The sequence below is a fragment of the Mucilaginibacter sp. Mucisp73 genome (assembly GCF_059491465.1).
Genome location: NZ_CP168507.1, coordinates 4,959,610 through 5,017,280, shown reverse-complemented (window position 1 = coordinate 5,017,280; position 57,671 = coordinate 4,959,610). Strand labels below are relative to the sequence as shown.

Genomic DNA, 57,671 nt, shown 5'->3' with positions numbered 1-57,671 from the left:
AAATCGTAAAAATACTTTCCACAAAATATGTTACCCACAATGTGAGGCAATTCAGGCTTGAAAAACCTGCCGGTTACAGCTTTATTCCGGGTCAGGCTACTGAATTATCAATCAATATGGAGGGCTGGCGTGATGAAACACGTCCTTTTACTTTTACTTGCCTTAACGATGATAATTACCTTGAGTTTACCATAAAAACTTATACCGACCATGATGGTGTTACCAACAGGCTAAGCAAGGTTAATGAAGGTGATGAGCTTATTATTCGCGACGTTTGGGGGGCTATTGAATATAAAGGACCCGGTTACTTTATTGCAGGTGGTGCAGGTATTACCCCTTTTTTGGCTATACTAAGGCAATTAAATAGAGATGGTTCAATTGCCGATAATAAGCTTTTCTTTTCCAATAAAACTGATAAGGATATCATTTTGAGGGATGAACTGAAAAGCATCCTTGGTGCAAACGCGCATTTTACCATTACCGGCCAAAAGGACAGTACGTATGATCAGCGGCGCATAGATGCTGATTTTCTGAAAGATGAAATAAAAGATTTCTCAAAGCATTTTTATATATGCGGCCCTGACGCTATGGTTGCTGAGCTCAGTGACATATTAGGGCAACTCGGAGCCAATAGTGACTCCGTGGTATTTGAAAGGTAGTTTATGCGGAGACGCATCACGTGCGGTCTTCTATGCTTTGTCTTGCATGTTATCCCTGCATATTACAGACACATGTGGTGCGCCTCTGCAAAACACCTTTATTATTAGTTGGCATTTATAAAGCCGTATTGTCGCCCGTCCCGGGGGAATCAAACATCTGACAGACAAAAGCGGATAGGCTTTATAAGCTATTGAATTGTAATACGTTTTTTACAAAGCATATGTTGCCCTGTCGCCTCAAAAGGTTTTCAGAATGACATTCACATGAACTTTTTAACCTTTGAGGTATATAACAATCTCCTGATTTTTAGGCTGTAAACTACCATCCGGAATGGTTTGCAGCGAACCGGCTCCTCCAGACGGACGGACACCACAAAAGAACTCTCCGCTTTGCATGAATCTCAAATCTCCCGTCTCAAATCTCATATCTAAAGCATATTTTTACAGCCATGAGTATTAGTGTTGAGGCATTAACCAAGGTTTACGGTGTACAGAAGGCTGTTGATGGCATTAGCTTTACTGCCCAACCAGGCGTATTGGGCTTTTTAGGGCCTAACGGCGCTGGTAAATCAACCACGATGAAAATCCTCACCGGTTTTATCCCGCAAACATCAGGCACGGCGTCGGTATGTGGATTTGATGTAGCCAAACAACCGCTTGAGGTTAAGCGCCGCATCGGCTACCTGCCCGAAAGCAACCCGCTGTATACGGATATGTATGTGAAGGAGTCGTTGGGCTTTGTTGCCGGCATTCATAAAATTCATGAGCCTGCCAAACGTATTGCCGATATTATTGAACAAACAGGCCTCGGCCCCGAGCAGCATAAAAAGATAGGGCAGCTATCCAAAGGCTATCGTCAAAGGGTAGGGCTGGCACAGGCCATGCTGCATGACCCGGAAGTACTGATACTGGATGAGCCAACTTCCGGCCTCGATCCAAACCAACTGATAGGGATCCGCCAGCTGATCCTCGATTTGGGTAAAAGCAAGACCATTGTACTATCAACCCACATTATGCAAGAGGTTGAAGCCGTTTGCAGCCAGGTGATTATCATTAATAAAGGAACTATCGTAGCCAATGATACGCTGCAGCAACTCCGGAAAAACAACGGCGGCAAATCGTTGGAGGAGGTGTTTATCAGCCTTACCAATAATTAAAAAACAAATCATCGCTCCGTATCCGAAAGGACGTAGTGGAGTAATTATTATCTATAACTATTACCCATTTAATATTTTTTTAACATTTTTTGTAACGAATTGCTGGTTTGTAACATCTATATAGGCGAACCGGCAAGGCGGAGGTACCCCGCCATGCCAAACTTTATTACATTATTGTTATATGAAAAAACTATTATTATCATTAGCCTTTTTAGGCTTTACCGCTATCGCGGCCCATGCCCAATCAGCAAATTCAGACGGCGGAAAATTCAGTATTGGTGTTGATGCAGGTTTGCCTGTTGGTGACGCCCACAAGATTTCAAACTTCGCTATCGGCGGCTCATTGAAGTATGATCATCCAATTGCCGATCAGTTATTTTTAACAGGTTCGGCAGGTTATACACGTTTCCTGTATAAAAAAGAGATCAAAGATTTTTTTGGTAAATCGGGAGCGGGTTTTATCCCGGTTAAAGCAGGTGTTAAATATTACTTTGACGATGCCTTTTTTGCCGAAGGTCAGTTGGGTGCAGTGTTCGGTACTGAAAGTGGCGCCGGCACCGCGTTTGCTTACTCACCTGGTGTAGGCTATAGCTTTGCAGGTGGACTGGAAGCTGGTGTACGTTACGAAGCCTGGTCAAAAAACGGCACTACAAGCCAGGTTGCATTGCGCGTAGCTTTTAGGTTTTAATTAAACTACTGTCAACCTTTAGAATAAGCCCGGGAAAAGTTTTCCGGGCTTCTTGTTTTTCTTCAGAATTATTTGCCGGGCAATATTGTATTTTCGGCCCGATATGAAAAAACTATTATTGCTGCTCTTTATCTTCCCTGCTTTTAAAACCTTCGCCCAGGACACACCGAAACCCTCAACTGCTTTTAGTGCCGGGGTGGAGTTTGGTATTCCCTCGCGCAGTTTGTACAATGTAGGTGTTGGTGCATCGCTAAAGTTAGAGCAACCGGTGGCAAGCCCGGTAAGCTTTACGCTCACCGCGGGATTCAGCAGTTTTTTTCGTAAGGATTCTCCGTTTAACAATGGGCATTCGGGTGGTGATATTTTTGTACCCTTAAAAGCCGGGGTAAGGTATAACGTTGGCTCCGGTATATTTCTGGAGGCCGAAGCAGGCAGTGCTATCGAGCTTAATTATGACAAGCGTAAGCTGTTTGCCTTTTCCCTTGGCCCGGCCATTATAATCCCCACAGGTACAGATGCCCGCAACTTCGAGTTGGGGTTAAGGTATGAAAGCTGGTCGGCCCATACCCCGCAGCAAACAGCCATCAGGTTTGCATACCGGTTTGGGAGGTAAGATATTTATTTTTTGTAGCGATATATTGCAGAAGGGCGTATTTTCGTTAAATAGCACCTGTAATCTTATATAACATGCCTCATAAACCTATCCGCATCACGTTCATTTTATTGTTTGCTGTATTTTCATTTGCAGCCAAAGCGCAGCGTGGCGAACAAACATCGTTAAGCGCAGGGTCTGGAATAATAGCTCCGCTTAACATGAATTACCGCAATGATAACGGTACCGATTTTAATGTAGATGCCGGCTTTAGCGTTAATCTGAAGCTGGAAAAGCCGATCACTGAAACCCTGCATTTTACAGTCGGCACCGGCTTTGTTTTTACCGCATCAACCCCGCAGTATTTATTTTCAAGCAACTCGTCAAACGTTTTCTACGATAACCACTATCATGATCTGTATGCTTACCTGCCGCTAACCGCAGGTTTGAAATATTACTTTACAAAATGCCTTTATGTAAATGCTGAAACAGGCAGTGCTTTCAGCATCAACAGCAGGGCACGTACCTCATTTATTTACGCAGGAGGGGCAGGGGCTGTAGTGCCTATCGGCCCTCATCACGGGCTCGATTTTGGCTTGCAGTTTGAAAGGGGATATAAAAATACCGATTACGACCATGCTATTAATCAGCTGGTGTTAAATGTGGCTTATAAGTACAGGTTTTAGGATTTTATAATTGCCCTGCTTCTGGCCGTAGGTGGTTGGGTCCTGGAACGGACGGACAGAGGTTTTAGTAGCAGATATTAAAGTGGCAGTTGCAGTAGTGTTGTCCCGCAAGCTCAAAAGTCCCCCGGCAAGTTCAAGCGTCCTTCGCTTGAACTATGCTTTAAAAGGAGCGTCCACGCTTAAACCCGCAAAGGGTTTTTAAAATAATTAAATCCGATATCGAAAATCCGAAATCCGATATCTCTCCCCGATATCCGAGCACACTTTGCTTTGGCGCATTATTGTTGTAATTTCGGCGCTTAATACAATATAATATAACGTGCTGAGTATCCTTAAAAAAGAAATAGTATCCTACCTCAGTTCGCTGGTGGCCTATGTTACCATCGGTGTATTTTTACTGGTGCTTGGCCTGTTTTTGTGGGTATTCCCTGATTCAAGTATACTGGAGTACGGGTATGCCGGGCTCGAAAGCTTGTTCAGCACTGCGCCGTACCTGTTCATGTTCCTGATCCCGGCCATTACCATGCGCTCCCTTGCCGAAGAACGTAAGGAGGGAACCTTTGAACTGCTGTTTACCCGCCCTTTAAAAGATTGGGAAATAGTGCTTGGCAAATACCTGGCTTGTTTATTAATAGTACTTTTTGCCTTGCTGCCTACGTTGGTCTATTACTATTCGGTAAGTACGTTAGGAATGCCGCAAGGCAATATTGATACCGGGGCTGTGATAGGCTCATACATTGGTTTGTTTTTATTAGGTGCTGTATTTGTGGGGATAGGCTTGTTTACCTCATCTATCACCAAAAACCAGATTATCGCCTTTACTATATCCGTTTTCCTGTGTTTCTTTTTTTACAGTGGGTTTGATTCAATCAGTCAGTTGTTATCCCTGCAGGATCTGGGCTTGCAAAATTTAGGCATAACCCAGCATTATGATTCGGTAAGCCGTGGTGTGCTGGATACCCGCGATCTGGTTTATTTCATCATCACCACAGGTATTTTTATATGGCTTACATTGTTTGTGCTGGCAAAGCAGCGTCAAAAAGGTTTAAGTGGTGCCGGGATGATCATTGTGTTAGGAGTTTTGGTTTTTGTGGGGATACTATCCTCATTTAGTTTTACCCGTTTTGATTTTACGGCCGAAAAGCGCTATACCATATCGCCCATTAGCAGGGAGATCATGGATAAGCTGTCGAAAAAGTTAAAGGTTGTGGTGTATTTACAGGGCGATAACTTGCCGGGCGGTTTTAAACGCCTGCAAAGTGCTACACGCGATATGCTGAGCGATCTACAAGCCTATAGTCACGGCAAAATCCAGTTTGAGTTTCGTGATCCGTTGAAAGGGTTAAACAACGATCAGCAAAACGAGGTGATCCAAAATATGGCTGCCGAAGGTGTTGAGCCAACCAACCTGAGTGTTAAAACCGATAATGGCGTATCGCAAAAGCTCATTTTTCCGTCGGCGCTGGTATCGGCAGATGGGAAGGATATTCCCGTAAAGTTATTGCTAAGCAGGATAGGCCTCTCGCCCGATGAAGTGCTGAACAACTCTATTCAAAACCTGGAATATGCCTTTTCATCGGCCATAAAGAAAGCTGTTAGCGGAGGCAGGCCACAAATTGGCTTTACCGAAGGGCATCACGAGCTAACAGATTTACAGCTGAACGATGCGATGAAAACCCTTGCTGAAGGTTTCCAGGTGGGCCGGGTTGATCTGAATGCTATCTCCTTTGCCGATCTGCAAAAGATCAAATTGCTGGTGATAGCTAAACCCGATCAAAAGTTCAGCGAAATAGAGAAATTCAAACTCGATCAGTACATCATGCATGGCGGCAGGGTATTGTGGACTATTGACCAGGTTAGCGCCGAACTGGATAGCCTTCGCGGGCATGGCGGCGAGCAGCTGGCATTCCCCAAACAGCTTAACCTGGACGATCAGCTTTTCCGTTATGGGGTCCGTATCAATTATGACCTGATTGCTGATATGAACTGCTCGCAAATTCCCATCAGTACGGGCAATGTCGGCGGACAGGCGCAGATCCAGATGCTGCCATGGCTGTATTACTCGGTATTTATTCCGCTAAGCAAACACCCTGTGGTGAAAAATTTGGACGGCATCAGCAGCGAGTTTGCAAGCACTATTGATATCCTCGATACCAAAAATGTAAATAAAACGGTGTTGCTAACCTCATCGCCCTATAATAAAAAGTTAACAGCTCCGCACATGTTATCATTGCAGGCTTTGGAGCAGGAACCAAATCCCAAAGATTTTCAAAGCACACCTAAAATAACCGGGGTACTGCTGGAAGGCAGCTTTGTAAGCGACTGGCAAAACCGTCCGCTGCCCGAAGGGCTTAAAGAGCAAGTTGCCATAAAGCAACAAAGCGAGCCTGCCAAAATGATAGTGATTAGCGATGGTGATATTTTAAAGAACCAGGTAGGCAGCGATGGTTCGCCTTATCCGCTGGGTTATGATCATTATACCCATCAAACCTACGGTAATAAAAACCTACTGCTTAACATAGCCGATTACATGACCGATGATTCGGGATTGATAGCCCTGCGTACTAAGGAGATCAAGATCCGCCTGCTGGATAGGGCAAGAATAAGGGGCGAGAAGGTGCTTTTTCAGTATGATAAATTCAATATTAGAATTGCTTTAAGCGAAAAAATGTACTGGCAGTTGGTTAACACCATTGCACCGCTGGTTTTAGTGTTAATATGTGCTATTTTTCAACATTATTTACGCAGGCAAAAGTATGCCCGTTAAATTTTCTATTTTTGATAGATTAATTACAACCATATGAGATTTATTGTTTCTACCTCAACATTACTCAAACAACTGCAATCGGTAAGTGGTGCGTTAAGCAGCAGTACTGTGCTGCCGATACTGGAAAACTTTTTGTTCGAGATAAAGGATGGGAACTTGACCATTTCTGCTACCGACCTGCAAACCAGCATGACCACCTCTTTACCGGTTGAGGCTAAAGAGAACGGCAGGATTGCTATCCCGTCGCGTATATTGTTAGAGACCCTGAAATCATTACCGGAGCAACCTGTTGCTTTTTCGGTTGATGATAAAACCTTCGCCATTGAAATTAATGCCGGCGATGGTAAATACAAACTGAGTGGCGAAAACGGCGAGGACTTTCCAAAGATCCCTGTTGTTGAAAACGCTTCATCAGTAAACCTGCCTGCTTCAGTTTTAGCCGAAGCTATCAACAAAACCATTTTCGCGGTAAGTAATGACGAGCTTCGCCCGGCTATGACAGGCGTTTACTGCCAGCTAACAACATCGGCCCTTACTTTTGTTGCTACAGACGCACATAAACTGGTTCGTTACCGCCGTAAAGATGCAAAGGCTGCAAGTACTACATCGTTCATACTGCCTAAAAAAGCTTTAACCCTGCTTAAATCATCATTACCAAGCGATGATGTAAATGTATCTGTTGAGTATAATTCCACCAGTGCTTTCTTCAGGTTTGGCAATATTAACCTGGTATGCCGCTTAATTGATGAGCGTTACCCTGATTACGAAGCGGTTATCCCTCAAAATAATCCTAATAAATTAAATATCGACAGGCTTACTTTCCTGGGCTCGTTAAACCGTGTGGCTATTTATGCTAACAAAACCACGCACCAGGTAAGGCTTAAAATAAATGGCAGCGAGTTAAATATCTCATCAGAAGATATCGACTTTGCTAACGAAGCCCACGAGCGTTTAAGCTGCCAGTATGAGGGCGAGGACATGGAAATTGGCTTCAATGCAAGATTTTTAATAGAAATGTTGAAGAATTTAAGTTGCGAAGAAGTATCTTTGGAAATGTCAACTCCAAACCGTGCCGGCTTATTGCTGCCACAAGGCGGAGATGAGAATGAAGATGTGCTGATGCTGGTAATGCCGGTGATGCTCAATAGCTATGCTTAAGTGTAAACTTAAATTATAAATCCAAAACTAAGTCCGGTATCATAAACCGGACTTTTTTTGTTCAGCACCCGATACCAAAAATTACAGTAAGCAGTTATAGCTTATAATTGTATATGAATATAAAGGTTAAAGTTTTATTGTTGATAGCCACGGCTGGTTGCTTTGCATCGTGCAAAAAAAACAACGATAAGCCCGACGCGGTGGATTCATCAACATCATCGTTAAATGTTATTAATGCTACCTTCAATAATGTTAACATTTACCTTAATGGTACAAGAATAAATAATACAACAACATTTTATCCGGGAGGCACGCTTGGGTATATTTCGGTAAAAGCGGGTACACAAAACTATTCGGTTAAATTAGATGGGCCAAATAACCCCAATCCGTTGTTTAGCCTGCCTTTAACTTTAAGTAAGGATTCGGTGTATTCATTTTACGTAGCCGGTAATACGGCCGATCAGGTTTTTAAAACTACAGATGTGTTGGTTGCCGATACAAATAAACAGGCAAAGATCAGGTTTGTAAATGCTTCGCCAGATGCCGGAAATATAAGCGTGCACTTTGAAGGTACAACAGCTGCCCTGGATACCCCAAAAATGAAAGATCTGGGTTTTAAAAGTACTTCAACTTTTTATTTGGTAGCGCCCGGGGAGCATAATATGGCGCTGCATTCGGCGGCCTTTCCGGGTACCATTGTAAGGGATACGGTATCACTAAGCGCCGGTAAGATATACACTTATTACGGTTACGGCAATAAAAGTACAGGCCTGGCAACCGGTTTGTTCATCAATCAATAATTACATTAATGGTTAATAAAAATAAAAGCAAGGTACTGGTTTCGTTTGTTATAGCTGTGCTATGCGGACTTTTCATCTGTGCTGTTTCTTCATGCGGTAAAGGGGGCAATGCATCATCAGTAGGCCTCAATACCCAGTTTCAAATCGTTAATTTAAGTCCCGATATCCAGCCGGTATACCTTTATCAGCATTTTATCAGGTATAATACCACTACCTATACTTATCCAAACAGTTCGGGATATTTTTACCTTTCAACACTTGAACCGCCATTGCAGTTACGTACAGCTACCGCGGCGCCGGTTATTTTGCTTCAGTTTGATACTACGCTTAAAGCCAACAGGAAATATACCATGTTTATTACCGGCTTCCGAAAGGATAGTTCGTTTGTTAGCTCATTTATACTATCTGATAGTACCGGTTTGCCAGCTATAGGTAAAGGAAAAGTAAGGTTTGTACATACTTCACCCAATACATCAGCCCTGGATCTGCGGGCTAATGACACCCTTGTGGTTAGAGGTACCACCTTTAACAAGGTATCTAAATACGTTGAACTTACTGCCGGTAATTATAACTTTACTATTACCACTACCCGAACGCCCACGACAATTGAAACAACCCTGCAAAATGTAACTATACAGGACGGCCGCGCCTACACCATTTATACCAAAGGTATTGTTGGCAGCGCCGACTCATTGGCCTTTGGAGCGGGGGTACTTACTAATAATCTGCTTAGTAAGACACTTCAGTAGCGGCGTTTTGTTTAATATTTATATTTTTGGGCAAAATTTTAGCCTGTGGAAGTAATAAAAAGCATAATCGACTTTATACTGCATATTGACAAGCACCTGGTACAAATAACCAGTGCTTACCAGGGATGGACCTACCTGATCCTTTTCCTGATCATATTTGCCGAAACAGGTTTTGTAGTAACCCCTTTTTTACCAGGCGATTCACTGTTGTTTGCGGCTGGCGCGTTAATAGCCGGTGGTAGTTCGGGTTTGGATATCTGGCTGCTGGGCATCATATTAATTGCCGCTGCCTTTATCGGTAATACCGTCAATTATCTTTTAGGCAACTATTTAGGCCCTAAAGTTTTTAAAGAGGAAAATAAGATCCTCAAGCTGGAATACTATCTTAAAACCAAAGCTTTTTTTGATAAACATGGCGGGAAGGCGGTGATTTTTAGCCGTTTTATGCCTATTATCCGCACTATCGCACCTTTTGTGGCCGGTGTTGGCAGGATGCCTTTTTTAAAGTATAGCCTTTATAACATCGTCGGCGGTGCATCATGGATCATTGTGTTCCTGTTTGCGGGTTACAAATTAGGGCAGGTACCGGTGATAGCTAAAAACTTTTCGCTGGTAGGGGTGATCATCATCCTCATCTCGATATTGCCACCCATTTTTGCCGCTATAAAAAGCCGTAGCGCCAAGGTTTCTGAGGGGCAATAAGAAACTGTTTCAATATTTCAAATATCAAAAGCCTGTGCAGGATATAATTCCCGGCACAGGCTTTTTGTTTATTAAACAGGATGGTGGTTTATTCAATCGCCATCGGTAACCACTACATTAAAGCGATGACTTCTGGAAAACGGCGTTTTAGATTTATCTGAAAATCCGGTTACTTCAAGTTCAATGGTGTAACTTCCGGCCTCGTGCGTTTCATGTATAGTACCGGCGTATCCACCTTGCTTTGCCGCCGACAGGATACTCCCGCCCTTTATGTGCGGCAAAAGATCCTCCTCCGTCAACCGCTGCCTGTAAAGCAGATCGAGCTTCGCCAAATCGGGATGTTGTATAGTGTCCATTGTTTCTTCAGGCAGCTTTATGTTTTTAAGATCTGATGCATAAGCTTTAATTGCACTATGCTGACTTAGTTTGGGACGGGTAACCAAAGCACGTATTTGTTGTCCGGTTATCGGCTTTCCATCATCCGTTAAATGTGCATGATAAGTAATAGGCTGTCCTTTGCGTACAACAGCAGGGGCATCAACTGTAAGCTGAAGCGGAGCGGCATTGCCTGAAGGTGCGTATTCAAAGGCACCGCCTGTCAGGCCCTGCGGGGTTGTACCGCCATACATGATCTGGATATACCATAGGCCTACCGCCGGGTTAGGAATGTTAAATACCACATAGGCCCCTCCCTGTAAGGTAGGCATTGGTGTAATTACCACGCCGGCCGGCGTTACAAGTGTTACACTTAATTGATTAAGTCCGGGCTGGCCGTTTGTGAACGTATAATTAGGATCACTCCATACAACCGAAAACTGCCCGAGATCGTTGCCTGCAGATACGGTGGCCGGAATTAACAGGTAATCATAGGCCTGGGCTACTTTGTATCCGTTTGCAAGTAATTGTGCAGCAGGAGTTTGCGCCCTGATCTGGTTGTAAATTTGCATCATATTGAAAACATAGGGGGCATAATAATACTGGCCGCCGCTCTGGGTTGCAATTTGCTGCATTAAGTTTTGGTCAGACGCCGGCCCCATTGCACATGAATATACGGGAGGGGTGCCGGCAGGTAATGGCAGGGGATTGGTGCCGCAGTTTTGATAACCGTCAGAAAGCAGCACCAGGCCTTTATTTACACCGGCAGGAGCACTTGAAAGCATATTTACAGCGATTTGAAGCCCTCCTCCCATATTGGTGCAGCTTCCGGTGAAACTTAGGTTTTGTACAGCTGCAGCTGCTGTAACCGGTACGGTAAGGTTTTGATCAACCTGTGCCAGGTTATAGGTTACTCTTCCGTTGGTGTCGTAGGATGCCACGCCAATATAATCGCCAGGGAGCGCATTGTTCAGGAAAGCTTTGGTATCGATGACTGTGATTGCGACATAATTTGAAGTTGTCATGCTATATGAAGTGTCTACCACAGGTATAGCGACAACAGGTGTTGAAGTTGGCATGGCTTTATGAATTAAAAGAATGTGAAACATTAGTTGATTGGAGAAGCTGACCGCATGCGGTATTGTATTTAAGTGAAAGTATGGTAAGCTGAGTAGCCCATACAATAAAGCCGGCAAGTATGGCGGCTGCTTCCAGGCCTGTTACTATGGCTATTACTTTACGAAGGATCCAGAATAAGGCATACCATCCTGCGGATGTCAGCACAAACTTGATAATGGTCCACATAAGTCCCTGTTGATATATTACACCTACAAAACCAATAGCGGCTGTGGCGCTGATTGCTTTTCCGGCCATTGAGCTCATGGCATTCATTACCGTTTGATTTGCACGGAGCAGGTTATAAATACGCGTGGCGATATTGCCGGTGGTAGGTGCCAGCCCCACAGCCTGAAGGAAACCTACAGTAAGCGCAAAGATGAATTGGATCCACCAGAGCGTACAGTCTGATTCGGCGCCTATAGCCCCTTCGTAAACGAGCATGTCTGCCTTTACACCATGGTAAATAATACGGGTTATGCCATTGGTATCGGTGCGGGTAAAAACGCGGGACAGGTTGGCATTTTCGTCGAACATTTGCCGGGCTTTTTCATAAGCGTTATCAAACTGCTGGCGAAAGCCTTCTGTTGCCGGGCCTCCGTTTTTACTGCCGAACCAATCTTCAAATTGTGCCCAGCTTTCCTCTTTATGATCTTCGGTAAAAACTTTGGGCTGGCTGGCAAATAGGATGTCAGTAGGCGGCGGTACAGGCGTTTCTACGTTTTGATTGAGATAAATAGCGTTGATGGATTGTGGGATACCCAAAAGAGCGATCTGCTCGGTAGTTAAAACGTTTACGGTTTGGAGCTGCTGCACGGCACCGTTATCCAGTTCAAGGGTTGATTTGTCGGTTGTATCTATCGGCGGGTTAACGGTGAAATCAAAATTTGAAATTAAACGGTTATCGGTTATCACGTCATTGTACATCCATTGAACAATTTCTGATTGTTCCAAACATACATTCCAGATGCGCAGGTTTTGGATAGAACCGCCGAAGTTGTCGATGATATTTCCGTTCGAATCATATTGGGCGCCTACGAGTACATGCCCGTTTGGAACCGCGGTAACCGGCGAAGGAAAATAATCGATAGCCTGAAGGTTGCCGTTTACGTACAAGCTAAGGGCTTTAACATCGCTATCATAACTTAGTGCAAAATGATAATAGCTTAGCGGCAAAACCGAGGCTGCTGATGCTAAAGAAATACTGTCGCTGTTACGCTGGCCTATAACCTGGTTGTTTTGATAGCTTACTTTGTATTCCCATGCGCCGTTCAAGCCATAACTTAACAGGATACCGTTGCTGCTGCTGCCCGGGAAGAACCAGCCTTCAATGGTATAAGGGGCGTTTCCGGGAATGCTGTATTCGGGAAAGGAGCCGCAATCAACATAACCATCCGCTCCCAGTACAACAGATGGAACGTTGAACGCGTATTGTACATTGTTTTTGAAATTAAGGGCTATATTATTTCCGGAACTGTCTACCCCCGGCATTTCCGAAAAGTCGCTGTAAAATATAAGGTTAGGATTTTGGACAGCGCTATAATTATTCACCTGTACCGAATCATTAAGGATATCTTCAGCGTCGCGCACGCTATTCCAGATCATAATCCTTCCAAGCTGGCCCTGTAGGTACCAGATCGGGCTACTCTGCTGCATTACAGCCCCCAGCAGCATATTGGTACCGCTTGCAGGCAGTGTTCCCGAAAAGGTGCTTTGCGCAACAGCCACGCCATCAACATAAAGCGATAAGCTGGAAGTTGTACCATCAAATACAGAAGCCAGGTGGTGCCATTCGTCGACAGTGATGGGTAAAGTCGATTTGATCAGATACGGTGCGATGCCTACATAGGCGTAAACATAACCGGATTCAAGAAATAATTGGTATTGTCCGCCAACCGCATTGTCAACATTGCCAACTACGGATTGAAATCCGTTAAGGCTCGACACGTTTACCCAGGCCTCCAGGGTAAAGGAGGTTAAATTGTTTAGTACGGTTGGTGTACCGCAATCTACATAAGCGGTGTTTCCGAGTTGCAGCACACTTGATGCCCATCGTGGTGCTAAAGTTAAATTTGCCATAAGATGATAGTTTATAGATGTAAATATTCAGTGATATAAAACGCCAGTCACTCGATATGGCCTCCTGTTTATTTAATTCTCTATTAGGTTTAGGGCTTGTGGCTAAAAGGGGAGGTCAAATAAACTTCCTGATCGATTTAACTAAGTTAGGAGGGTTGTAAACCGGGTAATAGCGTATAAATACCTAATGGAAAAATTGCGTATAAATACCATGATAACGGGAAATGAAGCAGATGAGGCAGGAATATTTTTAATGATTGATTATGCTGCCATGTTACGATTGTTTCAGATAAGAAAGGTGATAACCGGCGTTATCCTTTTCGCTGTTTTCGTGGAGCTGACACGGAGAATATAAAGAAGGCAGGGGAAGGCTGCCGGGTTTGATCGTTAACTATTTTATTATTAATGCTTTGCCTGATCGGTAAAGCATTTCTTCTTGCCGAAGCTTTGCCTTTTGTTCGATGCTTAAAGGCTGTGCGATAAGCTTGTTCAGGTCGGGCTGCCCTGCATCAACCCAGGCCGAATACCAGAAACTACCCACGGAAAGAATAGATGCCCGCATTTGCCTTGCCACCATCCCCTTCAGTATTTTGTGATAAGTCAGGCTATAGGCCACGGAGTAATCGGTAATTTGCTTTTTGCCATGTTGTACCAACGCGTACTTTTTGTCCTGCGGGTAGGTTTTGTTCAGGATGCGCTCAAAACGTAAAACTGTATCAACGCTTTTGTAAGTAGCCTTGCATATACGGAATGCTTCGTTCAACGGGTTTTCAATATACCGGGCCTTGCCAACGTAGTAATTATAATGATCGGCAAATAACTCAGGCAGGCGGCTTTCCCAAAGGGCATGGATGCCGGTTTGCCCCGTAAGCTGGCCGTTGTAGTTTTGGGTTAGGTGCAGCGGTACGTGCGCATCGGCAATATAATGCCCTAAATAGGCAGATGCATTGAGGATAGACGTTGTATCATGGGCTTTGAAAGCTCGTACCAGCCTGTAATACTGGTATTGAATGGTCCAGGGAACAGTGCCGTATTTAATGATGGTATCTTTTGAGTATTTGGCAACGGCATCCTTCCATTTTTTAGGCATAGCCTCAAAGGGTTTTTTGCCATAACGGTCAGCATCAAAGAAATGGCGTGGCGCTTCTGATGAGTCAACATAGCGGCGTTTGTCGGCACTTACGGCATGTTCGGTTATATAATCGATATTGGACTTGTAAAAACCAGACATGGCCTTCGGTAATGTGAAAACTGCCAGCCGGTTAATACGATAATGTGCAAAGAATCCCCATGATGAGCATAACATGATTAAACAGGTACCAGTTATGCTTAAAATTATGCGGCGGTTCATGAGGCAAAGATGCAATTAAAGGGGGAGTTTTAAGTTATACTTCTCCCTTAATTGGCTGCTTACCTTATTGGCTTCATCAATAATACTCTCCGGGAAACCGACGCCTTTTAAAACCGCGATGCCATTTCGGTTTTTGAGTAATCCCTCTTTAATTTTATAATCAAATACCAAGCGGTCATCGCCAATCACTTCCTCAAAAGAGAAAACTTTGTAATCGCTGCCTAATAATTCGGCCAGTTCCAAATCGTGTGTAGATACAAAAACGAAGCTTTGATTGTGGATAAAGTAGCTTAGTACGGCTTTCGCGGCGGCTATCCGTTCAATAGTATTTGTACCCCTGAAAATTTCATCAATGATTACGAGGCTGTTTATGGGTTTGCTGGCAATGGTTTGTGCCACTATATTTTTAACGGCTAAAGCTTCGGCCTGGAAATAGCTTTTATTATCGCCCAAATCGTCGGTCATATCAATGCTGGTAAATATTTTGAGCGGAGGAGCCTGGTATACTGTAGCAAAACTGGTGTTAATGGTTTGCGATAGCAAAGCGTTTATAGCAATAGCCCTGATAAAAGTGGTTTTACCCGACATGTTGGAACCAGTTACCAAAATGCCTTGTGTATTATCTATAGCGATAGAATTTGACACGCAGTTTTCAATAAGCGGGTGATAAAGATTTTTAATAATGATATGGGTATTGCCGGTTGTAAGTTGAGGTTTGCAATAATGAGCCGCGCCATCACGTACCGATTGGATGGAAATGGCAACATCAACCTCAGCCACCGCTTCATAAACAACTTTAATGTCACTAAGGTATTTGTTTACCTTGGTGATGGATTTTATAAATACCAGCGGCTCAATAAGCAGGAACATTTTTAACCATTCGGTAACCAGGTAGTAAATATCGGTAGGGTCAATAGCGGCTTTATTTTGCAGGGTGATATAATTTAACGAATTTTTGAGTTTGCCCATATTAGCCATACTGAGGCGGGTACTTTCATCATCCCTGAGCAGAGCGTGGTTCTTAAGCCAATTTGATACCTTGAATAAAACCAATAACTGCGGTAGCGAATGTGTGTAGTTCAGCATCTGGGTTTTATTACTGTAATGAACAACTACATTGGCTATCATTAATACCAGCAATAGCAAGAGCATAAACTGGTTGGGAACAATAAAAAGGCTAAATGCCACTCCAATGATCAAAAACGGCGCTATGCTGATATAAAAATTGCCAATTGCTGGAAACATGGAATGATGCGGTTTCTTAAAAAGCTCCGGTAAGTAGTAGGCATCACTGTTCCCTAACTCAGATAATTTAAGCTCGGCTGCCTCTCTCAATTCTTTGTCGGCGGTGACATTGCCGATCCGCTGTTCAAGCGTTTCAAAATACTCTTCTGAAATTTGCGGGGAGTGTAATTGCTTATATAGGTATTGTTGCCCGGGTTTTGAATTGGTACGGTCGATAAATTCAAATACGCTGTCGATGTCAAGGTCGGTGGCAGTATCGGCAGAGATCCCGCTTGAGCCGCCATAAGCTGTAAGGTAGGTGCTGACCGGTTTGAAATTTCTGCTTGCAATTATGGGTTTGCCCCAGCGTTCTTTTATTTCGGTAAGTTTCTTTTTTTGTTGGGTTTTGTTTTTTAAATAGCTTATTAAAATAAATATAAAAGGCAGCAGTATTATAATAATGATCCAGTATATCATGTTTAAGTAGTATTAATAAGCCACTGTGTTTGCTAATTAGATAATACCCGCGTGCAATTGTTTCACCGATACTAAATAATGTTGATCTTACAGTTTCCCCGAATAAACCTTCGTATCGTAATTAATAACGATAACGCCATCCTGCTGAAATTTATCAAAAAGTGCATGCAAATCGTTGATCATTGGCCCGTACCCCTCATCGCCACGTGCAGGCATGTATGATGACGACAGCAGCCTACCTTTTAATCCTTCAAAATCAAATACCTGTTTATTGGCGAATATTTCCAGGTGAACGGGTTGCGGCTTAAAGAAAGCAGCGATATGTTCGGTATCGATATTGCGGTGATCAACCTTTATGTAATCGCGGGCATGTTTTACGATGAGTTTATCGTATTCCTGTTCAAAGGCCGAGGTTGTTTTTCTTTCATTCCAGATGAGGGCAACAATGCCATCCGGTTTCAGGATTCTTTTAAATTCAGCACAGGTTTTTACGGCATCAAACCAATGAAAAGCCTGTCCGGCTATAATAGCATTAATGCTATTACTCTCGGTGCCGGTATTTTCTGCAGTGCCGTTTCGGGGGATAAAACCGTTATATGAACCGAGTAACTCGATAGCTTTTTCGCGCATTTCCAAATTTGGTTCAATGGCAATTACCCGGTAGCCTTTTTTCAGGAACAATGCGGTAGAGATCCCTGTACCTGCACCAATATCGGCAATGAGCTTATCCTGTGTTAAGCCGTAAGCGTCATGTAAAAACTTAACAAGTTCGTCGGGGTAGCCGGGACGGTATTTTACATAATCTTCAACCCGGTTGCTGAACCTGGTGGTGCTGTTGGTAACCATAAACGCAATAGTTTTAATTAATAGTAACGCAGCAAAAATCATTGTGTTGTATAAACACTTCGTGAATGCGGGGTTAACAGCTTGTTAATTTGAGAGGTCTTCACATCTTAAGGGTTCAGGTAATTAATCACATTATCAACCTAATCATCCTGAAATATAAATCAAAAAACCACTTGCATATTAAATTTAATCGCTCTATATTTGCAGTCCTTAAAATAAGTAGAAAAGAATAACAAGCTATACGAGATGGCAAATCATAAATCATCATTAAAAAGAATCAGGGCAAACGCTGCGAAGCGTCTGCGCAACAGGTACCAGGCTAAAACAACCAGGAACGCTATTAAGAAATTAAGAAACACTACTACCAAAGCCGATGCTTCTGCACTGTTGGGTAAAGTGATTTCAATGCTTGACCGTTTAGCTAAAAAGAACGTTATTCACAAAAACAAAGCTTCGAACAATAAATCAAAGCTTACTAAATTTGTTAACGGCTTAAGCTAATCTCAGCTTTTAAAATATACCGAAGGGGATAGTGTACCAACGCTGTCCCTTTTTTTGTTTGGCGCTTTTTCATACTTTAATGCCGTGGAAAACTACGAAAGCAAGATCAGTATTAAATCATGGGCTGAGGAAGATCGCCCGCGTGAAAAACTAAGCGGACAAGGGCGCCGCGCCCTTACCGATGCCGAGCTGATCGCCATCCTTATCGGCTCGGGCAGCCGCACCGAAAGTGCGGTTGAACTGAGTAAACGCATCCTGCGCCATTATGATAACGACCTGAACAAGCTTGGTAAGGCTTCGATAGCCGAACTATCCAAGTTTAAAGGGATAGGAGAAGCCAAAGCTATATCTATTATTGCCGCGCTGGAAATCGGCCGCCGTCGTAATGAATTTGAATCGGGTGTCATTGAGGTGATCACGTCAAGCAGGGATGGTTACAATATTATGCGCCGTCATTTGATGGACCTGAACCACGAGGAATTCTGGATCATACTATTAGGCCGTTCCAACAAAGTATTAGGGAAGGAGCTGATCAGTAAAGGAGGTTTGTCGGCTACGGTATGCGACCCGAAGATCATTTTTTACTCGGCCCTGCAATACCAGGCCAGCGGGCTCATACTGGTGCATAACCACCCATCGGGTAATCTGAAACCCAGTAACGAAGATATCCAGCTCACCAAAAAAATAAGCGCCGCCGGCAGGATGCTGGACATGGGTGTGTTTGATCATTTAATTATTACCGATGCCGGCTACTTAAGTTTGGCCGATGAAGGGTTGATGTAGTTTTAATTTGAAGATTTGAAAATGAGGCGATTTGAAATTGACCTAACATTTTCAAATCTTCAAATTGGATTAATTTTTAAATAAAATACCTTTTACCTTTCGCCTTTAACCTTTCAGCCTAAATCGTATCTTTGCCGATTATCATTTCGGAATAATGAAAATATCTTATAACTGGCTTAAAGAATTTATTGATACTGATAAAACGCCCCAGGAGATTTCTATCATCCTTACCGGAACCGGTTTGGAGGTTGAAAGCCTGGAAAAGGTACAGGCTGTTCCCGGCGGACTGGAAGGCCTGGTAATTGGCTATGTGAAAGAGTGTGTTGACCATGCCAATTCTGATCATCTGCATGTTACCAAAGTTGATATAGGCGGGGCAGAAGACCTGCAGATTGTTTGCGGCGCTGCTAACGTAGCTGCCGGGCAAAAAGTGGTGGTTGCTGTAGTAGGCACTACTGTTTACCCAACCGGCGGCGAGCCTTTTGCTATCAAAAAATCAAAGATCAGGGGCGAAGAATCTTACGGTATGATCTGTGCTGAGGATGAGATAGGTTTAGGATCCAGCCATGCTGGTATTATGGTATTGCCGGATGATGCTCCTATAGGTACTCCTGCTAAAGAATACTTTAAGCTGAACGACGATTACATGTACGAGATAGGCTTAACCCCGAACCGTGCCGATGCGGCTTCGCATTTGGGTACGGCAAGGGATATTGCCGCTTTCCTGAAAATTGGCATCAATAAACCCGATGTAGGTGCATTTAAAGTTAATAATACCAGTCGTGTGATTGAGGTTATTGTAGAGAATGAGCAGGCATCGCCGCGTTACTCGGGCTTAACCATCAGCGGTGTTGAGGTTAAGGAATCGCCGCAATGGTTAAAGGAGCGTTTGGCTGTTATCGGCGTGCGTGCTATCAATAATATTGTGGATGTTACCAACTATGTCCTGCATGAGCTTGGTCAGCCCTTACATGCTTTTGATGCAGATGAAATAACCGGCGATAAAGTGCTGGTAAAAAACTATGCCGAAGGTACTGTATTTAAAACTTTGGATGATGTTGACAGGAAATTATCTGCCGATGATCTGATGATCGGTAATGCTGAAGAGCCTATGTGTATAGCAGGTGTATTCGGCGGTGCAAAATCAGGCGTTAAGGAATCAACTAAAAATATTTTCCTGGAGAGCGCTTACTTCAACCCGGTATCTGTTCGTAAAACTTCAAAAAGGCATGGTTTAAAAACTGATGCTTCATTCAGGTTTGAGCGTGGTACCGATCCGGACATGACCGTTTTTGCATTGAAACGTGCTGCATTGTTGATTCAGCAGGTGGCAGGTGGTGAGATATCGTCAGAAATCTCCGATCATTACCCAGCACCGGTTGCTCCCTTTGCTGTGGAAATCACTTACAATACCATTGATAAGCTGATTGGTAAAAAGATTGGCCATGATGAGATCAAAGGTATTATCACGGCACTTGATATCAAGATAGTGAATGAAACTGCGGATTCATTATCGTTACAAGTGCCTCCATATCGTGTGGATGTTACCCGCGATGTGGATGTGGTTGAAGAGATCCTGAGGATCTATGGTTATAACAACATCGAGATCCCTACACAGATCAGGGCATCCCTAAATAACTCTATTCGTCCGGAGAAAGATACTGTTCAAAACCAGTTATCTGATTTGCTGAGCGCGAATGGTTTTAACGAGATCCTGGCTAACTCACTTACAAAATCTGCCTATTCGGATAACCTGGATACTGCCGTTAAGATTCTGAACCCACTAAGCAGCGATCTGGATGTAATGCGTCAAACCCTCCTGTATTCTGGTTTGGAAGCTGTCGCTTATAACCAAAACCGCCGTAGCTCGGATTTGAAATTTTACGAGTTTGGAAAGGTGTACAGTGTTAAAGATGATAAGTACATTGAAACCCAGCGTTTCAGTATTTTCATCACCGGTGCTAATACTGCCGAGCAATGGAACCAGAAATCAAAACCGGTATCATTCTATAATATCAAGGCTGTGGTTGATGGTGTTTTGCAGCGCCTGAGCATCAGCAACTTTACAGTTGAGGATGCAACCTGCAAAAAAATGTCGTTTGGCATTCAATACATGTTAAATGGTAAGCAATTGGTGAAATTTGGGTCGGTAGCTGCAGCTTCTTTAAAAAAGGCGGATGTTGACAAAGAGGTATTTTATGCTGATTTTAATTTCGACCTTGTGCTGGCAGCTATCCGTAAAAATAAGATCGTTTACCAGGAGGTTTCAAAATTTCCGGCAGTAAGACGCGATCTTTCTATGTTAATAGACCAAAGCGTATCATTTGGCCAGTTAAAGCAAATTGCCCAGCGTACCGAGCGTAAATTGCTGAAGGAAGTTGATGTGTTTGATGTTTACCAGGGTGATAAGCTGCCTGCGGGTAAAAAATCATATGCTTTAAGCTTTATCATCCAGGATCTGGAAAAAACGTTAACAGATAAGGCAATTGATTCTATTATGCAGAAATTAATTTATAATTTAGGAAAAGAAGCCGGAGCAGAAATTAGAAAATAGTGAATGGTTGATTGGGTGAGTGGTTGATCTGGTAGTTTAACCATTCACTCAATCAACTTAATCAACCAATAACCAAACATGGCCTCATTAGCAGAGCAGTTAAATAAAATTGTAGATAAAACCGAGCGCCTGATTGAACTGTGCGCTGCTTTGCAGGAGGAAAATGACCTTTTAAAACTGGAAAGTGAGGCACTTACGGTAGCTCTGAACGCCAGTAAGGCCAAGACAAAAGAACTGGAAGAAAAATTAAAAGTTGTTAAAGTTGCCAAGTCTTTTTCTGAAACAAATGAAAAAAGTGTTGACATTAAGCAAAAAATTAACGACTTTGTGCAGGAAATAGATAAGTGTATTGTATTATTGAAAAAATAGTACAAAAAGTGAAAAGCTCAAATGGGAGAAATCTCAATAAAAATAAATATTGCTGACCGTGTTTACCCCTTAAAGGTTAACATGGAGGAAGAAGAAATAATACGCAGGGCGGCTAAGCTGATCAACGACCGGATAAAAGAATATCAGGAAAATTATGCGGTTAGGGATAAGCAGGATTTACTTTCAATGTGTGTGTTGCATTACGCAACATCATCATTGAAGGCAGAAAAGAAAGTTACCGTTGAGGATACAGAGGTGACTGAAAAAGTTTATCATTTAGATCATTTGTTGACCGAATTTTTTTCGAAGTAATAAACGTTCTTTACATAAATATACAAGAGCACATTAAGATTTAACCGCAGTTAAATTTTAGGTTTCACTATTAAAAACTTAACGCTTCAATATTAAGCGGATCAAGAGGCATGCGTTAGTTGCGATTAACGTTAACCAACCCATGGTCCCCAATATCCGAAATGAGGTTTTAAATACATGATACTTAAAAATTAGTTGCGGTTTTTTTATTTACATACATATATAACACCACCAAACCTAAAATGGACATATTACTATACGTCATCATCGGCCTGCTGGCAGGCGCCATCATTGGCGTGCTCATAGGTCGCTTCCTATTATTAAAGCTTTTTAAAGACCAGGAAACATCGGCTCAGAATAAAGTGAAAAAGATCTTAAAAGACGCTGAAAATAATGCCGAGATCCTTAAGAAAAACAAACTGCTTGAAGCCAAGGAAAAGTTTTTACAAATGAAAGCTGAACATGAGCAGGAAGTAAACAATAAAAACAATGCGGTAAATCAGCGCGAAAATAGTGTTAAACAAAAAGAGCAATCATTAAATCAGCGCCTGGAAAATGTTAACCGTAAGGAGAGCGAACTTGATAACACCCGCAAAAATCTTGAAAAACAAACTGAAATAGTTGTTAAAAAGCAAGACGAGGTAGAGCACCTTAAAAACCAGCACATTCAACAGTTGGAAACCATTGCCGGCCTATCAGCCGAAGATGCCAAAAACCAATTGGTTGATACCTTGCGCGAGGAAGCCCGTACCAAAGCCATGATCCAGATCAAGGATATTGTTGACGAGGCTAAGCTTACCGCTACCAAAGAGGCAAAGAAAATAGTGATCCAAACTATCCAGCGTACTGCTACCGAAAGTGCGATTGAGAATACAGTGTCTATTTTCAATATTGAAAATGATGAGATCAAGGGCCGTATCATTGGCCGCGAAGGGCGTAATATCCGTGCACTGGAAGCCGCAACAGGTATCGAAATCATTGTTGATGATACCCCCGAGGCTATTATCCTTTCAGGTTTTGACCCGGTAAGGCGCGAAATTGCCCGTTTGGCTATGCACCGTTTGGTTACTGATGGTCGTATCCACCCGGCACGTATTGAAGAGGTAGTTGCCAAAACAAAAAAGCAAATAGAAGAAGAAATTGTTGAAATAGGTGAACGTACCGTGATTGACCTGGGTATTCATGGTTTACACCCCGAACTGATCCGGATGGTTGGCCGTATGCGTTATCGTTCATCATACGGGCAAAACCTGTTGCAGCACTCACGTGAGGTTGCCAACTTTTGCGCTACCATGGCTGCCGAACTTGGCTTGAATGTTAAAATGGCTAAACGTGCCGGCTTACTTCATGATATTGGTAAAGTGCCTGATGATAATCCTGAACTGCCGCACGCTATTTTGGGTATGCAATTGGCTGAAAAATATAAAGAACACCCTGAAGTTTGCAATGCTATAGGTGCCCATCATGATGAAATTGAGATGACCTCGATGTTATCGCCGATAATCCAGGCTTGTGATGCTATATCAGGCGCACGTCCTGGTGCACGCCGCGAGGTTGTTGAAAGCTACATTAAACGTTTGAAAGAACTGGAAGAGCTGGCATTATCATATCCGGGTGTCGAAAAAACATTTGCTATCCAGGCCGGCCGTGAGTTACGTGTTGTGGTAGAGAGCGAAAAGATCAGCGACGCGCAATCAGAAGTTTTGGCTGCTGATATTTCAAACCGAATCCAGACAGAAATGACTTATCCTGGGCAAATTAAAGTTACCGTTATCAGGGAAACCCGTTCGGTAGCATTTGCCAAGTAATCATTATAAAATTAAACGAAACCCTTTCGGCACAAAACCGAAGGGGTTTTTTATTTTTACAGCGTGGCAGCAAAAGCAAATACCAAACAGAAGGCAGCAGTTAAAACTACTGCAAATATTGATGAACGCCCTATTGTTCGTTATTTCAGGGAATATGAAGAAGCTCACCAGGATAGGGTTAACAAAATCATACACTATGTCTGTATCCCAACTTTGGCATTTAGTCTCTTTGGATTGATCTGGGCTACTCCTTTTCCTCATTTAGGCTTTTTAGGAACATATAATGGCTATTTTAACTGGGCTTCCTTTGTTATAGCTATTGCCATCTACTTCTATTTAAAGCTATCGCCAATTATATCTTACTTCATCTTATTTATTTTATTAGGGTTTAGTTACGGTATAATGGAACTTGTAGCGTGGCAGCAAGCGGGAGGGCCCGTTATGTGGCTATTATGTGTTTCTGCGTTTATTCCCTCTGCAAGCGCGTTACTTATCGGCAATAGCCGTGAGCCGCAGTTTGCAGCAAACGGACTCAACATTAAATCATTAGCCGTAGCGCCTGCTTACTTGCTGAACCAATTGCTTAATAAATTGAGAATCAAAAGTTGATTTTAGTATTTACGTATTAAGTATTTGTTAAAATGCTCATTACCGTTGCCCTTTAAATACTATATAATAGGGACATTTTTTAGCTGTGACGAACATAATTGTGTAATTTATCCCCGGTAGTGGATAAATAAAAACTTAATATTTTGGCGCATTAGTTTTTTTATTTTGTTGATAATCAGCATTTTTAGATTAGTTTTCGGGCGTCTGTGTCAGGTAAAGAAGAAATCATTAAGTAGTTGTTAATATAATAATCTGATGTTAATGTAGAATTAACATTGGTAGGGCAATTTTGTGCAATAAAAATTCACAAATGAAAAAGCTCTACTTTATTATTTTAACACTAATAATTATTGGGGTTGGGGGCGTTGCAAACGCTCAGATCACCACCTCGGTACTTACCGGTAAAGTTACAGATCAAAAAGGTACCACTCTTCCGGGTGTAACCATTACTGTACTTAATACCAGCACAGGTACCAGGTATGGTGCACAAACCAACGGCGAGGGCCGTTTCTCGGTTAATAACATTAACCCGGGTGGTCCTTACACCGTAACCGCTACTTTTATCGGTTACAAAAAAGACGAAAAAAGCGATCTTACGCTCCAGTTAGGTAATGCTACATTGAACTTTGTATTGCAGGATGAAACTACAACCTTGCAGGAAGTTAAAGTAAAAGCATCTGCCGGTCCTGCAAAAACAGGTGCAAGTACCCGTATTGGTCAAAACCAGATCCGTACTGCTCCGTCAATTAACCGCAGTTTGCAGGATTTAACCAGGAATACCCCTCAGAGCAACAATAACTCATTCCAGGGTACCAACTTTCGTTACAATAACGTAACACTTGACGGTGCCATCAACAACGACGCGATCGGTTTTAGCCCTTCATTAGGTGGTCAAACCAATGCTTCAGGTCAGGTAGGTAGCAGTACCCGCACAAGCCCAATCTCTCTTGACGCTATCCAGGATATCCAGGTTTATGTTGCTCCTTACGATATTAAAATTGGTAACGTATTAGGTGGTAGTATCAACGCTGTAACCCGTAGCGGTACAAATGATTTTAGCGGTGCTGTTTATGGTTACGGTCGTGGTTCATTTATGGTTGGTAAAAACAATGTGCCTGCAAACTTAGGTGGCGACGGTTCAAAACTTACCGATTTTCATGATTACCAAACCGGTATCCGTTTAGGTTTCCCTATTATTAAAAATAAATTATTCTTCTTTACTAATGAAGAACTTGCCCGCAGGCAGGATCCAGTTATCCGTGGATTGGATCACAATGGTTCGGCTAACATCTTAAGCCAGGCCGATGGCGATAAATTGGTAACTGCGTTTAAATCATTTACAGGCGGTATCGATCCAGGTACTTACAACAACACAACGATATTTTCTAACTCAAACAAATTCTTTAACCGTTTGGATTGGAATATCGATGATCACAACCAGTTAACATTACGTAACAACACTATCAGCTCAAAAGCTACAAACTTAGAGCGTGACCAACAGAATTTCCGTTTCAGCGGTATTGACTATACTTCTCATAACAATTCAACTTCAACCGTTGCTGAGTTAAAATCAAGGTTCTCTGGTAACTTAAGTAATAGCGTAGTATTAGGCTACTCTGCTGTTCACGATTATCGTGATCCTAACTCAAACCCTGCATTGCCGCAAATTGAAATCACCGGCCGCACTCCAGGTACAACCATATTTATGGGTACCGACCGTGAGGCAGCTATTTTTGATATGCACCAAAAAACTGCTGAGTTTACCGATAACTTAACCCTTACAAAAGGAAGACATACGTTTACATTTGGTACTCACAACGAGTTTTATAATATCACTTATAACTTCGTAAATGCATGGAACGGTCGTGTATCTTATAGCAGCATCGAGAATTTTGTGAATAACAATCCTTCTCGTGTACGTGCTAACTTTAACTATACAAACAACACACGTGACTATATTTTAGCGAATCCTTCGGCTAAGTTTAAAGTTAACTTATTCAGCTTCTACGCACAGGATGAAATCCAGATAACTGACGCTTTCAAATTAACTGCAGCTTTACGCCTGGATTATGCAGACGTACCTAACAAACAACCACTGAGCGATAAAACTACTAACGCTACAGTTGACCCTAACTACGGTAACACGTTTACTTATACTCTGCCAAAAAACATTAAACAAAACTATCTTGGTAATGCCGAGATCAACCCACGTGTTTCATTTAACTATGACGTACTTGGCGATCAAAGCGTTGTATTACGTGGTGGTAGCGGTTTCTTTACTGGCCGTGTTCCTTTCGCATGGTTTGGTTACGCATTTTATAATAACGGTGCCACTTATGGTGCTTATGATAATCAGCCGTCAAAATCAAAGACACCTTTTGTAGCTGGTACTAATCCGGTTCAGGCTCCTTCAAATGGTGGTTTAAATTTTGTTAATCAGCAAAACTTCAATACCTCATCTGCGGGTAAAACTCAAGTCGATCTGATCGATAATAACTTCAAAATGCCACAGGTATGGAGGAGTAGTTTAGCTGTTGATTATACAACTGATAACCAATGGAAATTCACTGTTGAAGGTATCTATACCAAAGTTATCCACGACTTGAAATTCCAACAAGTAAATACCACTGATCAGGTAACTTATTACCCTTATGATACTCAGCATTTACAGCCAATCTTCGTAAATAAAGGTGTTAATGCTACATATACAAACGCTTACTTGTTATCAAACACAAATCAGGGTTACCGTTACAGCACTACAGCTCAGGTAGGTAAATTTACTCAGTTTGATTCACAAAGCGCCTTGAATTTCTCAGTTGCTTATACCTATGGTCACTCAAAAGACGTTACCAATGGTATCCGTAACTCCATGGAGTCAAACTGGCAGCTTAACCAAGCTTTAAATCCTAACAACCCAGGGTTAGCTAACTCAAACTTTGATATCCGTAATCGCATCGTATCAAACGTTAACTTTAAACATGATTGGGATGCAGGTCATAACTATACTGCTAACTTTACTTTCTTCTTTAGCGCGCAATCAGGTAATCCATATACGTATGGTTTCTATCCAAGTGCTATCGATGGTACAGGTCAGCAAGTTAGCTTGGCTTATATTCCTAACAGGGGTGAGACAGCTAAATTCTTCGAAGATATTGCTGGTGGACAAACAGCAGTTCAGCAAGCAGCAGCTTTCGACGCATTTATTGACGGTAACAAATATCTGAGCAGCCGTCGTGGTAAATTCACTGAGCGTAACGGTGCGTTCACTCCATGGAATAACGACCTTGACTTCCGTTTTACTCAGGACTTTAAATTTGGTAATGGTAAGCATAAACAGATGATCACTTTTACTTATGACATCATCAACCTTACTAATCTGTTAAACAAAAACTGGGGTCGTTATTACTTCTCAGCTAATACATATAACTCAACTGCAAGTGTAGGTTTATCTCCAAAAACAACTCCCTCATTTGCAAATGCGTCAAGTACTTATCCAACTTACACATTCCAGAACCCTGGTGTGCCATATTCAGTGGATTTGTTTTCTTCGCGCTGGCAAATGCAGTTTGGTGTACGTTACAGCTGGTAATTGTAAAACAACATATAGTTAATAAAAACGCCCCCGATAAATATTGGGGGCGTTTTGCTTTGGGTAATGATTTAATATCGCTATAAAAAAAAGAGGCGGCCAGCCGGTGTCTTTCTGTTTCTATGGATTGAAGATTTACTACAAGTTTTTACCAAGCTTATCCAGTATATCCTGCGGTACTTTTTCAAGATCGAGTACCAGGAAACCGTCAAGGCAGTCGGCAAATTTAGGATCGATGTTGAAGCTGATGATCTTAGCGTTAAGGGCAATGTATTGACGCAGTAATACCGGAACTTTCATATTGCGGGTTTCTACCTCTGATATCAGGTTGTCGAGGCCTTTAAAGCTGTCTTCACCGGCCATAAGCAGGTCGGTATCAATTTTGGCAAAATCAACCTTGAATTTTTTGCGCGGTTTAACATACTGCGCCATTTCATGGTCAAAGTGGTTGCGGTTAATATAATCGACAATAAGCGATTTGGAAAACTTAGAAAAGGAGTTACTGATACTTACCGGGCCTATCAGGTAGCGGTACCTGGGGTTATCTATCAGGAATTTAAGAATGCCTTTCCATAACAGGAAAAGGGGGAGTGGTTTGGTCTGGTATTCCTTGCGGATCCATGAGCGGCCCAGTTCGAGGCTGCGGCGTAACACCGGTATAAATTGGGTTTTAAGTTTAAACAGCTCATTTACGTAAAAGCCCTTTTTACCTACGCTGTAAAATATCTCATCGCCCAAACCAATGCGGTAAGCGCCTACAATCCGTTTGGCCTCAAAATCCCAGATGAACAGGTGATGATAATAAATATCATATTCGTCAAGGTCGATAGCTTTGTTGGTACCTTCACCAACCTCGCGGAAAGTTATCTCGCGCAGTCTGCCTATTTCCCTTATCACATTGGGAATGGTTGACGTCGGAACGATGAACACCTCGTAGTTCTTCTCAGTCCAAACTTTGTAGGTTTCGCGCAGCGGCTCAATTTCTTTCTCAAGAATGGCGCTATCTATTTCAGGAGAAACCTCTTCGGCTTCGCGTTTAATTTTAAACAGGTTTCGCGGGTTGAAGATCTTTTTTTCCTCTTCCAAACCTGTGCCTAAAGCATAGGTACGGGCGCGTAAAAAGTTAAGCAGTTTGGTGGTATTGGTATACTCCGGAATCTCCGTTACGTTAATGGGCTTACCTATCCGTAGTTTAATGGTATGCCCGTGTTTATTAAACAACTCCGACGGTAGCTTGGCTGTGCGCAGGGTAGGGTGCAGCAAGCTAAGAAAGTTAAATAACAGGCCATTATTGCCGTGGAAATAAATAGGCACCACCGGCACTTTTGCTTTGGCAATGATCTTACCTACAACCGGGTGCCACATACGATCGGTCACCTGTTTTTGTTCTACCTTAAAGGTTGATACTTCGCCCGCGGGGAAAATTCCTATGGGGGTACCCTGGTTTAACAGCTCAAGGGTGTTTTTTAGGCCGCTTATGCTTGATGAATGTTCAACATTTTCAAAAGGGTTTACCGCTATAAAATAGTCGGCAAGGTTGGGGATTTTTTTAAGCAGGAAGTTGGCCATCAGCTTTGAATCGGGGCGGGCCATGCACAGGATTTTTAATAATACCATACCCTCAATACCACCGTAAGGGTGATTGGCAATGGCTATAAAGGCCCCGTCTTTAGGTATGTTACGGAGCTCTCGTTCATCAAACTCAACATCAATACCACAACCTTCTAATATGGCATCAACAAAGTCGGGGCCCTGCTTGGGCTGTGCCTGGGCAAACAGGTCATTAACCTGGTTTATTTTCATTAGCTCCATCAATAAAGCGGCCAGGCCCGGCATTTTCAACTTATCCAGTTTGGTGGCTTTGGCAAACTCTTCGGTGGTTATAACTTTCATTGTTTTTTATAGCAGTATGTTTTAACAAATAAATATCCTAAATTTTTATTTAATTTAACGCCTGGAACATATCATAAATGAGGCCGCAAATTAAAAACTACCTGTCTGTCACAAAAAAAGAGTGGAACGGAATGGTAGTGTTGATTATTTTAATTGCAATGGTTTTGCTGACCCCTTATTTGTTTCAGGCAAACCACAAAGATAATATAATAAATTTTAAGGCTTTTGATAAAGCGGTAACCGATTCCGATAAAACGGGCGATATCCCGGCAAAGGATGAAGTTTTTGCGGGTAATCGCAATGTCCGTTCTGCTACACTCTTTCAATTTAATCCCAATAACTTACCCCTTGCAGGTTGGGTAAAACTTGGTCTTACTGAGCACCAGGCACAGGTAATTAAGCATTATGAAGAAAAAGGCGGGAGGTTTTTAACTAAAGGCGATGTAAAAAAAATGTACAGCGTTAGCCCGGCAGAATATAAAATCCTTGAACCGTATATTAACCTGCCCGATGGGGCTGCTTATCACACAAACAAAGTTAAACCGGGCGAAGCAATAGAAATTAACACCGCCGACTCGGCGAAGCTTACCATGATCCATGGGATTGGCCCTGCATTTGCCCGGCGTATCGTACATTATCGCGAACGGGTTGGCGGCTTTTATAATAAGGAACAGTTAAAAGAGGTTTATGGCATCGACGAACAAAAGTATAACCAGATCAAGGCTGATATTGCTGTTGATGGTAGGCATGTTATTAAAGTGAATATTAACACAGCTACTTTTAATGAGCTTAAGCGCTTTCCCTATCTCAGTTACAAACAAATGGATGCTATTGTAGCTTATCGCGATGAGCACGGTAGCTATAGTGCTCTGAACGACTTGAAAAATATTGCAATACTTAATGACGGAATTTTGCGTAAAATTGGGCCTTATTTAGTTTTCAAATGATAGCCCAGCAAATTAAAGCAGCCATAAGGGATATTCCCGATTTTCCGAAACCGGGAATTGTTTTTAAAGATATTACGCCCATACTGAAAGACCCGGGATTATGCGAAAGCATCATCAATGCTTTTGTTGAACAATTGCAGGGAACCCGGATTGATGCGGTGGCCGGTATCGAAAGCAGGGGCTTCTTGTTTGGGCTTACGCTTGCAACCAAATTAGGGGTGCCGTTTGTACCCGTGCGCAAAGCAGGTAAGCTGCCTTTCACTATAAAACAAAAAGCTTATAAGCTGGAGTACGGCACCGCCACCATCGAGCTGCATACCGATGCCTTTGAACCCGGTCAACATATATTACTTCATGACGATTTGCTGGCTACTGGTGGTACAGTAACTGCGGCCAGCGAGCTTATCAAGGAAATGGGCGGTATAGTTGCCGGTTTTTCCTTTGTAGTGGGGCTTGGTTTTTTGAATGGTAAAGAAAGGATTACGCCTATTTGTGATAAGCTGATAGTGCTGGCGGATTATTGAGCCGTAACAAAATGGGCTATCCATTTTGTTGATTTTTTTTGTCGGAGGGCATGGACAACGATTGTCCTGCTTACAGTTTGGTTGGTAATTGCGGGCCTGTGCGGGGCCGCGTTAGGGATGGAAGTGTAAAGCCCGCAGCGTGCGAAGGACTTTGTAGTGGGGAACGCGAGGACTTGTAACGTACAGCCCGGGCCGTAGGAAACGCCCATGTTATAAAATCAATCGAAATAACACGCTCAATAATCAGTGACTTACAAATTGTAATTATCAGCAAACCAAACTAAAAAGCCTGCTCTTGTAAGTAGGGATTACTTTGCCGTTCCTCAACTTCTTTATTTGTTTTCAAACTAACAGTAAGGATTATTTCTGCAACGTTTGATATTTATTCCCATTAGCAGGGTCGAGCTTTAGAAACAGGTTCATAGCGGTTAACCGTTCCTGGTTATCGGCCTTGCTGTAAATGGAAACCAGTTCATCACTTTTTGCTGTGTAAAATATAAGCGGAAGCATTGCGCCCACACGTTGCCGGTCTATTTGCTGTAGTAAGGGTAGCAGGGCATCAATAGCTTTACGGCCTTTACTTACATTATCGGCCATTAGATCAAGGCCGTTGCGGTGATAATCGTACAAAAAGCTGCGCAGCGGATTATATAGTTTATTATTCAGGTTTTCGGATAACCAGTAACGGTTTACATTGCCATCAAAAGCTTTCCAGCCACCGTATGATGATGTTTGCGCATTGGTTACGATGGTCTGTGCAGCTAAAAAATATGGCGTGCCTCCAAATTTTGAAAACGTGTCATAATCGAGGCCGATAATAATGTTAGCATAAAAAGCCATGATCGAGCTTAAATTTCCCTGAAAATTTTGATCGGTATAGTCAATAGTCTGGCCCTCGGTATAACTAAAGCTAATATCTTTATCATTAAGATTTAATAGGGTAGAGGTATAGGATGTACCATAAACCGGCCGGGACGATTGTACCTGCAGCTCGCCGGTAAAATTACTGCTGCCATCCCAGTTGGTAATGTTCAGCACAAAATTGCAATCTATTCTCTCCTGTGGCAAAATTGGATCAGCACTCCATTTGCGGCCGTTCAGGAAATCCTTCATGGCGGTTTCCAACGTTTGAAAAACGCGCTTATTCGCAACCTGTATCTTGGGCGATAACACTTGTATACGTGCATTCAGGTCCTGGGCTACAGTCCGGCAACAAAGAAACATCAGCAAAGTATAAAGCAGCAGTCTTTTCATCCGTTTATCAGTTGGGCAACTTTATTGCAAATATCGCGGGCTACTGCTTCCTTGCTTTTCAGGTCGAAAGTAGTTTTCTTAAGCTCACGATCAATAATGGTTATTTTATTAGTATCGCCTGCAAAACCGGCACCCGCGTCATTAAGCGAATTTAGTACAATAAAGTCGAGATTTTTCTTTTGCAGCTTGGTTATCGCGTTCATTTCCTCGTTGTTGGTTTCCAAAGCAAAACCAACCAATATTTGTCCTTCGCGCTTAGCCTCGCCAAGAGTTTTTAATATATCAGTGGTTTTCTTCAATTCTATGCGGAGATCGTCGTCTCTTTTCTTGATCTTTTGAGTGGCAACATCAGCCGGGGTATAATCGGCAACGGCAGCGCTCATAATGCAAGCCTTCGCATCGCCATAAGCGGTTAAGCAGGCCTCTAACATTTGTGCCGCCGAAATAACATTAACCCGTTTTATATTTTGCTGCTTGCTGATTTGTGCAGTAGGCCCGGTCACTAAAGTAACATCGGCCCCCATCAAGGCCAGTTCATCTGCGATAGCAAACCCCATTTTGCCCGACGAATGGTTGCTGATAAACCGTACAGGGTCTATAGCCTCGTAAGTTGGCCCGGCGGTTACCAGTATTTTATGACCGGCTAAACGGATTTTTTTTTTTGATTCAGCTTCCAGGAAAGCAACAATTTCTTCAGGTTCGGCCATCCGGCCTTCACCATGCAAACCGCTGGCAAGTTCGCCGTTACCGGGCGGAATCATGATGTTATCAAATGACTGCAGCCTGCTTACGTTTTGGCGGGTAGCCGGGTGCAGCCACATATCAAGATCCATAGCCGGAGCAAAATAAACCGGGCACTTGGCCGAAAGATATACCGCGCTAAGCAGGTTATCGCAAAGGCCGTTAGCCATTTTAGCAAGGGTGTTGGCCGTGGCGGGGGCAATAACCATCATATCGGCCCAAAGCCCAAGTTCAACATGGTTGTTCCATTCGCCGGTATCGGCCTTAAAATAATCAACCAGCGCCGGGTTTTTTGAAAGCGTTGATAGTGTAAGCGGTGTAATAAAGTTAGTGGCATCGGCAGTCATCACCACTTTAACGTTAGCGCCGGCTTTAACCAGCAGCCTAACCAGCAGTGCAGATTTGTAGGCTGCAATACTGCCGCAAACTCCTAAAACAATGTTTTTGTCTTTAAGCATAAGCTCAGATCCGCCAATAGGCGAAAGGATAAATATAGGCTAAAATAGAAAAAACTCCCGATAGGGGAGTTTTTCACGATATAAATAAATTTCCGAAGCTGCTTTTTTAGGAGCCGGGAGACTAAACTTCTTTAGTTGGGTTACGGTAGTATACTTTACCATCTAAAAATTCCTGAACGGCAACTAATGACGGTTTAGGCAATTTTTCGTAGTATTTTGAAATTTCAATTTGCTCACGGTTCTCAAATACTTCTTCCAGGTTATCATTTGATGATGCAAACTCAGAAAGTTTCTGGTGAAGCTCTTCTTTAATGTTGTTCGAGATCTGGTTTGCCCTTTTTGACATAATCACAAGCGACTCATAGATGTTCTCTGTTTTGGTATCCAGCTCGCGTAAATCGCGGGTTACAGTGCTGCTGGCTGCTGCTGGTTTATTACTGTTGTTAGCTGTCATATCTTAATTTAAACTCTTTAATATATCTTAATTAATATGGTATTTTTTGCGGCTGATTTTTTTCAGATGGCGATGTTGTTGTTACGGTATCTTTCTTTAAAAGTTTCTTAGCGGTTCTTTCATTGCTCATTGCTTCGGCAATTAAACGCTGCGCCTGTTTTATGCCCTGCTGGCTGTCTTTTACATATGCCTGAGTTTCGTGCAGGTATTTACTGTTCGGATATTTTTCGGCAAACTGGTCGGCATAAGCTATAGCCTGGTTAAAACGGTCTTCCTGTTTGGTTTCAAAGCTATGGTAAGCATACTGATATTGCGCTTTAACAATAAGGTATTCCATTTCTTCGCCATATTTGGTATCAGGATAGTCGCGCAGTGCATTGTTGAACGCAATCACTGCCGATTGATAATCGCTGATGGTTAAATAAAGTTTCGCATTGGCATAAGCTTTGGTTTCCAGTTTGTCACGCAGGTTCTGGATCAGCTTGCTGGCCTCGGCTACACGGTCGCTTTTTGGATAAAGGTTAATAAACAACTGCAAAGCGTCAATAGCTTTTAACGTATTATCCTGGTCAAGTGAATATATCGGCGAATCAAGGTAGTAGCAATAAGCAGAGAAAAAGCGGCATTCCTCCGCTCTTGGGCTTGAAGGATAGGTATCGGCGAATGTTTTGAAGTGATATCTTGCCGATGTATAGTCTTTTTGTTTGTAATACGTAAACGCGTAGTAATAAAAAAGATCTTCTGCACCTTCACGGCCACGGTATCGCTCCACCAGTACCTCAAATAAACCTAAAGCTTTGTTATAGTCCTTTTTATTATAGTACTTAATAGCTTCCTGGTATTTTTTAGCGTAATCGTTACTGGCTTTTAACTTTTCGTATTTGCTTTTACAACTGCCAAGCGTAATAATTACGATAGCTAAAACACTGGCTAATAACGTTAGTTGCTTTTTAAACATTCTGCAAAGATAGTTAATAATATAAATCAATCAATTTTTATTTAGCTGCTAATATATAACGACGCTTTGGCTCGATGCCTATATATAAAGCGTATTTAACATCTTTTAACTATTGCGTGTTTTGATGTGGTGTACTTGCTAAACTAATAGGATTAAAATGGTTGTTTCTTATATGATGAAGGTCGGTTTTTGAAAGTTTCATCAAGCGGAAAGCTATATGGTCTGGGCGATGTTAATGATGTATTCAGTGAGATTGATTGCGAATGCTTCGTGTTTCAATAATATTAAATGGCGACACCAAGCCATATACAGAACAAAAGGTTTTACTTATAAATCTCTCTAAGTAATTTGATAATGACATTGGATGATGATACGGCCAGCTTTAGTAAATAACAGAAAATAAAAGTATATAAATTAAAGAATCGGCCGGCTGCACCAGAGGTGCAAAAGGTTTGCAGCGAAAAAAATATTTTGGTGCGCCGGCGGCACACAACTGCAGTTTGGTTAAGCATCATGCTGGTGGTAGTGAATGTTGCTTGATTTCGGCTTTACTATTAAATAAGATTTGGGCTTTGCCTTTGGCCGTGCTATCCGCTCATACACCTGCAGGCATTACGCTCACAGGCTGGTATCCGCTTCAATCCATAACGTGGATACTACGTTAGTAACGCGCTTTCGTTAATATCTACTTCCCGTCTAACCCAAACTAATAATGTATATATAGTAATGGAGCTCCAATGTCAGTGTATCCATAGTTTGAGCGTGTATTATTAGTATAAAAGCGTTGCACTATGTAATAATAGAAAGATAGGGTATACCTATTAGAGTTGTTTTTGGCTCGGAGTGGCTTATTATATATAGTATAAACAAATGGTAAACGATAGTTTGGAAGCGGGTAGGAGTAGAAATAAAGAGCGTAGGAAAGTTTTTAAACGAGGCTTGTATAACTTTTTCTTATTGAAGAATAGGGAGTTAGAGGAAGATAGGAGAAAATAGATAGAAATAGTTTGGAGAAGGCTTAAAAGTGGCTACCTTTGCAGCCCGCAAACGAGGAAATGAGTTAGCGGGTTAGTACATTAAAAGGATAGAAAAGTAAAGGAAAAAAAGATTAAAATCTTTTTTGTGGGAATGAAAAAAAATCCACACCTTTGCAGCCCGCAAACGAGGAGAAGAGGGGAGTGAAGCGCTATCAAAACTTTGAAAAATAAAAAATAAAAAAGTTTTGGAAATAAGAAAAGGTTTTCTACCTTTGCAGACCCAAACGGAAGGGTGCTTGAGAGAGCGAAAGAAGTTGAGGCTGAGTGAGTTCGGTCAATAAGAGAAGGAAGAAAGTTAACGATAGTTAATGAGTAAAACAAAAGAGCCGGAAGCGATTTTCGGGGAAATAAACTGACAAGTTGAACCAAGCGAAAGTAAGGTGAAATTATATAGCTGATTCGGATGATGAGGCGAAAAAGTTCTTTTAAGAAATGGAAATCATGTAGCGTAACGGGAGATCAACCAAAGCTAAGGCTGAGGGAGATTGAAGAGTTACAAAAAAGAAGAGAGACTGTATAAAGATATATAATACAGATTCTATTAATTAATAATAGGGTCAGTGGTTAAACAAAACATTTTACAATGGAGAGTTTGATCCTGGCTCAGGATGAACGCTAGCGGCAGGCCTAATACATGCAAGTCGGACGGGATTTGGGAGCTTGCTCCTAATGAGAGTGGCGCACGGGTGCGTAACACGTATGTAACCTACCTTAGTCAGGGGGATAGCCTCTCGAAAGAGAGATTAAGACCGCATAACATATTGAAGTGGCATCGCTTTAATATCAAATATTTATAGGACTAAGATGGGCATGCGCAACATTAGCTAGTTGGTGTGGTAACGGCATACCAAGGCGACGATGTTTAGGGGATCTGAGAGGATGACCCCCCACACTGGTACTGAGACACGGACCAGACTCCTACGGGAGGCAGCAGTAAGGAATATTGGTCAATGGACGGAAGTCTGAACCAGCCATGCCGCGTGCAGGAAGACGGCCCTACGGGTTGTAAACTGCTTTTGCAGGGGAATAAACCTTCTTACGTGTAAGAAGTTGAATGTACCTTGAGAATAAGGATCGGCTAACTCCGTGCCAGCAGCCGCGGTAATACGGAGGATCCAAGCGTTATCCGGATTTATTGGGTTTAAAGGGTGCGTAGGCGGCTTTTTAAGTCAGGGGTGAAAGACGGTAGCTCAACTATCGCAGTGCCCTTGATACTGAAGAGCTTGAATGTACTTGAGGTAGGCGGAATGTGACAAGTAGCGGTGAAATGCATAGATATGTCACAGAACACCAATTGCGAAGGCAGCTTACTAAAGTATGATTGACGCTGAGGCACGAAAGCGTGGGGATCAAACAGGATTAGATACCCTGGTAGTCCACGCCCTAAACGATGAACACTCGATGTTGGCGATATACGGTCAGCGTCTAAGCGAAAGCGTTAAGTGTTCCACCTGGGGAGTACGCCCGCAAGGGTGAAACTCAAAGGAATTGACGGGGGCCCGCACAAGCGGAGGAGCATGTGGTTTAATTCGATGATACGCGAGGAACCTTACCCGGGCTTGAAAGTTAGTGAATGTGACAGAGACGTCACAGTTCTTCGGAACACGAAACTAGGTGCTGCATGGCTGTCGTCAGCTCGTGCCGTGAGGTGTTGGGTTAAGTCCCGCAACGAGCGCAACCCCTATGTTTAGTTGCCAGCATTTAAGGTGGGGACTCTAAACAGACTGCCTATGCAAATAGAGAGGAAGGAGGGGACGACGTCAAGTCATCATGGCCCTTACGTCCGGGGCTACACACGTGCTACAATGGATGGTACAGAGGGCAGCTACCTGGCAACAGGATGCCAATCTCTTAAAGCCATTCACAGTTCGGATCGGGGTCTGCAACTCGACCCCGTGAAGTTGGATTCGCTAGTAATCGCGTATCAGCAATGACGCGGTGAATACGTTCCCGGGCCTTGTACACACCGCCCGTCAAGCCATGGAAGCTGGAAGTGCCTGAAGTGCGTAACCGCAAGGAGCGTCCTAGGGTAAAGTCGGTAACTGGGGCTAAGTCGTAACAAGGTAGCCGTACCGGAAGGTGTGGCTGGAATACCTCCTTTCTGGAGCAGTATCTCTGAGTAATTCGGAACTGTTACCTACATGATATTTCTTAAAACACAAACAAAAAGACAAAAGGAAACCCAGAAGATGAAGCCATCTGTGGAATGTGCAAACGAAAGTAAGCACAGGACAAGTGGCAGTAAGCAGTGGCAGCAGCAGTAGGCAGAAAAGTCCTGCAAACTGCAACTGATAACTGCAACTAAAAACAAATAGTCCTGTAGCTCAGCTTGGTTAGAGCACTACACTGATAATGTAGGGGTCAGCAGTTCAAATCTGCTCGGGACTACTGTGCGGCGCAAGCCGCAGGCAAGAAGAGGTTAGAGAATAGAGATTAGGAAAAAGAACTAATCACTGATCAACCAATCTCTGATCGCTCATCTAACGGGGATTAGCTCAGCTGGCTAGAGCACCTGCCTTGCACGCAGGGGGTCAACGGTTCGAATCCGTTATTCTCCACGATGTTAAGCTTAAAGCGCAAAGCCTAAAGCAGAAAGCCTTCAAAAGCTTTTAGCCTTAAGCATTTAGCTTTCAGCTCAACAAAACGTTCTTTGACATATTGGAAGAAGTAATTGAAAACAAGAGAAAACAACAGATAGGAAGTTGTTTGATTGAGAACCAAGATTACAAGAATAAGGAAACAAGATTAATCTTGCTTCCTGACTCCTGAACTCTTGACTCTGTCGAACGACGGACTAAAATAAAGACATACCTTGCGGCGCAAAAGGCGCAAGAGTAGAAGAAAGTAAGAAAGGGTACACGGGGGATGCCTTGGCTCTCAGAGGCGAAGAAGGACGTGATAAGCTGCGATAAGCTGCGGGGATTAGCAAATATGATTTGATCCGCAGATTTCCGAATGGGGAAACCTAGTTATTTGAAGAATAACTGCATAAATGCGCTAACCTGCCGAACTGAAACATCTAAGTAAGCAGAGGAAGAGAAAACAATAGTGATTTCCAGAGTAGTGGCGAGCGAAATGGAAGAAGCCCAAACCTGTTATGTTACGGCATAGCAGGGGTTGTAGGACCACAACATGAATATTAAAGAGAACCGGAACGGGGTGGGAAACCCGGCCATAGAGCATGAGAGCTGCGTACGGGTAATTGATAGTAGGATAGTGGTATCCTGAGTACCGCGAGGTCGGAGACGCCTTGTGGGAATTTGCCGGCACCATCCGGTAAGGCTAAATACTCCTGAGAGACCGATAGTGAACCAGTACCGTGAGGGAAAGGTGAAAAGAACCCCGAACAGGGGAGTGAAATAGAACCTGAAACCGTGTACTTACAAGCGGTCGGAGCCTGGAAACGGGTGACGGCGTGCCTTTTGCATAATGAGCCTACGAGTTACTCTTCCCTGGCAAGGTTAAGTGTTTAAGACACGGATCCGAAGCGAAAGCGAGTCTGAAAAGGGCGTATAGTCAGGGGAGGTAGACGCGAAACCTTGTGATCTACCCATGGGCAGGTTGAAGGTGCCGTAACAGGTACTGGAGGACCGAACCGATAAACGTTGAAAAGTTTCCGGATGACTTGTGGGTAGGGGTGAAAGGCTAATCAAACTGGGAAATAGCTCGTACTCCCCGAAATGTTTTTAGGAACAGCCTGGCGGTTGAGTTATAAAGAGGTAGAGCTACTAATTGGGTGCGGGAGTCAAATCCTACCAAATCCAGATAAACTCCGAATGCTTTATAATATACGCTGGAGTGAGGCTATGGGTGCTAAGGTCCATGGCCGAGAGGGAAAGAACCCAGACCATCAGCTAAGGTCCCTAAATTATTGCTAAGTTGAACTAACGAGGTCCGATTGCACAGACAGCTAGGATGTTGGCTTGGAAGCAGCCATTCATTTAAAGAGTGCGTAACAGCTCACTAGTCGAGCGATCGGGCATGGATAATAAACGGGCATCAAGCAGTATACCGAAGCTATGGATTCACAGTAATGTGACTGGTAGGGGAGCATTCTATTATCCGGCGAAGCAGGAAGGTAACTGACTGTGGAGGGAATAGAAAAGCAAATGTAGGCATAAGTAACGATAAGGCGGGAGAGAAACCCGCCCACCGAAAGACTAAGGTTTCCTGATCAACGCTAATCGGATCAGGGTTAGTCGGGGCCTAAGGTGAAGCCGACAGGCGTAGCCGATGGACAACTGGTTAATATTCCAGTACTTTTTATTACTGCGATGCGGTGACGGAGTAGTGACACTGACGCGAACTGACGGAATAGTTCGTTAAAGGCTGTAGGTATAGAGTTTGTAGTTAAGTACGCAGACTTTGCTGAAAGCTGATAGTACACCGAATCTTCGGACAAGGTGATAGTTCAGGTAATCAGACTTCCAAGAAAACCCGCTAAGCTTCAGGTAATAAAAACCCGTACCGTAAACCGACACAGGTAGTCGAGGAGAGAATCCTAAGGTGCTCGAGTGAATCATGGCTAAGGAACTCGGCAAAATGGCCCTGTAACTTCGGGAGAAGGGGCGCTGGCAGCAATGTCAGCCGCAGTGAAAAGGCCTGAGCGACTGTTTAACAAAAACACATGGCTATGCAAAATCGCAAGATGACGTATATGGCCTGACACCTGCCCGGTGCTGGAAGGTTAAGAGGGGATGTTAGTCGCAAGGCGAAGCATTGAATCGAAGCCCCAGTAAACGGCGGCCGTAACTATAACGGTCCTAAGGTAGCGAAATTCCTTGTCGGGTAAGTTCCGACCTGCACGAATGGTGTAACGATCTGGGCGCTGTCTCAGCCATGAGCTCGGTGAAATTGTGGTATCGGTGAAGACGCCGGTTACCCGCAACGGGACGGAAAGACCCCATGCACCTTCACTATAGCTTAACATTGATATCGGATACAGGATGTGTAGGATAGGTGGGAGACTGTGATCCAGCTTCGCTAGGAGTTGGTTAGTCAACGTTGAAATACCACCCTTTCTGTATTTGGTGTCTAACTCTACAAAGTGGAGAACATTGTTTGGCGGGTAGTTTGACTGGGGTGGTCGCCTCCAAAAAGGTAACGGAGGCTTTCAAAGGTAAGCTCAGTACGCTTGGTAACCGTACGCGGAGTGCAATAGCAAAAGCTTGCTTGACAGTGAGACAGACAAGTCGAGCTGGGTCGAAAGACGGATATAGTGATCCGGTGGTTCTGCATGGAAGGGCCATCGCTCAAAGGATAAAAGGTACGCTGGGGATAACAGGCTGATCTCCCCCAAGAGCTCATATCGACGGGGAGGTTTGGCACCTCGATGTCGGCTCGTCACATCCTGGGGCTGGAGAAGGTCCCAAGGGTTGAGCTGTTCGCTCATTAAAGTGGCACGCGAGCTGGGTTCAGAACGTCGCGAGACAGTTCGGTCCCTATCTGTTGTGGGCGTAGGAAGTTTGAGTGGGGCTGACCTTAGTACGAGAGGACCGGGTTGGACTAACCTCTGGTGAATCTGTTATGCCGCCAGGTGTACTGCAGAGTAGCTACGTTGGGAATAGATAAGCGCTGAAAGCATCTAAGTGCGAAACTAGCCACAAGATGAGACTTCCATTGAGGGTCGTAGGAGACTACTACGTTGATAGGTTACAGGTATAAAGGTGGTGACATCATAGCCGAGTAATACTAATTGCCCGAAGCTTTCTTCAAAGCAGAGATTAGAGGTTAGAGATTAAGAGATTAGTCGCTGCCTCTAATCCAAGACAAACAGATAAACAACAAAAGCTGTTGTTTTCTCTTAAATTCAAGTACTTCTTTCAATAATTGTCTTAGATATGAGACAACAGATATGAGACATGAGATAAAAATCTCAATACTCAAGTCTAACATCTCAAATCTATAAAATATTCAGGTGCCTATATCGGCGGTGTCTACCTCTTCCCATTCCGAACAGAGAAGTCAAGCCCGCCAGAGCCGATGGTACTGCGGTAAAACGTGGGAGAGTAGGTCGGTGCCACCCTTTATCACTTTCAATAGTGCTACATCGCAAAAGCCTTAGCTAATTACTAAGGCTTTTTGCGTTTAATGACCTTTTTCATAAGCCTGTCATACTCTCCATAGCGCGCTTCAGCGGCAACAAAAAATTACAAGTTAACACACATACTTTTTATTGTGGTAATAATAACTTACAATCATTTTTTTATGTTTGCGCTTCCAAAAATAGCCCCATGGAATTTGAAAAATTAGCAGCCCAAATTAAAGCAGAAATAGCAAAACTGGATACCACGCCCGAGCTTGATAAAATCAACAGGGCTTTTGACGAGAAGATCCGCAAGGTGGAGGAAGCCCGCCGTGAGAAGCTGGCTACTGTGCCAGATAATGCCGTAGAACGCAAAAAACTCATCGCCGCGCTTGAAGCCCTTGGTGAAAAATATGTTGAACCTGCTAAGAAGAAGAGCAGGGAATAGGGATTGGTTTTGTAGAAGAATTTAAAAGGTCTGCCAGGGTTTGGCGGGCCTTTTTTGTTTGTTGGGGTGTCTGGTCGTGGGGGGGGGGATGCTGGTTTCGGAGGATTGGCACTACCTGTATTGTACTGTTCAATTTTTTAAAGTGTAAACACCTGGTGTTTTGTTGTAAAATTGAACGCCTGATAATCAGTGTTTTATAAAATGGTAAATCCGTTCAAAATACTGAGTTGAACAACTTGTGTTTGATAATCAACGGGTTATGTAAATTGGTTTTTGAACGTTGAACACCCGGTTTTTAAAAATTGAACACTGACAAAATGCTGTCACCATTGGGGGGCTTTTTAGTGGGTAAATTTGAGTGCCTTTCATGATTGCCGGCAGGTTTGCGGCAAATAACGATGAATGTTTCGGGCTTTTGAGCGGCCGGACAGGGGGCGCGACAAATTATGGACCATACTGCAGAAAAACCCCTGGTTATTCAAATGATTCAAAATGAGGTGCGGGAAGCGGCGGCTAAGCTTGGGCGCAAGGGTGAGGTTATGATCTCCGACCCGGATGCCGTGGTTGAGCTGTTTGATATTTACCCGGCCAATGAGTGGATGGCCATGGAAACTGTACATGAAACGCCGCAAATGCTGTTTGGCAACTTCTGGCTGGAAGGCGAGCTGTGCATCCTGTTTGCCGATACCAATATGGGCAAAAGCCTGCTGGCTGTGCAGCTGGCCGACAGCATTACCCGGGGCGAACCCATTGCGCCCTTTACGCTTGGGGCCGAAGCCTCGCCGGTGTTGTATATTGATTTTGAACTTACCGGCAAGCAGTTTGAACAACGCTATACCGACGGCCAAAACCGTTACCAGTTTGCCACCGAGTTTTACCGCGGCGAATACAACCAGTTTAACCGTGCAAGCTCGCATTATCAAAAGCTGGACAGGTATGTGATTGAAGCCTTAACGCGGGGCATTAAGCGTACGGATGCCCGGGTGCTTATCATTGATAATATTACCTGCCTGCGCAACGGAACCGAGAGCGCCGGGGCTGCCCTGCTGCTGATGAAGGAACTGAAAAAGCTTAAAACCCGCCACGGGGTAAGTATCCTGGTATTGGCCCATACGCCCAAGCGTAACCCGCGGCTGCCGCTAAGCCGCAATGATTTGCAGGGGAGTAAAATGCTCATCAATTTTTGCGACAGTGCTTTTGCCATGGGCGAAAGCCACTCCATGCCCGGCCAGCGATATTTAAAGCAGATTAAGCAGCGCAGCACTGCCGAAACTTATGGTGCCGACAATATATGCCTTGCCCAACTGGAACGGCATCAGGGCTTTTTAAAGTTTGTTTTTACGGGTAATGACTGCGAGAAAAACCACCTGCGCGACGCCTCCAGGCAAGAACGCGAACGCATGCACCGGGAGGCTAATAAATTAAGCGACGAAGGTTTGAGCCAGCGGCAGGTGGCCGAGCGGCTCGGGCTGAGTGTGGGAAGCGTGAATAGGATGCTGAATAGCCAGTTGTAAATCGGCGCTGTGTAAATAACTTTCGGCTGGCGCACGCGTGCCGCGTGTGTCTTATTGGAGTTGCCTGCTCTTTATGGCTGAATGATTATCCGAATAAAAGATTATAAGTTTTGTGATGATTAGACATAGCATGCGAAGCACACGCGACACGCGTGCGCCAGCGAAGGGAAGAGGCCACATAAATATGCATCCCATATTCTTGTCATTTTACATTAAATTGATTGATCTTTAATTAAACAGTGATAACTAATATTTAAATATAAATTCGCTAAATAATATATTTGATAAACTCCAGAACATGTATTATGTTAGCCTTAACGCTAAACATATCACGGTTTTATGGATGCCATTTTAATTACAATTCGGACGTTTTCTTTGTCTTATCAACATATCTATGGAGACAATAGAGTTCCTAGACTCAACCTTGTTCACGAACTTGAAGATATGTTCGATAAAGATTGTAAAATTATTATTTTGGAGGGCAAAGAAGGAGTTGGAAAAACAGATATTCTGTTACAGTTTTCAAAGAAACATCCTTTTGATTCTATTACCTTCTTTATTAATCCTGCTTTTAGGGCTTCATATCGCCAAGATTATTTGATGGAAGATATAGGAAGGCAAATGTATTTTTTTAATAAGAATGAGGCTCCTCCTGATGAGTTAGAGATTACCGAAGGGATTTTTAATAAGCTTGCATTCGATTTGATAACAAGCCCTGGAAGAAAAAATAGACCTGTATATTTTTTGTTGGACGGCTTAGATCAAATAGAAAAATCAGATTTTGAATTATTGAAAAATGTTCTTCAAAATCTTCCTTGGAGCACAAATAATTTTTATTTTCTTGTTTCAGGCACGATAGAAAAGTTGAAGGACTTTTTTCCCTCGGCTTGGTTAAAGAATTTTAAATCTTTAAGAGTACCGCGTTTTACTGAACCCGAAACTAAACAGTTATTTAACCTGGATGACTCTAACGAATCAAATAGCTTTTTACACGAAATTCATAACACGTGGAAAGGGCACCCAGAAAGTTTAAGCCAAGTGAAAAGAATTCTAGATGGTGGCGTATCGATTCAGGAGTTTTTGAAAAAATTTGACATAACAGAGAAGAATGAATTATTAGAAATTGAATGGAAAAGGGCCAACCTTGGAGGATTAGATTTGAATTCAAATAAAATTCTAGTCATTTCAATTATAACATTTGATGATAACATAAGGAGCGTTGAGCGTCTAGCTAGCATTTTAAATGTTTCAAAAAACGATCTACTAAACTTAATCAGTGAGATATCATTTATTTCGATTAATGAAGAGAACGTTTCGTTCGTTTCAAATTCCTATAGACAATACGCCATCTATAAACTAAAAAGATTTGAGAAAGAAACGAATGCAAAATTAATTCAATTTTATACTCAATCAGACGATCTTAACTCTATATTAAATTTGCCAACGTTATTTGATAAAAATAACGAATGGAACAATGTTGTAAATCTTTTAACAATCAATAATCTAGATTTGATTATTTCTAATAGCCGGTCATTTGCTGATATCAAAAAGCAAATTAATTATGGTTATAAAGCAGCAAAATCATTGAAAAATTCCTATGAGAATATATTTAGATTTTCTTTACATCGAAGTATTTTAATCGGTTTGCAATCGAATGATAGTAGAAAGAATAAAATCAAATCTTATGTAGTACTCGATAGACAAGAAGAGGCATTTAGTTTGATAGCAAATTCTGTTCTAAAAGAGGACAGATTAAAAATGTTGATATTTTTCGTCCAGTATTCTAAAAAAGAGAAAAAAGATGTTGATGTTCTCCTTATTAATGAAATAAAGGACTTGCTTGTAGATATCGATCCAGGGTACTTACGAGAGAATATGATGGATATAGCTATAGGCTTGGCTCATTTTCTTCCTAACGAAGCTATTCATGTTATTGAAAAAGCGTTAGGTCTTAAACCCGATAGTAATTCCATTGAATGGCTTATGGGAATTATTGGGATTATAGCCAATAAAAATCGTGATTCATCGAATGAAGATGGACTTACACCAGAAAAAGAAGGAGGAAATAAAGATTCATTTGTAAATAAATTTGCTACGTCAATTGGCTATGGCATTAGCGAAATTAAGCCAGACGAAATTTTTGCTGAAATTGAAAAAGTGGAAAAGCCATCTGATCGGGTTTACTTGATGAGGAAATGGATAAAAGGAAATCCTCAAAGTAAAAATATTCATGATGTTATAGATTTTACACTCAATCTCTTAACTCAAGAATCTTCTACAGTTAAGCCGTCTACAGAGTCATTGTTTGATATTGTGTTTCCGATGCGTTTTTTCAAGGATAAGGATTCGATCTATTCAATGAAAAAACGGATTGACGATTTAATGATCACGATAAATTCGCCCACAATTGGAAATGTTAGGTTACAAATCGTAATTATCGAAGCGCTTTTAAACATTGATATAGATGAGGCTAATAATAGGACCATATTGTTGTCAACTTTTATTAACAATCTAACAGATGTTTGTATAAAGTTGGAGTCGTATGCAAATCTTTGGAAAATGTATAAGGGACTTCAGAAAGACCCGCAAACCGACCTTGATCACTTACTTCTTGATGAAAAATTTTTAAAGTCAGAAATCAATAAGTTGATAACGCAATTTCTAGAATCGATTGCAGATCAAGATGATGAAATTGAAGACACCTTAGGTATATTAGCAGAACTAGACTTTTCTTACGCTCTAGATATAACTACTAAACTAAATACCTCAATAAGAAGAAACAAAGCAGTACAAATTTGTCTGGAGAGTTATATCACAAAGGATTTCAGCACATGGAATTGTGATGATATTGAATACGCTTTGGGGCTTGTATCATCTCCCACAATGAAATCTGAGATTATTATATCAATCTTTGAAGCTGCGTTTGAACAACGAGATGAAGCAAAAAATAATAAGCAAATAGTTAAAGATTTGCTTCCCTTGATCGATACAATAATAGATCATTCCGATAAATGCGAATTACTTTCACTAAGTATTGTTCTTTTAGGACTTAAACAAACTAACAATCCGAAGTACTTACCACGTTACGATACTTTAATTAGCAAACTTGATACTTTTTTAAAGGCATCTTACAACAAGATCGAAGATCCTTTGGAAAAAATAAAAGCAGGATACAGGCTTACTTCTTTACTTGGAAATCACAACAAAAAACTTGCAGAGGAATATTTTCTTCTTGCTGAACTAACCTCAAAGGAAACCACATTTGAAGATTCAATTCAGGTTGTGTTATTGATTGAGTCTATTAGAATAATGATAAGGATTTATTCCGGCCTTATTCGGAAAAATAATTTTTCGTATGAAAAGATATCATATCTTATAAATTATATACCTGCAAAAGATTATCAACTTATGTTGTGGTCTGAATTAGCGGTTCGCGTAGGTTTATCAGGGAAACTTAATTTGACAAACGAAATTGTTAATAATAAAATTATTCCAGTTATAGAAAACTATAAAAAGAATAAAGATCATGTTGACTTTGTTAATTTATTAAAGAAAACAGCTTCAGCAATTCATATGGCTCAACCTGCTACTTTAAATTTATTTATTAAAGGGCTGAATGTTGAGGAACGAGAGGCAATAATTCCTAGTGTATTTGTTGTCCTGTTGAGTAATTGCCATGAAAGTGATCCATTTGATAACCTACAAGGAGCGACCCATTTTTCATATCAAAATGCAATAGACTATATAAATCTTTTGAATTATTTGGAGTCAGATGAAGTTTTTTATCACTATCTAAGAAATTTTACGAAGATTGTTAGATTAAATCCTAATATTTTTACTCGTATTCAAAAGGGAGAACTATTTCAAAAGTTAGAGGAATTAATTAATAAAAAATTACCTAACAAAAAGTCGGGCGTAGCACATGAAGGATACTTGATTAGTGCAATTGCTTGTCTTCAGCATCTAAATATTGGTGGGCAAGATAAAATAACGCTTAAACTGGCTGAAATGGAAGCAAAAGTGCCGCATATCAAAAGTACAGCGGATAGGGCTATTGTTTATCTTAATCTTGCTGTTGAATGTGAGAATAATAAAAAGAAAAAAGTCGATTATTTGAAGAAAGCTTTTGATGAGATAGATCAAGTTCTTTCAGTTAAAGAGCGAACTTCGATGTATGAAGTGGCTCTGGATTTATGCTCTAAGACCTCTACAGATCTTTTTAACAGCTATTTAAAGGTTTTCGAGAAAGATATTTACAATCTCGATGAAAACGATCAATATCCAACTTTTAAACGCCTGATTGATCTTGCGTATCGATATGATAAAAATATTGCACAAAGGATTATTAATAATCTAGACACCGACCCAGCTAAAAAGAAAATGGCGGAACCGGCAACAAATCATTTCGAGAAATTAGATTTGGAAAAGAATGCGCAATCAGATTATGGGCAAATTGGTAAGATGAAGGAAAGGCGTGAAAAAAGTAATTTTGCTTGGCGTTTATTGTCTCAGTTGAATTCTGACAAAAGAAAAGCTAGGGATGTACTTGATACTGTTTCCTTTTTACATTCTGCGTCCACAATGCCCTTTTTCTTCTCAATACCCCTTTATGAGTTTTTTATTGAGAACATTATCAAAGGTGACGATAAAGAAAATTTGCTATTTTCTTTTTACGAATCAGCTAATTCCAATGCAAAGCTTTGTTATAATTTGATATGTAATATATCCGATAAAAATTCAAGTACATTAAGTTATAATATAAATTTATCTAGTAATAGTATAGTAGTAAACCCAGGAATGCACAAAGAAGCCATTGACTTTATAAAGAAATTTATAAGTGGTACTGAGGCTAAAGAGATTTTTATTGTAGACCCCTACTTTTCCAACAAAGAGATGTATTTTTTGAAAAATATAGACGATTGGTGTTATAACTCATCTACTACCGTTCTTACAAGTTGTGAAGCATCCGGGGAGTTTAGCAGGAGTAATTATGTTTCGTCTTGGGAAGAAAACTCGTCGGAAACACCGCCACCTAATACGTTTATTAAGGCAAAAAATCAAAATAATAAATCGCCTTTTCATGATCGATACATTTTGCTGTATGACAAAAAAATGGGGTTGCGAATGGGTGCTTCAATAAATGGCCTTAATGGGCAAAAAGCATTTGAAATTTCAAAAATGTTATCCACCGAGGTTGAAAATATTTTTGAAACGATCGTTCGTCCATTAGCTCACCAAAGAATAAAAGATTATCAAGATCAATTAATAAAATATGAATCCTTCGACTTTTAGGTCTATATAAGTTACACCTGATTATTAATTCGAACCCACTATCTTGAGCTCCGGCCGCGTTAGGGATTGCAGCGGAAAACCCACAGCCTTGTGCAGGCCTTGGCGAAGGGCCAAGGCGAGGATTTGCAGCGTAAAGCCCGGGCCGCAGGCAACGCTATTATTTTGATTTCGGAATTGGGATTTTCGATTTCGGATTTAAGGCATGGAGAAACGGGTGTTATGCTGAGTGTTTAAATCCGGGGCGTCTGAAGGTGAAATGACAAATCCACCACGTCATTGCTGAGTTACGAAGCAATCCCCGACAGGCTGGTAACGGGCTTCATTAGTATTTGACTTACATCGTCGCGCTCCTGGCCGCGCGGGGCCAGTTACGTTTTTCGCTATTGTTCATTTTTTAAGGTGCTCAAGAAGGCTCCGCCGTTTGTCTTGCCACAAAAGTAACCAAAAAGGCTTGCAGCAGAGAGGCTTCTTTGCGCACAACCTGGCCCCATAGCCATCGGCACGGCCTTCACCCTGCAAAACGAATAGAACCACGGGCTGCAATTATTTTGCCCCGGTTCGCACGCAATGCCTCCGCTTCTGCAAAAACTTGCTATGCCCCTGCAGCCGCACCGCCCAGCATCGTTCTGTTCGTTTTCACCCGAAGCTGATCTGCTGCGAAAAACCACATTTTTTATCTTGTCATGGGTAGTGTTTAAATCCGGCGGCCTCTGAAGGTAGTATGACATCTCTCTTTATTCATGCCGAACTTGTTTCGGCACCTCATAAGAAAAGTGGCAAATTTGATTAGCATGGTTGCTTAGCGAGTGGGGTGCTGAAACAAGTTCAGCATGACAAGTTTATAAAATGACGTCATCCCGAACTTGTTTCGGGAACCCACAGGACAAGCCGCATGAAGTATACTTAGCATGTGAGGTGCTGAAACAAGTTCAGCATGACGGATGGCGGAGATGTCATTTCACCTTCGGAATCCGCTCCGGATTTAATTTACTCAGCGTGACCTTAATTTTATTATGTCATGGGTAGGTAGGCCTCTGCGCGCGACCCTTCGACAGGCTCAGGGTGACAGGCCACTATCACTGCAACTGCAGCTGCCACTGCCACTAAAAAACTAACTGCAAACTGATTACTGCAACGTCACAACCTTATACAAAATCCAGCCGTCGGTTTCGTAGGCGCGTTTGTAGTTTACACCGCTGTTGAGGCGGCGGATTTCGGGGATGTACCGGTCGCTGAGCTGGGTGTAGCCGGTGAAGGGGTTTTTGGGGGTGGCTATCAGGATATAGTCGTCGTATTTGTAAGGGGTTTCAATGGCCGACAGGAACGAGTTGAGCTGGTAGGGCAGGGTTAGTTTTTTGATATTGTTGGTAAAGGCCACAATGGGGTATGATACGGCATCGTCCATGAGGATGTGCGTACCATCGGGCAGGCTATTGATGTAGGCTGCTATTTCTTTGCTTTCGTTTTGATCGGTATTGGGCTCCAGCCGGCTAAGGGTGGTGATGAAGCGGCGCTCGTCGGTAATGAGCGAGTTGGTTAAAAAGGTGTAGCCGGTATACAGCTGCAGTACCATTACCAAGGCCAGGCCCAGTTTAAGGGCCAGCGTATTTTTAATGGTACGCACCTTAAATATGATACACAGCAGCGCCACAAATAAAAATATAAGGTAGTACTGGTAGGTGAGGAAAAGCTTATCATACTTAATGTGCAAAAACTCAACAAAGGCAAACAAGGTGAGTACGGTTAGCACATGATAAGTGCTTTCGCGCAGCAGGTACAGGCCAAACAGTATCAGCGGACAAAAATAAATCACCCTTAATGATACCAGGATGCTGAGCTCGGGCAGCTGGTAGTTCACGGCAGTGGCGGCGGTGTCGTAATTCAGCTTATCGACCAGTACATTCCAGGTGGCCAGGGGGCTTTCCATAAAGTAATTATAGTCGCTGGCGTGGGTTTGGTTAAGCAGCTTATAGCAAACCAGCGATACCACGGGCAGGATAAACAGGATCACGTAAATAGCGAAGGTTTTATTAATAAGCTTGCGCCTTAACGACGGACTGTTAAAGCTCATGAACAGCCTGAAAATGGATTCCTTTTCGCCCAGGTTTAGGCTGGCCAGCGTGATGGACAGCACCAGCGGAATAAAGAACAACGTAAGCCAGATGAAGCGGTAATCGCAAAAAATGAGCAATACCAAACACATACTGGCTATGGATACGTGGAACGTGGTGTTTGAGCGGTAAAACTTAAGCAGGTTAAGGAAAAACAGGTACACGAAGATCACTACCAGGTAAATGGCCTTGCCCGAGCAGGCCATGTAAATGATACCGGGGTGCAGCAGGAACAGGATGGCTACCATGATGAGGTAGAAATCATCCTTCACCCTGATAACAAACGAGCGCGAAATAAGATAAAAGAAGCCTGCCGTACCCAGCGCCGATGCGATGACCGGGGCGAGGTAACTGTTTATTGACGAAAATATAAGCGAGGAGTAAAAGGGCAGCAGCGGGGCGGTTAAGCCCATTACCTTAAGGCGGTTGCCCAGCCCCTCAAACACGATCTTTGTTTTTTCGACATAAAAAAGGCTTTCTTGGTTATAATAGCCTAAGTGGTTAAGGTATACGCCGATAACCAGGTACCAGGCTGCCAGCACCAGGGTAAATATAAACAGGTATGTACTTTTGGCAATTTTCATTTAATAACGTTTGTGGGGTTATTAACCTTACTTAAACCGTGGTTGGTTTTTTCCCAGTAAAACGGATTGGTGATGAGCTGGTACAGGCCCATATAGGCTGCAACCGAGTGCATGAGCCAGTAAACCGGGTTGGCTATGGCAAACAAAATGAGCTCGAAATAGCGGCGTTTAAATACGGCCATCATGTTGATATAGATCATGAGGATATTACCCACCATGAGGTTAAATATCGACATGAACAGCACCCAGTCCGGAAACAAATTGCGGATGGTTGAAAAATCAAATATGAGGTAACAGATAAAGATGATGAGCAGCACCGGGTAAATTAAAAAGGTGGCTGATGTGGCGCCGATGAAAAAGTTAAAACCCAGGAAACCGCGAAAGCCTATTTTACGAATGAGGGCCGGCGGGTTGCGCATGTGCACCAGGTAGGTTTGCATGTAGCCCTTGATCCAGCGCGAGCGCTGGCGGATCCAGTTCCAGAAGTTATTATTGGCTTCTTCGTATGTGGTGGAGTTTACTATGGCCACCTTATAGCCTTTGGCATAGGCGCGTACGCCAAGGTCGGCATCTTCGGTTACGTTAAAGGGGTCCCAGGCGCCAAGCTCAATCAGGGCGTCCATTTTAAAGTGATTGCTGGTGCCGCCAAGCGGGATCGGGATATCCAGCGTATCCAAACCGGGCAGCATATAATCAAACCAGTACGAATACTCGAGGGTGAACATCCGGGTAAGGAAGTTTTCGTTGCGGTTAAAGTAGTTTAAGGCGCTTTGGATGCAGATATAGTTTTCGGGCAGCTTGTTAAACAGGGCCACTACTTTTTTAAGCTGATCGGTATCGGGGATATCCTCGGCATCATAAATGGTGAGGTACTGGCCCCTCGAAAAATGCAGGCCGTAGTTACACGCCTTGGGCTTGGTTTTAGGCATGTGGAAAGGCACCACAATAACTTCAAACACAGCGGGGAAATCGAGGTTTTTTACGGCGTTTAATGTTTTATCATCATCTTCTTCAATAAGCAGTTTGATATCCAGCTGCTCGCGCGGATAGTCGAGGCTTTGCAGGTTCCAGATGAGTTTTTTGATCAGCTTATCTTCCTTGTAAACGGGCAGCAGGATGGTGTATACGGGCAGCTCCTCGTTTACGATAGTGCGCAGGTCATTTTTGGTGACGGCCTGGTGCAGCTCAAACCGGGAGCCTACCAGCGCCAAAAACAGTTTGAAGATGATAGCTATCAGGAAAAACGAACTGATGATTAAGTTAATGGTGATGGATACGTTTTTGAAGTTGAGGAACAGGCCGATGGCGGTAATACCCCACAAGGCAAAAATGAAAACAAGCTGCGATGTGGTGAACGTTGTTGAGGCCGAGCTTTTTGGGTCGCGCTTAAGGAGCTCGAAAACGGATGCCTTCACATATTTTTGCCCGGTAAGCTTGTGGCTTAGCCAGGTGATCTCCAAATCGGATGCTACGATAACTTCAGGTTCCATGTCATAAGTAAACCTTACAAAGTCAAGGAAAAGTTCATTGCCGGGGTCGGCCATAACGGTAACCACCTTATTGTTTTCGATGCGGAGGGGAAGGCCCAGCTGGTCGTTGGCAAATTTAAGGTCAACCTGGTCGAGGATTTTCTGGTCGAAGGCTTCCTGGCGGATTTCGGCAAAGTGGTAGCCCGCGTTGCCTAAGGCGCGTTCATAGTTTTTGCGGGAAACATAGCCGAAGTTAAGGGCTATTTTGAGGTATGACATACCCGATCTTTCCGAAAAAGCATGGATCTTTTCCTGGTCGGCCGGCGAAATAAATCCGTGGGCAACCAAAATTTCAGGAACAGAAATACTCAATGTATCCATATTAGGTGTTTTATAACCTCACCCCCCGCCCTCTCCAAAGGAGAGGGAGCTTTTTTTAAGCCTTCTGCTTTGGAGAGGGCAGGCGGTTTGTCATTGTATTTATGATGATGCCTTAGCCTCATTTTCTTAAAACCCTCTCCTTTGGAGAGGGCAGGGTGAGGTATTAATCGTTAAACAGATCCTGCGATTTTTGAACTTTTGACCGCACATACAGGAACGAAAGCAGGATCAGGATCAGGATGCCCAGCAAAATGTACAGGTTATAGCTGTCCCAGAAACGGGTAAGGCCGCTCTTGGTATCGATGTACTCCAGGTTTTCGCTGGATTTGTTGATGTTGAACAGGTACTTGTTGGAGTTAACATCCGAGATACAAACGTTGCTTGACAGGGTTGAAAGCTGCTCGGTAATGGATTTGGATACCGCCAAAAAAGCTTCAGAAACATGCGTGCCGGTAGCGGTAAGCACCAGGGTAGCATTGTTGCTTACGCCGTAAAAGATTTGCGCCAGGCCGTTTGATACCGTATCCGAAAGCGCGTAAACCGGGGTATTATTATCGGTGTTGTACAGCCTGAAGTTCCTGTCGAACTGGATAGGGGCATCGCGAAACTCCTTAAGTACTTTATCATCTTTTGATAGCAGGGCTATGATATTGTATTGCTTCAGATCAGTTGGCTTCAAATCTTTAGAGTAAACAAACTCGGGGAAGTTATTGGCGTTGATGTTATTGTTAAGCTCGTAAATGATCTCGCCCATAGCACCGGCGGCATATTTGGCGTATTCCTCGCTTACTACAATTTTGGTTGTGCCGTTGTTAAAGGCCTCGGGATACTGGTAAAAGCTCAGGTCGCTGGTGATGAAGGGGTTTTTTGATTCGAGGTATGATTTGTCAACGTCAACTTCGGCAAAAAAGTTGGTGAAGCTGTTTTTACAGTTGCCGTTGGTAGGGTAAAACCTGAATTCGGCCTCCAGCGTGTTGTATTTATGGTGCTGATAACGGTTAATGGTGATAGAGCTGTTCAGCTTGCCCGATGCATCCAGTTTTTCGCTGCTGATGAGCAAACCGTTAAGGTATATGTTGAAGAAACCACGGTCGCCGGGAGCAAGGCCGCTGTAATTAGCAACAAAACGGATCTCCACTTCTTTAGGGGTGAAGCTGAAATCACTGTTTTTAAAGCTGTAAGCGCTTTTTAATGAGCCAATGCCCGACAGGAAGTCGCTCACGCCGCCAATTTGCTTTAAGGATAGCTTTGACCGGTTTTCGTCGATAGTTTTAAAGAAGGTGTTCTCGGCCTTGTTGATCAGCAGGTAATCGCCATAGGTTGAGTTCAGGATGTTCATGTTGCCCAGGGCGGTGATGGCCTTTTCATAACCTGTATCATCGCCGCCGGTAACAAACAGCACCTCTTTGGGCGATTGCTCCTGCGTTACGGTTTTAACCGGCACAAACCGGCCTTTTACATCAACCATGTGCACAATGGTATCAGTGAGCAGGCTTACTGATTTATGCAGGTAGAATAAACCCTGCGTATTTTGCGGGGTAACTTTTACCAATGCGCGCGCATCGGCAGGTAATTTATCAATGGCACCTACCCTGATGTAGTTACGAACGCTGTCGGGCAGTTTGCTTTCTTCGTAAACGGCAATTTCACGTGTTTGGGTCTTTTTTAACCTTGAATAGGCCCAGGCTACAGCTTTAAGGTCATGCAGGCTTGGGTTTGACGGGTAAACGATAGCTTTTTTGGAGTCGAAGCAGTTGCTGATATTTACGTTATCGAAAAAGTTTTTATTGCTTTTAACCAGCGACAGGTATGAGTAGTTTTTGATCCTTAACCACATCGCCGGGTTATCCAGGTCTTTACACTGGTCGTCGGTAATGGTGAGCAGGGTTTTAATCTGGATCTTGAGGAACTTATCGGGGCTCAGGTCGGCACGGCTCAGGTTAAGGGTGATCTTCTGGATAGAATCGGGGCCCAGGCGGCTGCTGTATGCCGGTTTGTTATTAATAACCAGGTTAATGTACGAATGCGATTTTATCAATGCCTGCGACGGTTCAAAAAATAAAACCAGTTTACTGCCATTCATTTCAATCAAAGGGGTGACCTTGAAGTAAAATGAAATAGCGCCGCTCATGCCGTATACCACCTCATCGTCATGGCCGTAGGCTTTAAAGGATGCAATACTGTTGCCCTGGGCCTGCGAAGCCGTGTTGAATAATAGGATAAAGGCTAATAAGGTAAAAAACTTATTCATTGATATCAATATTAATTTATTACGTAAAATTCTACTCTGAAATAATTGCCGTTGTCATCGCTGCGGTAGCTGAGCTCGCCGCCCATTTCCTGGGTCATCAGCTTGGCAATTGATAAGCCCAAACCCAGGCGGCTTTCGGTAACGCCGTGCGTATCGTTAAGCGTTTTAAGCTTGTTGAACATCATGTCCAGCTCCTGCTGGCCTATGGCTATACCTTCGTCAATGATCTCGAAAACAAAACGCTGACGCTGCAGGCTGGTTACTACCTTAATGCTGTTATTGGTTTGCGAAAATTTGATGGCGTTTGATAGCAGGTTTTGAAACACCTGGCCTGCAAATACTTTGTCGAGCCGTACGTTGAGGGGCAGCTTCAGGATATTATCAACCAGGTGGATGTTTTTCATCAGGGCTGTTTCGTACAAGCCTTTAAAAACATGCATCACTTCAACGTTGATATCAAAGATCTCCATGTTGAATTTCATATCCGGCGATTCGATCTCCTTAACATCCATCAGCTTGTTAAGCATATACTGCATCTTATCGGCCGATTCGGCGATGTAGCCCACAAATTCTTTCTGGTCGGTGCTGAGCCTGAAATCCTCCTCCCTGATCATGTTGTTGCTCATTATAATAGAGCCGATGAGGTTTTTAAGGTCGTGCCCGGCAATATTGATAAAGCTGTTCTTCTGGCTGTCGAGCTTGCGGAGCTGCTCATACTGATGATCGATGAGGTTATTTTTTTCGTTGATATCCTTGTTTTGCTGTTTAAGCTGTTCGTTTGATTTTTCGATCATGATCTGCGCGCGTACTTCACGCTGGATCACCTTATAACGCGCCCCGGGTATTAAGCAGGAGATGCCCGAGATGATAAAAAAGATCTGCCCGCCGTTACTTAAAACCAGGTCGAGGTTGTATTCGCTTAGCAGGTTAAAGAAAATGGCCAGTAACAATAGTGCCATTAAGGTTTGGATGATGGAGTTTAAAGGCTCCCAAAAAACCTGCAGGTTAAAAAATAGCAGGGTGGTAGCAAACAGCATAAAATAAATGGTCAGGAACTGAATGTTTACCAGGTTGCATAATATAGCTGCCGTTACCGAAAGCATAAAGAAACTGATATGCAATAATATGCGGTAACTAAATTGTTTATGCTGAAAATAGCTGAACAGGCCGTATATAATAAGGATAGTTATAATGCGGATAATAAAAAACTGCAGCCAATAGTTTGTAGCGTAAATAAAATCAACAATACTAAAAAGAGGGTACAGGAATATAATTGTCCAGATTATATTATTGGTTTGGTACCATGCTTTTTTGGAGGTCTCTCTAATTAATTCTTCGTTGGTAATTTGAACAAACATTATTTGTTATCTTGAATTGTA

General features: G+C 42.7%; 38 protein-coding genes, 2 tRNA genes and 3 rRNA genes (1 of these 43 running past the window's edge). 28 read left to right on the top strand and 15 right to left on the bottom strand.

Features of this window, described 5'->3' with window-relative positions:
* Nucleotides 1–659 carry the 3' portion of an FAD-binding oxidoreductase gene (locus ACEN82_RS20625; RefSeq protein ID WP_413321835.1) on the top strand. Its footprint begins 7 nt before the window's first position, so the window shows 659 of its 666 coding nt (coding positions 8–666); the start codon falls outside the window, past its left edge; it ends in the stop codon at nucleotides 657–659.
* Between the two features lie 273 nt (nucleotides 660–932).
* Here ACEN82_RS20625 and ACEN82_RS20620 read toward each other — a convergent pair whose 3' ends face one another.
* A complete protein-coding gene (locus tag ACEN82_RS20620) occupies nucleotides 933–1,085 on the bottom strand; it encodes a hypothetical protein (protein WP_413321834.1) in 153 nt (50 codons plus the stop codon).
* 23 nt (nucleotides 1,086–1,108) lie between these two features.
* Between ACEN82_RS20620 and ACEN82_RS20615 the strand changes: the two genes are divergently transcribed.
* The 9 genes from ACEN82_RS20615 to ACEN82_RS20575 all read left to right on the top strand — a co-directional run bounded on the left by ACEN82_RS20615 (nucleotide 1,109) and on the right by ACEN82_RS20575 (nucleotide 9,958).
* Nucleotides 1,109–1,816: an ATP-binding cassette domain-containing protein gene (locus ACEN82_RS20615; protein WP_413321833.1), complete on the top strand. Its 708-nt coding sequence runs from the start codon at nucleotides 1,109–1,111 to the stop codon at nucleotides 1,814–1,816.
* A gap of 181 nt (nucleotides 1,817–1,997) precedes the next feature.
* Nucleotides 1,998–2,504 carry an outer membrane beta-barrel protein gene (locus ACEN82_RS20610; protein ID WP_112654104.1) on the top strand — a complete coding sequence of 169 codons (507 nt, stop codon included), beginning with the start codon at nucleotides 1,998–2,000 and terminating at the stop codon, nucleotides 2,502–2,504.
* Nucleotides 2,505–2,607: 103 nt separating this feature from the next.
* Nucleotides 2,608–3,117 carry a hypothetical protein gene (locus ACEN82_RS20605; RefSeq protein WP_413321832.1) on the top strand — a complete coding sequence of 170 codons (510 nt, stop codon included), beginning with the start codon at nucleotides 2,608–2,610 and terminating at the stop codon, nucleotides 3,115–3,117.
* Nucleotides 3,118–3,191: 74 nt separating this feature from the next.
* On the top strand, nucleotides 3,192–3,782 hold the full coding sequence (locus tag ACEN82_RS20600) for a hypothetical protein (protein WP_413321831.1): 591 nt from the start codon (nucleotides 3,192–3,194) through the stop codon (nucleotides 3,780–3,782).
* A gap of 319 nt (nucleotides 3,783–4,101) precedes the next feature.
* The gene (gldG, locus tag ACEN82_RS20595) at nucleotides 4,102–6,549 is read left to right on the top strand and encodes a gliding motility-associated ABC transporter substrate-binding protein GldG (RefSeq protein WP_413321830.1); all 2,448 of its coding nucleotides are present in this window, start codon (nucleotides 4,102–4,104) and stop codon (nucleotides 6,547–6,549) included.
* A gap of 33 nt (nucleotides 6,550–6,582) precedes the next feature.
* A complete protein-coding gene (gene dnaN, locus ACEN82_RS20590) occupies nucleotides 6,583–7,707 on the top strand; it encodes a DNA polymerase III subunit beta (RefSeq protein WP_176625032.1) in 1,125 nt (374 codons plus the stop codon).
* A 113-nt stretch (nucleotides 7,708–7,820) separates the two neighbouring features.
* Complete coding sequence (locus ACEN82_RS20585; protein WP_413321829.1) at nucleotides 7,821–8,507, top strand: DUF4397 domain-containing protein; 687 nt, start codon at nucleotides 7,821–7,823, stop codon at nucleotides 8,505–8,507.
* 8 nt (nucleotides 8,508–8,515) lie between these two features.
* Nucleotides 8,516–9,256 (top strand): DUF4397 domain-containing protein, encoded by a 741-nt coding sequence (locus ACEN82_RS20580; protein WP_413321828.1) that lies wholly within the window; start codon nucleotides 8,516–8,518, stop codon nucleotides 9,254–9,256.
* 45 nt (nucleotides 9,257–9,301) lie between these two features.
* On the top strand, nucleotides 9,302–9,958 hold the full coding sequence (locus tag ACEN82_RS20575; protein WP_354486936.1) for a DedA family protein: 657 nt from the start codon (nucleotides 9,302–9,304) through the stop codon (nucleotides 9,956–9,958).
* 92 nt (nucleotides 9,959–10,050) lie between these two features.
* Here ACEN82_RS20575 and ACEN82_RS20570 read toward each other — a convergent pair whose 3' ends face one another.
* From ACEN82_RS20570 to ACEN82_RS20550, 5 genes are all read right to left on the bottom strand, one after another.
* Nucleotides 10,051–11,412, bottom strand: coding sequence for a vWA domain-containing protein (locus ACEN82_RS20570; protein ID WP_413321827.1), 1,362 nt, complete (start codon nucleotides 11,410–11,412; stop codon nucleotides 10,051–10,053).
* Between the two features lie 4 nt (nucleotides 11,413–11,416).
* The gene (locus tag ACEN82_RS20565) at nucleotides 11,417–13,528 is read right to left on the bottom strand and encodes a LamG domain-containing protein (protein WP_413321826.1); all 2,112 of its coding nucleotides are present in this window, start codon (nucleotides 13,526–13,528) and stop codon (nucleotides 11,417–11,419) included.
* A gap of 391 nt (nucleotides 13,529–13,919) precedes the next feature.
* Nucleotides 13,920–14,879 (bottom strand): zinc dependent phospholipase C family protein, encoded by a 960-nt coding sequence (locus ACEN82_RS20560; protein WP_413321825.1) that lies wholly within the window; start codon nucleotides 14,877–14,879, stop codon nucleotides 13,920–13,922.
* Nucleotides 14,880–14,894: 15 nt separating this feature from the next.
* Nucleotides 14,895–16,580, bottom strand: a complete 1,686-nt coding sequence (locus ACEN82_RS20555; protein ID WP_413321824.1) for a MutS-related protein — start codon at nucleotides 16,578–16,580, stop codon at nucleotides 14,895–14,897.
* An 87-nt stretch (nucleotides 16,581–16,667) separates the two neighbouring features.
* The gene (locus ACEN82_RS20550) at nucleotides 16,668–17,426 is read right to left on the bottom strand and encodes a class I SAM-dependent methyltransferase (RefSeq protein ID WP_413321823.1); all 759 of its coding nucleotides are present in this window, start codon (nucleotides 17,424–17,426) and stop codon (nucleotides 16,668–16,670) included.
* A 246-nt stretch (nucleotides 17,427–17,672) separates the two neighbouring features.
* On the opposite strand from ACEN82_RS20550, the gene rpsT reads away from it, so the two are divergent.
* From rpsT to ACEN82_RS20510, 8 genes are all read left to right on the top strand, one after another.
* Nucleotides 17,673–17,927 carry a 30S ribosomal protein S20 gene (gene rpsT, locus ACEN82_RS20545; protein ID WP_090529771.1) on the top strand — a complete coding sequence of 85 codons (255 nt, stop codon included), beginning with the start codon at nucleotides 17,673–17,675 and terminating at the stop codon, nucleotides 17,925–17,927.
* Between the two features lie 84 nt (nucleotides 17,928–18,011).
* The gene (gene radC / locus ACEN82_RS20540) at nucleotides 18,012–18,710 is read left to right on the top strand and encodes a RadC family protein (RefSeq protein WP_413321822.1); all 699 of its coding nucleotides are present in this window, start codon (nucleotides 18,012–18,014) and stop codon (nucleotides 18,708–18,710) included.
* Nucleotides 18,711–18,864: 154 nt separating this feature from the next.
* Nucleotides 18,865–21,264, top strand: a complete 2,400-nt coding sequence (gene pheT / locus ACEN82_RS20535; RefSeq protein ID WP_413321821.1) for a phenylalanine--tRNA ligase subunit beta — start codon at nucleotides 18,865–18,867, stop codon at nucleotides 21,262–21,264.
* Nucleotides 21,265–21,342: 78 nt separating this feature from the next.
* On the top strand, nucleotides 21,343–21,633 hold the full coding sequence (locus ACEN82_RS20530; RefSeq protein ID WP_090529765.1) for a hypothetical protein: 291 nt from the start codon (nucleotides 21,343–21,345) through the stop codon (nucleotides 21,631–21,633).
* A 21-nt stretch (nucleotides 21,634–21,654) separates the two neighbouring features.
* Complete coding sequence (locus tag ACEN82_RS20525) at nucleotides 21,655–21,945, top strand: cell division protein ZapA (protein ID WP_090529762.1); 291 nt, start codon at nucleotides 21,655–21,657, stop codon at nucleotides 21,943–21,945.
* A 242-nt stretch (nucleotides 21,946–22,187) separates the two neighbouring features.
* Nucleotides 22,188–23,753: a ribonuclease Y gene (rny, locus tag ACEN82_RS20520; protein ID WP_090529759.1), complete on the top strand. Its 1,566-nt coding sequence runs from the start codon at nucleotides 22,188–22,190 to the stop codon at nucleotides 23,751–23,753.
* Nucleotides 23,754–23,816: 63 nt separating this feature from the next.
* Complete coding sequence (locus tag ACEN82_RS20515; protein WP_413321819.1) at nucleotides 23,817–24,362, top strand: Mpo1-like protein; 546 nt, start codon at nucleotides 23,817–23,819, stop codon at nucleotides 24,360–24,362.
* A 310-nt stretch (nucleotides 24,363–24,672) separates the two neighbouring features.
* Nucleotides 24,673–27,951 carry a TonB-dependent receptor gene (locus ACEN82_RS20510; RefSeq protein WP_413321817.1) on the top strand — a complete coding sequence of 1,093 codons (3,279 nt, stop codon included), beginning with the start codon at nucleotides 24,673–24,675 and terminating at the stop codon, nucleotides 27,949–27,951.
* 138 nt (nucleotides 27,952–28,089) lie between these two features.
* Here ACEN82_RS20510 and ACEN82_RS20505 read toward each other — a convergent pair whose 3' ends face one another.
* Entirely contained in the window at nucleotides 28,090–29,844 is a 1,755-nt protein-coding gene (locus ACEN82_RS20505) for a bifunctional lysophospholipid acyltransferase family protein/GNAT family N-acetyltransferase (RefSeq protein ID WP_413321816.1), read from the bottom strand.
* Between the two features lie 77 nt (nucleotides 29,845–29,921).
* Between ACEN82_RS20505 and ACEN82_RS20500 the strand changes: the two genes are divergently transcribed.
* Complete coding sequence (locus tag ACEN82_RS20500) at nucleotides 29,922–30,791, top strand: ComEA family DNA-binding protein (protein ID WP_413321815.1); 870 nt, start codon at nucleotides 29,922–29,924, stop codon at nucleotides 30,789–30,791.
* Entirely contained in the window at nucleotides 30,788–31,315 is a 528-nt protein-coding gene (locus tag ACEN82_RS20495; protein WP_413321813.1) for an adenine phosphoribosyltransferase, read from the top strand. The genes ACEN82_RS20500 and ACEN82_RS20495 overlap by 4 nt, the downstream gene beginning before the upstream one ends.
* A 360-nt stretch (nucleotides 31,316–31,675) precedes the next feature.
* Here the strand turns inward: ACEN82_RS20495 and porD are convergent, their stop codons facing one another.
* The 4 genes from porD to ACEN82_RS20475 form a co-directional block, all read right to left on the bottom strand.
* Entirely contained in the window at nucleotides 31,676–32,569 is an 894-nt protein-coding gene (gene porD / locus ACEN82_RS20490; protein WP_091173673.1) for a type IX secretion system protein PorD, read from the bottom strand.
* The gene (gene coaBC, locus ACEN82_RS20485) at nucleotides 32,566–33,768 is read right to left on the bottom strand and encodes a bifunctional phosphopantothenoylcysteine decarboxylase/phosphopantothenate--cysteine ligase CoaBC (protein ID WP_413321812.1); all 1,203 of its coding nucleotides are present in this window, start codon (nucleotides 33,766–33,768) and stop codon (nucleotides 32,566–32,568) included. Before coaBC ends, porD begins: the two co-directional genes overlap by 4 nt.
* Before the next feature lie 121 nt (nucleotides 33,769–33,889).
* On the bottom strand, nucleotides 33,890–34,222 hold the full coding sequence (locus ACEN82_RS20480; protein WP_090529735.1) for a DNA-directed RNA polymerase subunit omega: 333 nt from the start codon (nucleotides 34,220–34,222) through the stop codon (nucleotides 33,890–33,892).
* Nucleotides 34,223–34,253: 31 nt separating this feature from the next.
* On the bottom strand, nucleotides 34,254–35,180 hold the full coding sequence (locus ACEN82_RS20475; RefSeq protein WP_413321811.1) for an outer membrane protein assembly factor BamD: 927 nt from the start codon (nucleotides 35,178–35,180) through the stop codon (nucleotides 34,254–34,256).
* 1,617 nt (nucleotides 35,181–36,797) lie between these two features.
* Between ACEN82_RS20475 and ACEN82_RS20470 the strand changes: the two genes are divergently transcribed.
* The 8 genes from ACEN82_RS20470 to ACEN82_RS20435 all read left to right on the top strand — a co-directional run bounded on the left by ACEN82_RS20470 (nucleotide 36,798) and on the right by ACEN82_RS20435 (nucleotide 49,496).
* Nucleotides 36,798–38,318, top strand: a 16S ribosomal RNA gene (locus tag ACEN82_RS20470).
* A 212-nt stretch (nucleotides 38,319–38,530) separates the two neighbouring features.
* Nucleotides 38,531–38,605: transfer RNA gene (locus ACEN82_RS20465), tRNA-Ile, on the top strand.
* 97 nt (nucleotides 38,606–38,702) lie between these two features.
* A tRNA-Ala gene (locus tag ACEN82_RS20460) sits at nucleotides 38,703–38,775 on the top strand.
* Between the two features lie 279 nt (nucleotides 38,776–39,054).
* A 23S ribosomal RNA gene (locus ACEN82_RS20455) occupies nucleotides 39,055–41,932 on the top strand.
* Between the two features lie 198 nt (nucleotides 41,933–42,130).
* Nucleotides 42,131–42,242, top strand: a 5S ribosomal RNA gene (gene rrf / locus ACEN82_RS20450).
* The 16S, 23S and 5S rRNA genes sit together here with 2 tRNA genes alongside, the layout of an rRNA operon.
* 208 nt (nucleotides 42,243–42,450) lie before the next feature.
* Entirely contained in the window at nucleotides 42,451–42,690 is a 240-nt protein-coding gene (locus ACEN82_RS20445) for a hypothetical protein (protein WP_090535008.1), read from the top strand.
* Nucleotides 42,691–43,136: 446 nt separating this feature from the next.
* A complete protein-coding gene (locus ACEN82_RS20440; RefSeq protein WP_413323178.1) occupies nucleotides 43,137–44,204 on the top strand; it encodes an AAA family ATPase in 1,068 nt (355 codons plus the stop codon).
* 339 nt (nucleotides 44,205–44,543) lie between these two features.
* A complete protein-coding gene (locus ACEN82_RS20435) occupies nucleotides 44,544–49,496 on the top strand; it encodes a hypothetical protein (protein ID WP_495644007.1) in 4,953 nt (1,650 codons plus the stop codon).
* Nucleotides 49,497–50,622: 1,126 nt separating this feature from the next.
* Here ACEN82_RS20435 and ACEN82_RS20430 read toward each other — a convergent pair.
* The 4 genes from ACEN82_RS20430 to ACEN82_RS20415 all read right to left on the bottom strand — a co-directional run bounded on the left by ACEN82_RS20430 (nucleotide 50,623) and on the right by ACEN82_RS20415 (nucleotide 57,650).
* A complete protein-coding gene (locus ACEN82_RS20430; RefSeq protein WP_413323063.1) occupies nucleotides 50,623–52,191 on the bottom strand; it encodes a hypothetical protein in 1,569 nt (522 codons plus the stop codon).
* The gene (locus tag ACEN82_RS20425) at nucleotides 52,188–54,041 is read right to left on the bottom strand and encodes a glycosyltransferase (RefSeq protein WP_413323062.1); all 1,854 of its coding nucleotides are present in this window, start codon (nucleotides 54,039–54,041) and stop codon (nucleotides 52,188–52,190) included. Before ACEN82_RS20425 ends, ACEN82_RS20430 begins: the two co-directional genes overlap by 4 nt.
* A 163-nt stretch (nucleotides 54,042–54,204) precedes the next feature.
* Complete coding sequence (locus ACEN82_RS20420; RefSeq protein WP_413323061.1) at nucleotides 54,205–56,292, bottom strand: cellulose biosynthesis cyclic di-GMP-binding regulatory protein BcsB; 2,088 nt, start codon at nucleotides 56,290–56,292, stop codon at nucleotides 54,205–54,207.
* Nucleotides 56,293–56,303: 11 nt separating this feature from the next.
* Entirely contained in the window at nucleotides 56,304–57,650 is a 1,347-nt protein-coding gene (locus ACEN82_RS20415) for a sensor histidine kinase (protein WP_188834780.1), read from the bottom strand.
* Between the last annotated feature and the right edge of the window lie 21 nt (nucleotides 57,651–57,671).

Bases quoted from the DNA above. Each gene is read 5' to 3' on its own strand.
- ACEN82_RS20580 (WP_413321828.1), top strand. From the start codon at position 8,516: ATGGTTAATAAAAATAAAAGCAAGGTACTGGTTTCGTTTGTTATAGCT.
- ACEN82_RS20555 (WP_413321824.1), bottom strand. From the start codon at position 16,580: ATGATATACTGGATCATTATTATAATACTGCTGCCTTTTATATTTATT.
- ACEN82_RS20500 (WP_413321815.1), top strand. From the start codon at position 29,922: ATGAGGCCGCAAATTAAAAACTACCTGTCTGTCACAAAAAAAGAGTGG.
- ACEN82_RS20475 (WP_413321811.1), bottom strand. From the start codon at position 35,180: ATGTTTAAAAAGCAACTAACGTTATTAGCCAGTGTTTTAGCTATCGTA.
- ACEN82_RS20505 (WP_413321816.1), bottom strand. From the start codon at position 29,844: ATGAAAGTTATAACCACCGAAGAGTTTGCCAAAGCCACCAAACTGGAT.
- ACEN82_RS20435 (WP_495644007.1), top strand. From the start codon at position 44,544: ATGGATGCCATTTTAATTACAATTCGGACGTTTTCTTTGTCTTATCAA.
- ACEN82_RS20430 (WP_413323063.1), bottom strand. From the start codon at position 52,191: ATGAAAATTGCCAAAAGTACATACCTGTTTATATTTACCCTGGTGCTG.
- ACEN82_RS20445 (WP_090535008.1), top strand. From the start codon at position 42,451: ATGGAATTTGAAAAATTAGCAGCCCAAATTAAAGCAGAAATAGCAAAA.
- ACEN82_RS20560 (WP_413321825.1), bottom strand. From the start codon at position 14,879: ATGAACCGCCGCATAATTTTAAGCATAACTGGTACCTGTTTAATCATG.
- ACEN82_RS20610 (WP_112654104.1), top strand. From the start codon at position 1,998: ATGAAAAAACTATTATTATCATTAGCCTTTTTAGGCTTTACCGCTATC.
- ACEN82_RS20615 (WP_413321833.1), top strand. From the start codon at position 1,109: ATGAGTATTAGTGTTGAGGCATTAACCAAGGTTTACGGTGTACAGAAG.
- ACEN82_RS20440 (WP_413323178.1), top strand. From the start codon at position 43,137: ATGGACCATACTGCAGAAAAACCCCTGGTTATTCAAATGATTCAAAAT.
- ACEN82_RS20570 (WP_413321827.1), bottom strand. From the start codon at position 11,412: ATGCCAACTTCAACACCTGTTGTCGCTATACCTGTGGTAGACACTTCA.
- ACEN82_RS20480 (WP_090529735.1), bottom strand. From the start codon at position 34,222: ATGACAGCTAACAACAGTAATAAACCAGCAGCAGCCAGCAGCACTGTA.
- ACEN82_RS20510 (WP_413321817.1), top strand. From the start codon at position 24,673: ATGAAAAAGCTCTACTTTATTATTTTAACACTAATAATTATTGGGGTT.
- ACEN82_RS20585 (WP_413321829.1), top strand. From the start codon at position 7,821: ATGAATATAAAGGTTAAAGTTTTATTGTTGATAGCCACGGCTGGTTGC.
- rny (WP_090529759.1), top strand. From the start codon at position 22,188: ATGGACATATTACTATACGTCATCATCGGCCTGCTGGCAGGCGCCATC.
- ACEN82_RS20550 (WP_413321823.1), bottom strand. From the start codon at position 17,426: ATGGTTACCAACAGCACCACCAGGTTCAGCAACCGGGTTGAAGATTAT.
- ACEN82_RS20605 (WP_413321832.1), top strand. From the start codon at position 2,608: ATGAAAAAACTATTATTGCTGCTCTTTATCTTCCCTGCTTTTAAAACC.
- dnaN (WP_176625032.1), top strand. From the start codon at position 6,583: ATGAGATTTATTGTTTCTACCTCAACATTACTCAAACAACTGCAATCG.
- ACEN82_RS20495 (WP_413321813.1), top strand. From the start codon at position 30,788: ATGATAGCCCAGCAAATTAAAGCAGCCATAAGGGATATTCCCGATTTT.
- ACEN82_RS20620 (WP_413321834.1), bottom strand. From the start codon at position 1,085: ATGAGATTTGAGACGGGAGATTTGAGATTCATGCAAAGCGGAGAGTTC.
- ACEN82_RS20600 (WP_413321831.1), top strand. From the start codon at position 3,192: ATGCCTCATAAACCTATCCGCATCACGTTCATTTTATTGTTTGCTGTA.
- rpsT (WP_090529771.1), top strand. From the start codon at position 17,673: ATGGCAAATCATAAATCATCATTAAAAAGAATCAGGGCAAACGCTGCG.
- ACEN82_RS20525 (WP_090529762.1), top strand. From the start codon at position 21,655: ATGGGAGAAATCTCAATAAAAATAAATATTGCTGACCGTGTTTACCCC.
- ACEN82_RS20530 (WP_090529765.1), top strand. From the start codon at position 21,343: ATGGCCTCATTAGCAGAGCAGTTAAATAAAATTGTAGATAAAACCGAG.
- pheT (WP_413321821.1), top strand. From the start codon at position 18,865: ATGAAAATATCTTATAACTGGCTTAAAGAATTTATTGATACTGATAAA.
- porD (WP_091173673.1), bottom strand. From the start codon at position 32,569: ATGAAAAGACTGCTGCTTTATACTTTGCTGATGTTTCTTTGTTGCCGG.
- ACEN82_RS20425 (WP_413323062.1), bottom strand. From the start codon at position 54,041: ATGGATACATTGAGTATTTCTGTTCCTGAAATTTTGGTTGCCCACGGA.
- ACEN82_RS20565 (WP_413321826.1), bottom strand. From the start codon at position 13,528: ATGGCAAATTTAACTTTAGCACCACGATGGGCATCAAGTGTGCTGCAA.
- ACEN82_RS20420 (WP_413323061.1), bottom strand. From the start codon at position 56,292: ATGAATAAGTTTTTTACCTTATTAGCCTTTATCCTATTATTCAACACG.
- ACEN82_RS20415 (WP_188834780.1), bottom strand. From the start codon at position 57,650: ATGTTTGTTCAAATTACCAACGAAGAATTAATTAGAGAGACCTCCAAA.
- coaBC (WP_413321812.1), bottom strand. From the start codon at position 33,768: ATGCTTAAAGACAAAAACATTGTTTTAGGAGTTTGCGGCAGTATTGCA.